We start from the raw sequence: 57,331 nt of genomic DNA on the forward strand, positions 1-57,331 counted from the left end.
CTTCGTCACCCGCGGCAGCGGCGTATCGGTGCACCGTAGCGACTGCGTCAACGTCGACTCGCTCTCCCGCGAGCCCGAGCGCATCCTCGAGGTCGAGTGGGCGCCCACCCAGTCCTCGGTCTTCCTGGTGGCCATCCAGGTCGAGGCCCTGGACCGCTCCCGGCTCCTGTCGGACGTCACCCGCGTTCTGTCCGACCAGCACGTCAACATCCTGTCCGCGGCCGTCCAGACGTCCCGCGACCGCGTCGCCACCTCCCGCTTCACCTTCGAGATGGGCGACCCCAAGCACCTGGGACACGTCCTGAAGGCGGTCAGGGGCGTGGAGGGCGTGTACGACGTGTACCGGGTGACTTCGGCGCGCAGGCCCTCCGACGGGTCCTGACGTCCGAGGCCCGGCCGCGGTCGTCAACGGGTCACTACGTAGAGGGGCTCCCGTACGAACCGTACGGGAGCCCCTCTACGTAGTGGCGGGAAAACCCGGCCGCCTCAGCCGCCGAACTCCTGGAGACCCTTCAACGCCTGGTCCAGCAGCGCCTGACGGCCCTCGAGCTCCTTCTGGAGCTTGTCGGCCCGCGAAGTGTTGCCCGCGGCGCGCGCCGTCTCGATCTGGCCCTGGAGCTTGTCCACGGCGGCCTGCAGCTGACCGGTCAGGCCCTCGGCACGCGCGCGTGCCTCCGGGTTGGTCCGGCGCCACTCGGTCTCCTCGGACTCCTGCAGAGCCCGCTCCACCGCGTGCATCCGACCCTCGACCTTCGGGCGGGCGTCGCGGGGCACGTGGCCGATGGCCTCCCAGCGCTCGTTGATGGAACGGAAGGCAGCGCGGGCGGCCTTCAGGTCCTGCACCGGGACGAGCTTCTCGGCCTCCTCGGCCAGCTCCTCCTTGAGCTTCAGGTTCTCCGACTGCTCGGCGTCCCGCTCGGCGAAGACCGAGCTGCGCGCCGCGAAGAACACGTCCTGGGCGCCGCGGAAGCGGTTCCACAGGTCGTCCTCGTGCTCACGCTGCGCGCGGCCCGCGGCCTTCCAGTCCGCCATCAGCTCGCGGTAACGCGCCGCCGTCGGACCCCAGTCCGCGGAGGCGGACAGCGACTCGGCCTCCGCGACCAGCTTCTCCTTGGTCTTGCGGGCGTCCTCGCGCTGCGCGTCCAGCGAGGCGAAGTGCGCCTTGCGGCGCTTGGAGAACGCCGAGCGCGCGTGCGAGAAGCGGTGCCACAGCTCGTCGTCCGACTTGCGGTCGAGTCGCGGCAGTCCCTTCCAGGTGTCCACCAGGGAGCGCAGCCGCTCACCGGCCGCCCGCCACTGGTCGCTCTGCGCCAGCTCCTCCGCCTCGACGACCAGCGCCTCCTTGGAGTGCCGCGCCTCGTCGGACTGCTTCGCACGCTGGACCTTGCGCTCCTCACGGCGCGCGTCGACCGTCTCGACGAGCTTGTCCAGCCGCTTCTTCAGCGCCTGGAGATCGCCGACCGCGTGGTGGGCGTCCACCTGTTCGCGAATATGGTCGATCGCGATCTGGGCGTCCTTCGACGACAGGTCGGTGGTTTTCACTCGTCGTTCGAGGAGGCCGATCTCGACAACCAGGCCTTCGTACTTGCGCTCGAAGTAGGCCAGCGCCTCATCAGGGGAGCCGGCCTGCCAGGAACCGACGACCTGCTCGCCGTCGGCCGTACGCACGTACACGGTCCCCGTCTCGTCGACGCGGCCCCACGGGTCGCTGCTCACAGCGCCTCCTCCACATGATGCCTGCGAGGGGCTTCAGCGCCCCTGGGCATCGTCCACAGTTTCGTCACGGCCAACATAGGCGACCAGCCCGGCGGCTGTCCGCATCCAGCGCGACCGAAATTTCGCAGTTGACGGTCAGGATTTCGTCACGGTCAGCTTGTTGACCACGACCGTCGCGTTGGGCGCCCCGTCGCCCTGGCCTGTGCTCTCTCCGGCCGCGGCGATCTTCTTGAGAACCGTGAGGCCGGACTTGGAAATAGTTCCGAACGGTGTGTAGCTGGCCGGTAGCTGACTGTCCTGGTACACCAGGAAGAACTGGCTGCCACCGGTGTGCTTCTGGCCCGTGTTGGCCATCGCGATCGTGCCCGCCGGGTAGATGCCGCCCTTGAGGCTGGTGTCCTTCAGGTTCTCGTCCGGGATCGTGTACCCGGGACCGCCGCTGCCGGTGCCCTTCGGGTCACCGCACTGCAGCACGTAGATGCCGTTCGTGGTGAGCCGGTGGCACTTGGTGTGGTCGAAGAACCCCTTGCCCGCGAGGAAGTCGAACGAGTTCACCGTGTGCGGGGCCGCGGCCGTCTTCAGCGCGACGTCTATGTCGCCGCAGGTCGTCGCCAGCTTCATCGTGTAGTCCGCCGCCTTGTCGATGGTCATCGCCGGCTCCGTCTTCCAGCTCAGCGACTTCACCGCGCCTTCGGCGGGCTTGGCGCACGGGTCCGGCGCCTTGCTGGTCGGGGAGGCGCTCGGAGTGACCTGCGCGCCCGCGTTGGCCTTCTTGCCGTCGTCCTTGAAGAGCCCGGTCGCGTACGACACCACACCGCCGACGACGACCACGCCGAGGACCGACGCGACCACCGTATTGCGCATGTGTGACTTGCGCCGCGCGGCCGTACGCCGCTGCTGCTGCCGCAAGAACTTCTCCCGGGCGAGCTGACGCCGCCGCTGTTCCTGGGTGACCACCGGGTTATCTCCTCATGCGTCTCGTACGTCAAGTGGGACGCGTGCGTCTTGTGAGCCGACCGCCTGCGTGTGCCCCGTACCGTATATGGGTTAGCTGAGGAATCGGCAGCGCCGGTAGGCTCTGATCCACAGCCACCCACCCCGTACGGCATCACGCGTACGCCACCACGAAGGACGATCGTGCTCATTGCCGGGTTCCCCGCCGGGGCCTGGGGCACCAACTGTTACCTGGTCGCCCCCGCCGCCGGTGAGGAGTGCGTGATCATCGACCCGGGCCATCAGGCCGCCCAGGGAGTCGAGGACGCACTCAAGAAGCATCGGCTCAAGCCCGTCGCCGTCGTCCTCACCCACGGCCACATCGACCACGTGGCTTCGGTCGTGCCCGTCTGCGGTGCCCACGACGTTCCGGCCTGGATCCACCCCGACGACCGGTACATGATGAGCGACCCGGAGCGGGCGCTCGGCCGCTCCATCGGCATGCCGCTGATGGGCGAGCTGACCGTGGGGGAGCCGGACGACGTACGGACGCTCACCGACGGCACGCGGCTGGAGCTGGCCGGTCTGGAGCTGTCCGTCGCGCACGCGCCCGGCCATACGAAGGGGTCGGTGACCTTCCAGATGCCCGAAGCCCGCGACGGATCAGACATTCCGTCGGTCTTCTTCTCGGGCGATCTGCTCTTCGCCGGCTCCATCGGACGCACCGACCTGCCCGGCGGTGACATGGACGAGATGCTCGGCTCGCTGGCCCGTGTGTGTCTGCCGCTCGACGACTCGACCGTGGTGCTGTCCGGCCACGGCCCCCAGACGACCATCGGCCAGGAGCGAGCCACCAACCCGTATCTGCGGCAGGTGGCGGCGGACCGCCAAGCGCGCGGCGCCGAACCCGCTCCCCGACGAGGAATGTGACGAGAGACTTTCGTGAGCACCTTCAAGGCCCCCAAGGGCACGTACGACCTGATCCCGCCGGAGAGCGCCAAGTACCTCGCCGTGCGCGAGGCGATCGCCGCGCCGCTGCGCAACTCCGGCTACGGCTACATCGAGACGCCCGGCTTCGAGAACGTCGAGCTCTTCGCGCGCGGTGTCGGTGAGTCCACCGACATCGTGACCAAGGAGATGTACGCCTTCGAGACCAAGGGCGGCGACCAGCTCGCCCTGCGCCCCGAGGGCACGGCCTCCGTACTGCGCGCCGCGCTGGAGGCCAACCTGCACAAGGCCGGCAACCTCCCCGTCAAGCTCTGGTACTCGGGCTCCTACTACCGCTACGAGCGTCCCCAGAAGGGCCGTTACCGCCACTTCTCGCAGGTCGGCGCCGAGGCGATCGGTGCGGAGGATCCGGCGCTCGACGCCGAGCTGATCATCCTGGCGGACCAGGCGTACCGGTCGCTGGGGCTGCGGGACTTCCGCATCCTGCTGAACTCGCTGGGCGACCAGGAGTGCCGTCCGGTGTACCGGGCCGCCCTGCAGGACTTCCTGCGCGGCCTCGACCTGGACGAGGACACGCTGCGCCGTGCCGAGATCAACCCCCTCCGGGTCCTCGACGACAAGCGCGACGACGTGCAGAAGCAGCTGGTGGGCGCGCCGTTGCTCCGTGACTACCTCTGCGACGCGTGCAAGGCGTACCACGAGGAGGTGCGCGAGCTGATCACGGAGGCGGGGGTTGCCTTCGAGGACGACCCCAAGCTGGTGCGCGGCCTGGACTACTACACGCGGACCACCTTCGAGTTCGTCCACGACGGTCTGGGCTCCCAGTCCGCGGTGGGCGGCGGCGGGCGCTACGACGGGCTGTCCGAGATGATCGGCGGGCCCGCGCTGCCTTCGGTGGGCTGGGCGCTCGGTGTCGACCGCACGGTGCTCGCCCTGGAGGCGGAGGGGGTCTCGCTCGAAATCCCCGCGGCCACGAGCGTGTTCGCCGTTCCGCTCGGTGAGGAGGCCCGGCGGGTGCTCTTCGCCAAGGTGACCGAGCTGCGCAAGCTCGGTGTCGCCGCCGACTTCTCCTACGGGGCCAAGGGGCTCAAGGGGGCGATGAAGAACGCGAACCGGTCGGGGGCGCGGTACGCGGTCGTCGCCGGTGAGCGGGATCTCGCCGAGGGTGTGGTGCAGCTCAAGGACATGGAGTCCGGTGAGCAGGTGGCGGTCGGGGTGAACGAGATCGTGGCGGAGCTCGAGACGCGTCTGGGCTGAGGGCCGGGTTTCTCGCCCCCGCCGCCTCTACCCGTCCCATCCATCCCTGGGGGCTCCGCCCCCGGACCCCCGGGTGGGTTCTTCGGGTGCGGGCGGGTGGGGGCTGGTCGCGCAGTTCCCCGCGCCCCTTGGGCCGGGCCGCGCCCCGGAAAGCCTCGGGGTGGGCGTCAGTCCAGTAGGCCGAAGCGCATCGCGCTCGTCACCGCCGCGGTTCGGTCGTCCACCCCCAGTTTGGTGAAGGCCCGCAGCAGGTGGGTCTTCACGGTGGACTCGCCGATGAACAGGCGGCGCCCGATCTCGGCGTTCGTGCAGCCCTCCGCCACCAGCCGCAGCACCGCCGTCTCACGCTCCGACAACCTCGGCCGCTCCGGCTTCGTACGGAGCTGGTCGACGAGTCGGGCGGCGACGGACGGGGCCAGCACGGTCTCGCCGCGCGCGGCGGAGCGGACGGCGTCGGCGAGTTCGGCGCGAGGGAGGTCCTTCAGGAGATAGCCCGCGGCTCCGGCCTCGACCGCCCGCAGAATGTCCCGGTCCGTCTCGTACGTCGTCAGCACGATGACCCGGCAGCCCAACCCCGCCTCGGTCATCCGCACGATCGAGTCCACACCCCCGCCCCCCGGCATCCGCAGGTCCATCAGGACGATGTCCGGCCGGAGTTCGGCCGCCAGCGCCTCCGCCTGCGGGCCGCTCGACGCGTCGGCGATCACATCGAGGTCGGGCTCGGCACTGAGCATCGCGCGCAGCCCTTCCCGTACGACGGGATGGTCGTCGGCCAGGACGATGCGGATCACGAGTCACTCCTTGGAACGGGCAGACAGACGGTGATGGTCGTGCCCTCGCCGGGCGTGCTGCGCACTTGAGCCCTGCCGCCCACTTCCGCGGCCCGGGCACGCAACCCGGTCAGACCGTAACCGCCGACCGGCGCGGCGGGGTCGAAGCCGGGGCCGTCGTCCCGTACGGAGAGCGTCAGCGAATCGTGGGCGTACGTCAGGGCGACCGCGATCGTCGACGAACTCCCCGCGTGTTTACGGGCGTTGGCGAGCGCTTCCTGGCAGGAACGCAGGACCACGACCTCGGGCCCGGCGGGCAGCGCGCGCACGGGGCCGGTGACGTCGACCGTCGCCTCGTGACGCGCGGCCAGCCGGCGCAGCGCGTCGGGCAGCGAGGCCCCGTCGAGATCGGCGGGCGCGCCCCCGGCGACCAGGGCCCGCGCCTCGGCGAGGTTCTGCCGGGCCGTCTCCGCCATCAGGGACAGGTGGCGGCGGGCCTGCGGAACGTCGTGGTCGAGTTCGGCCTCGACCGCCTGCACCAGCATCAGCAGGCTCGTGAAGCCCTGCGCGAGCGTGTCGTGTATCTCCCGGGAGAGCCGTTCCCGCTCGGCCAGCGCGCCGTGCGCCGACGAGAGCCGGGAGAGCTCGTGGCGGCTGGCGTCCAGTTCGGCGATCAGCTCGGCCCGTTCCTGGCTCTGCTCGATGATGCGGATGATCCAGCTGCCGACAGCCGCCGAGAAGACGAGGGTGACCACGGCGAAGAGCGAGTTGAAGAAGACATCCTGGTCGCTCGGCCACCACAGCAGCGCCCAACCCACCACCGGCGCGATGTTGATGACCGTCACGGCCGCCAGCGCCCAGCGCAGGCGCAGCGCGATGAAGCACTGGGGGACGAGCGCGAAGGTCATCAGCCGGGTCTCACCGACGAGGATCCCCGACGGCAGGAACAGCACGATCGTCCCCGCGAGATAGCCGAGGGCCCGACGTTCGTCGGGCGGGTCGCCGCCGAGGACGGGACGCCCCACCATCACGTACCAAGGAATCAGCGCCACCAACAGCGCCGCCGAGACGAGGCGCAGGTGCCACCCCGGATGCCCCGTGCCGAGCACGAACACCAGGGTGGCCACGCACACGAGGGCGAAGTACGAGTCCCAGAGCCGGAAGGAGCGGTCCCAGGTGTACGAGCTCGTCGTGCCGCCGGGTCCGGCGATCCGTTCGGTCATCCGTCGCGGCGGTTCTTCCAGCGGAAGGTCAGCAGACACAGCAGCAATCCTCCGACGCACCAGGCCCCCAGCACCAGGGCGATCCGCCCGAACTCCCAGCCGCCCGCCTGTTCCAGGACCTTCGCCGACTCGGGCAGGAACACCCCGCGCAGCCCCTGGCACATCCACTTCAGCGGGAACAGGGCGCCGATATTCAGCATCCAGTCGGGGATCGTGTCGATGGCGATGTAGACCCCGGAGATGAACTGCAGCACGAGGAACGGGAGTACGACGACGGACGTGGCGCTCTTGCCGGACTTCGGCACCGAGCTGATCGCGATGCCGAGCAGGGCGCAGGCCGTCAGGCCCAGGACGAAGATCCAGGCGAAGTCGGCCCACTTGGCGGGATCCGAGGGCAGCTTCACGTCGTACAGCGACGTGCCGACGACGAGCAGGATCGCCGTCTCCATGAGGCCGGTGACCAGGACCAGCCAGATCTTGCCCAGGAAGTACGCGGCCGGTGGCATCGGAGTGCCGCGCAGCCGCCGCAGCACCTTCTCGTCCCGCTCGATCGCGATGGAGATGCCGAGGGACTGGAAGCTGGTGGACATGATGCCCGCGGCCATCATCGCGGGGACGTACAGCTGGGAGGCGGTGATGCCCGCGCCCCGCACGTCGTCGCTGAAGATCGACGCGAAGAGGAACAGGAAGACGACGGGGAAGGCGAAGGTGAACACCACCTGGTCGCGCTGTCGGAAGAACTGCTTGATCTCCAGGGCGCCGCGTCGCAGGCCGAGGCCCCAGGCTCCGGGCAGTCGCACGGAGGAGGCCTCCCCTCGTACGCGTACGGTCGTCAGGGTCATCGCGCGTTCTCCTGTCCGGTCAGCCGGAGATAGACGTCCTCCAGGGTCGGGCGGGTCACGCTCAGCCCGGGTATCTCGCCGTCGAAGCGGCGGGTGAGCTCCGCGACCGTGCGCGTGGGGGTGTCCGTGCGCTCGCGGCGCGTCGTGCCGTCGGCCTCCGTCCACTCGACGGTCGCCTCGGTCCCGAAGCGTTCGCGGAGCGCGGCGGGTTCGCCTTCCGCGACGACGCGGCCCCGCGCGACGACCGCGAGCCGGTGCGCCAGCGCCTCCGCCTCCTCCAGATAGTGCGTGGTGAGCAGGATGGTCGTGCCCTCGTCGGCCAGTTTCCGGATCAGGTCCCAGAACTGGCGGCGGGCGGCCGGGTCGAAGCCGGTCGTCGGTTCGTCCAGGAGCAGCAGCTCGGGGCCGCCGATCACCCCGAGCGCCACGTCCAGACGCCTGCGCTGGCCGCCCGAGAGCGCCTTGATGCGGCTGCCCGCCTTCGCCTCCAGACCGACGAGCCCGATGACCTCCTCGGGGTCGCGGGGCCGTGGGTAGTAGCGGGCGAAGTGCCGTACGGTCTCGTCGACCGTCAACTCCGCGGGCGCCGATTCGTCCTGCCAGACGATGCCGACCCGTGAGCGCCACGCGCGTGTGCCCGTCGCCGGGTCCGCGCCGAGCACGGACACCTCGCCCGCGTCCCTCCCGCGGTTGCCCTGGAGGATCTCCACCGTGGTGCTCTTGCCCGCGCCATTGGGTCCGAGCAGGCCGAACACCTCGCCGCGGCGGATGCCGAGGTCGATGCCGTCGACGGCGGTCACGTCTCCGTACTGCTTGCGCAGCCCCCGCACGTCCACCGCGAGTTCGTTCGCGTGTGTTGTCATGCCGACGAGCCTGCCGCCGAAACGAACGTTCCGGGACGACCGTGCGTACCTCCTTATGTCCATCGAACGGTGGACACACACGTGGGTGCGGCACAATGTCGGTTGCCCGCAGGCCCTTCGAGACTACGGAAACGGCGTGATGAGCAAGACGACGACAGTCATCCCCATCGACCAGGAACGCGCGGCCGGTCCCCGGACGGTCGGCGGCAGCCGTGCGCTCGCCCTGTTGCTGGTGATCACCGGTGCGGCCGGTCTGCTCGCCGCGTGGGTCATCACGATCGACAAGTTCAAGCTGCTGGAGAACCCGAACTTCGTGCCGGGGTGCAGCCTGAACCCGGTCGTCTCCTGCGGCAACATCATGAAGAGCAAGCAGGCCGCGGCCTTCGGGTTCCCCAACCCGATGCTCGGCCTGGTGGCGTACGGCATCGTGATCTGCGTCGGGATGAGCCTGCTCGCGCGGGCCACCTACCCGCGCTGGTACTGGCTGACCTTCAACGCCGGCACCCTCTTCGGTGTCGGATTCTGCACCTGGCTGCAGTTCCAGTCGCTGTACCGGATCAACTCGCTGTGCCTGTGGTGCTCGCTGGCCTGGGTCGCCACGATCATCATGTTCTGGTACGTGACCTCGTCGAACATCCGCAACGACTTCCTGCCCGCCCCGCGCTGGCTCAAGAGCTTCTTCGGCGAGTTCACCTGGGTCCTGCCCGTCGTGCACATCGGGATCATCGGGATGCTGATCCTGACCCGCTGGTGGGACTTCTGGACCAGCTGACAGCCCTGCGGGGATTGTCAGTGGCGTGACATAGGGTTTTGGACGTGGAGCCCGACCTGTTCACCGCCGCAGCAGAAGAACGCCAGGAGAAGGACCCGTCCAGCAGCCCCCTGGCCGTACGGATGCGCCCGCGTACCCTCGACGAGGTCGTGGGCCAGCAGCATCTGCTGAAGCCGGGCTCACCCCTGCGCAGACTCGTCGGCGAGGGGAACGGCGGCCCGGCCGGACCGTCCTCGGTGATCCTCTGGGGCCCGCCCGGCACCGGCAAGACGACCCTCGCGTACGTCGTCTCCAAGGCCACCAACAAGCGCTTCGTGGAGCTCTCCGCGATCACCGCGGGCGTCAAGGAGGTCCGCGCGGTCATCGACGGCGCCCGCCGCGCCACCGGCGGCTTCGGCAAGGAGACCGTCCTCTTCCTGGACGAGATCCACCGCTTCAGCAAGGCCCAGCAGGACTCCCTGCTCCCGGCCGTCGAGAACCGCTGGGTGACGCTGATCGCCGCCACGACCGAGAACCCGTACTTCTCGGTGATCTCCCCGCTCCTGTCCCGCTCCCTCCTCCTCACCCTCGAACCGCTCACCGACGACGACCTGCGCGGCCTGCTGCGCCGGGCCCTCACCGACGAGCGCGGCCTCAAGGAGGCCGTCACCCTCCCCGAGGACACCGAGCGGCACCTGCTGCGCATCGCCGGGGGGGACGCCCGGCGCGCCCTGACCGCCCTGGAGGCCGCCGCCGGCGCGGCGCTCGACAAGAGCGAGCCGGAGATCACCCTCCAGACCCTGGAGGAGACCGTCGACCGCGCCGCCGTGACGTACGACCGCGACGGCGACCAGCACTACGACGTGGCGAGCGCCCTCATCAAGTCCATCCGCGGCTCCGACGTGGACGCCGCGCTGCACTACCTGGCCCGGATGATCGAGGCGGGCGAGGACCCCCGCTTCATCGCCCGCCGCCTGATGATCTCCGCCAGCGAGGACATCGGCCTCGCCGACCCGAACGCGCTGCCGATAGCCGTGGCCGCCGCCCAGGCCGTCGCCATGATCGGCTTCCCCGAGGCCGCGCTGACCCTCAGCCACGCCACCATCGCCCTCGCCCTGGCCCCGAAGTCCAACGCCGCGACCATGGCCATCGGCGCCGCGATGGAGGACGTACGCAAGGGGCACGCGGGCCCGGTGCCGATGCACCTGCGCGACGGGCACTACAAGGGCGCGGCCAAGCTCGGGCACGCCCAGGGGTATGTGTATCCGCACGACCTGCCCGAGGGCATCGCCGCCCAGCAGTACGCCCCGGAAGAGCTCAAGGACCGGGAGTACTACACACCCACCCGGCACGGCGCCGAGGCGCGCTACGCGGACGCGGTGGAGTGGACCAGGAAGCACCTCGGTAGAGGGCGGTCCTGACCACCCTGTAACATGACGCGAAGCGCTGCGTCCCGTGTCCGGCTCCGGTCGGCACCACCAGAACGGGACATCCAGCCGGAGCCCCTGCCGTCACGGAGGGATTCCAGGAGCGTCGCGCACCGTCGAAGGTGTCGCGGGCAGCCCACCACCACCCGGTCTCCGGGAACGGTCGGTGGGCCACTCGCGTGCTGCACGTATGTGCCCAGACCCAGGAGCGGCTGCCCGGCAGGTCCCCCGAGGACCCGCGGGGTTTCCCGGGCTGCGGATTGCGACCTCCCTTAACTCTGGTGAGCCGAAATCACGGAAAGAGAAAAAGTGGCGAATCAGTCCCGCCCCAAGGTCAAGAAGTCGCGTGCCCTCGGCATCGCGCTGACCCCGAAGGCCGTCAAGTACTTCGAGGCCCGCCCCTACCCGCCGGGCGAGCACGGCCGTGGCCGCAAGCAGAACTCGGACTACAAGGTCCGTCTGCTCGAGAAGCAGCGTCTGCGCGCGCAGTACGACGTGTCCGAGCGTCAGCTCGTCCGCGCCTACGAGCGTGCCTCCAAGGTCCAGGGCAAGACCGGTGAGGCCCTGATCATCGAGCTCGAGCGCCGTCTCGACGCGCTGGTCCTGCGTTCGGGCATTGCCCGCACGATCTACCAGGCCCGCCAGATGGTCGTTCACGGCCACATCGAGGTCAACGGCCAGAAGGTCGACAAGCCGTCCTTCCGCGTCCGTCCCGACGACGTCGTGATGGTCCGCGAGCGCAGCCGCAGCAAGACGCTGTTCGAGGTCTCCCGCGCCGGTGGCTTCGCCCCCGACGGCGAGACCCCGCGCTACCTCCAGGTGAACCTCCCGGCCCTGGCGTTCCGCCTGGACCGCGAGCCGAACCGCAAGGAGATCCCGGTGATCTGCGACGAGCAGCTCGTCGTCGAGTACTACGCCCGCTGATCGTCTTCCAGCGGACGTAGCACCACCTGCGCGTCAGCCCGTCGTCTCCCCGCCCTTCGAGGTGGGCGAGACGGCGGGCTTCCGCGTGTCCGGAGGCAGCCCGCGCGGCGCGGGCACCGCACCCAGCGGCCGGGGACCGGGCCGCCGCAGTGCCCGCGCCACCGCCGCCTCCCGCCCGAGCCGAGACCCCGCCCGTACGCACTCCTCGTACCGCTCGTCGCCCAGCCGCCGCCGGGCCCCGGCCTCGCACCGCTCGTGCGGCACGTTGTAGTACGCCGAGCCGAACAGCGGCAGGCCCACCGAGGGCCACAGCCGGGCCGCCGCCCCCTGCAGCAGCGCGGCCTCGGCCGGATCGCCCTCCGCCTCCGTGACCAGCGCCAGCAGCTCGAGCGCGAGGACCGTGCCGAGCAGGTCGTGGAAGGCGTGCGCGATGTCCAGGCTCTGTTCCAGGAGTTCCCGGGCGCGCCCCGGATCGCCCGCGGTCTGGGCCTCGTACGCCAGCACGTACAGCGCGTAGGCGAGCGCCCAGCGCTCCCCGTGGTCCTCGCAGACCCGGCGGACGTCCTCGCACAGCCGCACCGCGCCCGGCAGATCGCCCCGGAACGCCAGCGCCATCGCCAGCTCCACCTGGGCCATCAGCACGTTGCTGTTGAGCTCGCCGATGGCGTGGTAGCGGTCGAGCGCCGAGCGCAGCAGGGTTTCCGCGCGTGCCATGTCGTCGCCGACCAGCGCCAGACAGCCGGTGCGGTGCTCGGCATAGGCGATCGCGGTGGGGTTGCCGGTGCGTTCGGCCTCCTCGCGGCACTCCTGGAGCGCGGTGAGCGCGGGCACCATGTCGCCCTGGAGGATCGCCACGTAGCCGAGCACCCACAGGGCCTTCAGCCGTGACCGGTCGCGGTCGCTGTCGAGCTCCACCCCGCGCTCCAGCCAGTGCCGCCCCTCCGCGAGACGGCCGCAGCCGACCCAGTAGAACCACAGGCTGCCCGCGAGGTATTGGCCCAGATGCGTCTCGCCCGGCTCGGTCAGGCTGTACTCCAGGGCGCAGCGCAGATTCGGCAGCTCCGTCTCGATGCGCGCGGCCACCTCGCCCTGCCGTGGTGAGAACCAGTCCAGCTCGCACCAGGTGGCCAGGCCCATGTACCAGTCGCGGTGGCGGCGGCGCAGTCGGCCCGCGTCGCCCGCCGCCACCAGCCAGTCCGCGCCGTACGCCCGCACCGTGTCCAGCATCCGGTAGCGCAGGCCGGCCGCCGTCTCCTCGCGCGCCAGCACCGACTGCGCGAGCAGCTCGCCCAGCACGTCGAGGACGTCGTCGGCGTGCAGTCCGTCGCCGCTGCACACGTACTCGACGGCCTCCAGGTCGAACGGTCCGGCGAACACCGAGAGCCGCGACCACAGCAGCCGCTCCTCGGGCGTGCACAGCTCATGGCTCCAGCCGATCGCCGTCCGCAGCGTCTGGTGCCGTGGCAGGGCGTCACGCCCGCCGCCGGTCAGCAGCCGGAAGCGGTCGTCGAGCCGGGACAGCAGCTGCCCGGGGGAGAGGGCGCTCAGCCGGCCGGCGGCCAGTTCGACGGCGAGCGGGATCCCGTCCAGGCATCGGCACAGCTCCAGGACGTCCGCCCGGTTGGCGTCGTCCAGCGCGAACCCGGGCACCCGCGCCGCCGCCCGGTCCGTGAACAGCTCCGCGGCCTCCCGTTCGGGCAGCGGGGCCAGCGGGAACAGCAGCTCGCCCTCGACCTCCAGCGGTCTGCGGCCCACGGCGAGCACCCGCAGCCCCGGCGCATGCCGCAGCAGCTCGCCCACCAGCGCGGCGCACGCGTCCACCAGATGCTCGAACCCGTCCACGACCAGCAGGAGTTGACGCTCGGCGAGATGGTCGAGGAGCAGCGTGCGGGGCGGCCTCGACGTCTGGTCCGCCAGCGCGAGGGCCTCCACGAGCGCGTACGCGACGAGATCCGGATCGCGCACGGAGGCCAGTTCCACCCGCCATGATCCGTCGCGCGGCCGGGTGTGTGCCGCGGTCCGTGCCGCGAGGCGTGACTTGCCCACGCCGCCCATGCCCGTCACCGTCACCAGCCGGGCCTGCCCCAGCGCCTCCGCCAGCCGTGCGAGTTCGGCCGTGCGTCCCACGAACGCGTTGAGTTCCAGGGGCAGATTGCCGGGTGCGGACCGGTCGGAGCACTCAGAAGCTCGCATGGGACACGGAGCGTACTGACCCGTATGCGGTCCGTACAATCGCTTCGCGCAAGTCCGGCCCCGCAGCCGGTAATGCGGTACGGAGCGGCGGCCCCGGCGCGATAGGCTCGGGGGACGACTTTTTGATGTTCAGACGCGATGTTCAGACGCGATGTCCAGGCATGTATCGGACACGGCGTCCGGGCATGTACTGGCAGGCATGTACTAGGGAGCGGGTGCGAACAGTGTCCGGTGGAGAGGTGGCCGGGATCCTGGTGGCCGTCTTCTGGGCGATCCTGGTCTCCTTCCTCGCCGTCGCACTGGCGAGGCTGGCCCAGACGCTCAGGGCGACCACCAAGCTCGTGGCGGACGTGACCGACCAGGCCGTCCCGCTGCTGGCCGACGCCTCCGCGGCGGTGCGTTCCGCGCAGACCCAGATCGACCGGGTCGACGCCATCGCGTCGGACGTCCAGGAGGTCACCTCGAACGCGTCGGCGCTCTCCACGACCGTCGCGTCCACCTTCGGCGGCCCGCTGGTGAAGGTCGCGGCGTTCGGCTACGGCGTCCGCCGGGCCATCGGCGGCCGCAAGGACAATGTGCCCCCCAAGGCCTCCCGTCGTACCGTGATCGTGGGCCGCACCGTCCCGTCCGCGCGACGGGGAAAGCGGAAGAAGGACTGACGCAGCGATGTTCCGCCGTACGTTCTGGTTCACCGCCGGCGCAGCCGCGGGTGTGTGGGCCACCACCAAGGTCAACCGCAAGCTCAAGCAGCTGACGCCCGAGAGCCTCGCGGCCCAGGCCGCGAACAAGGCGATCGAGGCCGGGCACCGGCTCAAGGACTTCGCGCTCGACGTCCGCGACGGCATGGCCGAGCGGGAGGCCGAACTCGACGAGGCACTCGGGCTCGATCGCCACCCCGAGCTGCCCGCGCCCCGGCGGATCGCCGCGATCGAGAACAGTCCGAAACACAGCAAGAACCCGACGTACGTCGAGAGGTCGACGTACTCGTACAACCGGAATGAGGACCACTGATGGAGTCGGCCGAGATTCGCCGCCGCTGGTTGAGCTTCTACGAGGAGCGCGGTCACACCGTCGTTCCCTCGGCGTCGCTCATCGCGGACGACCCGACTCTGCTCCTGGTCCCCGCGGGCATGGTGCCCTTCAAGCCGTACTTCCTCGGTGAGGTCAAGCCGCCGTGGTCGCGCGCCACCAGCGTGCAGAAGTGCGTGCGTACGCCCGACATCGAAGAGGTCGGCAAGACCACCCGCCACGGCACGTTCTTCCAGATGTGCGGCAACTTCTCCTTCGGCGACTACTTCAAGGAAGGCGCGATCACCTACGCCTGGGAGCTGCTCACCTCGCCCCAGGACAAGGGTGGTTACGGACTCGACCCCGAGCGCCTGTGGATCACGGTCTACCTCGACGACGACGAGGCCGAGTCCATCTGGCGCGACAAGATCGGTGTCCCGGCCGAGCGCATTCAACGCCTGGGCAAGAAGGACAACTACTGGTCCATGGGCGTCCCGGGTCCCTGCGGCCCGTGTTCCGAGATCAACTACGACCGCGGCCCCGAGTTCGGTGTCGAGGGCGGCCCGGCCGTCAACGACGAGCGGTACGTGGAGATCTGGAACCTGGTCTTCATGCAGTACGAGCGCGGTGAGGGCACCTCGAAGGAGGACTTCGAGATCCTCGGCGAGCTGCCCAGCAAGAACATCGACACCGGCCTCGGCATGGAACGCCTCGCCATGATTCTGCAGGGCGTGCAGAACATGTACGAGATCGACACCTCCATGGCCGTCATCAAGAAGGCCACCGAGCTGACGGGTGTCGAGTACGGCGCCGCCCACGACTCCGATGTCTCGCTGCGCGTGGTCACCGACCACATGCGCACCTCCGTGATGCTCATCGGCGACGGCGTGAGCCCCGGCAACGAGGGCCGCGGCTACGTGCTGCGCCGCATCATGCGCCGCGCCATCCGCAACATGCGGCTGCTCGGCGCCACCGGCCCGGTCGTCAAGGACCTCATCGACGTCGTGATCGAGATGATGGGCCAGCAGTACCCGGAGCTCGTCACCGACCGGCAGCGCATCGAGACCGTGGCCCTCGCCGAGGAGGCCGCCTTCCTCAAGACGCTGAAGGCCGGCACGAACATCCTCGACACGGCCATCTCCGACACCAAGGAGTCCGGCGGCACGGTGCTCGCCGGCGACAAGGCCTTCCTGCTCCACGACACCTGGGGCTTCCCGATCGACCTCACCCTCGAAATGGCCGCCGAGCAGGGCCTTTCGGTGGACGAGGACGGCTTCCGGCGTCTGATGAAGGAGCAGCGGGACAAGGCCAAGGCCGACGCCCAGGCCAAGAAGACGGGCCACGCCGACCTCGGCGCCTACCGTCAGATCGCCGACGCCGCGGGTGAGACCGAGTTCATCGGCTACGACCGGACCGACGGCGAGTCGCGCATCGTGGGCATCCTGGTCGACGGTGTCTCCTCGCCCGCCGCCACCGAGGGCGACGAGGTGGAGATCGTCCTCGACCGCACCCCGTTCTACGCCGAGGGCGGCGGCCAGATCGGTGACACCGGCCGCATCAAGGTCGACACCGGTGCCGTCATCGAGATCCGCGACTGCCAGAAGCCCGTCCCGGGTGTGTACGTCCACAAGGGCGTCGTCCAGGTCGGCGAGGTCACCGTCGGTGCCCAGGCCCAGGCCATCATCGACTCCCGTCGTCGGACGGCCATCGCCCGCGCCCACTCGGCCACGCACCTCACCCACCAGGCCCTGCGCGACGCCCTCGGCCCGACGGCCGCCCAGGCCGGTTCCGAGAACCAGCCCGGCCGCTTCCGCTTCGACTTCGGTTCCCCCTCGGCCGTTCCGACGACCGTCATGACCGACGTCGAGCAGAAGATCAACGAGGTGCTCGCCCGTGACCTGGACGTGCACGCCGAGATCCTGAGCCTCGACGAGGCCAAGAAGCAGGGCGCCATCGCCGAGTTCGGCGAGAAGTACGGCGAGCGCGTCCGCGTCGTGACCATCGGCGACTTCTCCAAGGAGCTGTGCGGCGGCACGCATGTGCACAACACTTCCCAGCTCGGCCTGGTCAAGCTGCTCGGCGAGTCCTCGATCGGCTCCGGCGTGCGGCGTATCGAGGCCCTGGTGGGCGTCGACGCCTACAACTTCCTCGCTCGCGAGCACACGGTCGTCGCCCAGCTCCAGGAGCTGATCAAGGGCCGTCCCGAGGAGCTCCCCGAGAAGGTCTCCGCCATGCTCGGCAAGCTGAAGGACGCCGAGAAGGAGATCGAGAAGTTCCGCGCGGAGAAGGTCCTGCAGGCCGCCGCCGGTCTCGTGGAGTCCGCCAAGGACGTCCGCGGTGTGGCTCTGGTCACCGGCCAGGTCCCGGACGGCACGAGCGCCGACGACCTGCGCAAGCTGGTTCTCGACGTGCGCGGCCGCATCCAGGGCGGACGGGCCGCCGTGGTGGCTCTGTTCACCACCGCGGGCGGCAAGCCGCTCACGGTCATCGCCACCAACGAGGCCGCCCGCGAGCGTGGCCTCAAGGCCGGTGACCTGGTCCGTACGGCCGCCAAGACCCTCGGCGGCGGCGGTGGCGGCAAGCCGGACGTCGCCCAGGGCGGCGGGCAGAACCCGGCCGCCATCGGCGAGGCCGCCGACGCGGTCGAGCGGCTCGTCGCCGAGACGGCCAAGTGAGCACGGACGGCTCGCAGCGGAGCGAGGACGGCCGGGGCATGCGCCGCGGCCGTCGGCTCGCGATCGACGTCGGGGATGCCCGGATCGGGGTCGCCTCGTGCGACCCCGACGGGATCCTCGCGACTCCGGTCGAGACCGTGCCGGGGCGCGATGTCCCGGCCGCTCAGCGCCGGTTGAAGCAACTCGTCGAGGAGTACGAGCCGATCGAGGTCGTCGTCGGGCTCCCTCGCTCCCTCAAGGGGGGCGAGGGCCCCGCCGCCGTGAAGGTGCGCGCCTTCGCCCAGGAGCTGGCCCGGGCGATCGCGCCCGTCGGCGTCCGGCTCCTCGACGAGAGGATGACCACAGTGACGGCCAGTCAGGGTCTACGCGCGTCGGGCGTGAAGTCCAAAAAGGGCAGGTCCGTCATCGATCAGGCGGCCGCCGTGATCATCCTGCAGCAGGCTCTGGAGTCCGAACGGGCGTCAGGCAACGCACCGGGAGAGGGCGTCGAAGTGGTCATCTGATCGCGATACGGTAACGTTCCGCGCGATGTGGTGGTGTTCGAACAGCCACCGCACAGCGAAGAGGCGGACGGGAGCCGAGCCACCAGCGACAGCAGCCACCGCCTCGCGGCTCTAGGGGATCGATGACTGAGTATGGCCGGGGCGCAGGCTCCGAACCGTGGAATCCGGAGGACCCGTTGTACGGGGACGGCGGATGGGGAGGACAGGCCGCCGACGGCCAGTCCCCCTACGGCGGCCAGCCGCAGCACTACCCGCAGCAGCCGCAGCAGCAGCACCAGCAGTCCCAGTACGGCGAGTGGAGCGCCGGCCAGCAGGGTGGCTACGGCCAGGAGCAGCAGTACGGCGCCCAGAACCAGCAGCAGTACGAAGGCCAGGGCGGGCAGCAGTATCACGACCAGGGCCGACAGCATTTCCACGGTCAGGGGCAGCAGCAGTACCCGCAGCAGTACCCCGGCCAGGAGCAGCAGTACGTCGATCAGGGTCGGCAGCAGTACAACGGACAGGACCAGCAGCAGTACCACGACGGCGGCTGGGACAACGGGACGCAGCACCAGGTCGCCTACGCCGCCGACCCGAACGATCCGTACGGGAACCAGGCCGCCGGGTACACCGGTGAGCAGCCCGACTTCTACGGCACTCCCGACGCGTATCCGCCGCCGGAGCCGCCCGCCCGTCGCCGCGCCGAGCCCGAACCGGAGATCGACTGGGATCCCGGACCCGACCAGGGCGAACACGCCTTCTTCGCGGGCGGTGACGACGATGACGACCTCGACGACGACGATCCGAAGGCCGGCCGCGGCGACCGGAAGGGCCGCGGCGGCAAGGGCGACAAGGGCAAGAAGCGCCGCAGCGGCTGCGCCTGCCTGCTCGTGGTGGTGGTGTTCGGCGGCGGTATCGCCGGTGTCGGATATTTCGGGTATCAGTTCTACCAAAATCGTTTCGGCCCGGCTCCGGACTTCGCGGGCGAAGGCAGTGGCAAGGTCACGGTCGAGATCCCCAAGGGTGCGGGTGGCCTCGCGATCGCCCGGGTGCTGAAGGAGAACGGCGTCGTCAAGAGCATCGACGCCTTCGTGTCCGCGCAGCAGAACAACCCCAACGGGAACAGCATCCAGGCGGGCGCTTATGTGCTGAGGAAGGGCATGTCGGCTGCCAGTGCGGTCAAGATGATGCTCGATCCCAAGAGCCAGAACAACGTGATCGTCGCTCCTGGGCAGCGCAATGTCGTTGTCTATCAGGCGATCGACAAGAAGCTCGATCTCGCGGACGGCACCACCGGGAAGATCGCCCAGAAGGAATACAAGACCTTCGGACTTCCCAGCTGGGCGAACGACAGCAAGGACATAAAGGATCCGCTGGAAGGATTCCTCTATCCGGCGACCTATCCCGCCGCCAAGGGCATGAAGCCCGAGGCGATCCTGAAGCAGATGGTGACGCAGGCCAAGGAGAAGTACACGGCGTACAACCTCGCCGCCAAGGCCAAGGAACTGAACCTGCAGAACCCGCTCCAGGTCGTCACGGTCGCGAGCCTCGTCCAGGCCGAGGGCAAGACGCACGACGACTTCCGCAAGATGGCCGAGGTGGTCTACAACCGTCTCAAGACCACGAACACGGAAACCAACAGGCTGCTCCAGTTCGACTCGACCTTCAATTACCTGAAGGGCCAGAGCAACATCCACATCAGCGAGTCCGAGATCAACAGCAACAAGGACCCGTACAACACCTATACGCGGAAGGGTCTGCCGCCAGGACCGATCGGCAACCCCGGTGACGACGCGATGAAGGCGACGTTGAACCCGACCAGCGACGGCTGGGTCTATTTCGTGGCGACCGACGGCCAGAGCAACACCGAATTCGCCAAGACCTATGCGGAATTCCAGAAGCTCAAGGACAAGTTCAATGAGAGCTCGGGCAACTGACGCCCGAAGGGCCGCGGTACTCGGCTCCCCGATCGCCCATTCCCTCTCCCCGGTGCTGCACCGCACCGCGTACCGGGAGCTGGGACTCGGCGACTGGTCCTACGACCGTTTCGAGATCGACGAGGAGGCGCTGCCGGGCTTCTTCGGGGACCTCGGTCCCGAGTGGGCGGGTCTGTCGCTGACCATGCCGCTCAAGCGGGCCGTCATCCCGCTGCTCGACGAGGTCAGTGAGACGGCGGCCTCGGTCGAGGCCGTCAACACGGTCGTGTTCACCGAGGACGGCCGTCGCGTCGGCGACAACACCGACATCCCCGGGATGGTCGCCGCGCTGCGCGAGCGCGGGATCGAGCAGGTGGACTCCGCCGCGATCCTCGGCGCGGGCGCCACCGCCTCCTCCGCGCTGGCCGCGCTCGCCCGGATCTGCACCGGCGAGGTCGTCGCCTACGTCCGCAGCGCGGAGCGGGCCGCCGAGATGCGGCAGTGGGGCGAGCGGCTCGACGTGGAGGTCCGTACGGAGGACTGGGCGCACGCCGCGCAGGCCCTGCGCGCCCCGCTCGTGATCGCCACCACCCCTGCGGGTGCGACGGATGCCCTGTCCGCCGCGGTCCCGGAACGGCCCGCGACGCTCTTCGACGTGCTGTACGACCCGTGGCCCACCGACCTCGCGGCCCGCTGGTCCGGCTACGGCGGCGCCGTGGTCAGCGGACTCGACCTGCTCGTGCACCAGGCGGTGCTCCAGGTCGAGCAGATGACCGGGCGCGCCCCTGCGCCCCTCGACGCCATGCGGAAGGCGGGCGAGCAGGCCCTCGCGAGCCGCTGAGCACCGCCGCGGCGGGCCGGCCGCCGTCCCGCCTGATGGACCTGCGGCGGGGCACCGCGCCCGGACGTGGGAGGATCGGAGGTGGCGGGCCCGGGCCGCGCACCCGGTCGCGCCGTCGCCGTACACGAGGACGCGTGTACGCAGCAGCAGTACCAGGGCGCGAGCATGAGGAGCACCGTTGAGCAGGTTGCGCTGGCTGACCGCGGGGGAGTCCCACGGTCCCGCACTTGTCGCGACGCTGGAGGGTCTTCCCGCCGGCGTGCCGATCACCACGGAGATGGTGGCGGACCACCTCGCCCGGCGGCGCCTGGGCTATGGACGCGGTGCCCGGATGAAGTTCGAGCGCGACGAGGTCACCTTCCTGGGCGGTGTCCGGCACGGTCTCACCCTCGGCTCGCCGGTGGCCGTCATGGTCGGCAACACCGAGTGGCCCAAGTGGGAGCAGGTCATGGCGGCCGACCCGGTGGACCCGTCGGTGCTGGCGGAGGTGGCCCGCAACGCCCCGCTGACCCGGCCCCGGCCCGGCCACGCCGACCTCGCGGGCATGCAGAAGTACGGCTTCGACGAGGCCCGGCCGATTCTGGAGCGCGCCTCCGCCCGGGAGACCGCGGCCCGTGTCGCGCTGGGCGCCGTGGCCCGTTCGTACCTGAAGGAGACGGCCGGGATCGAGATCGTCTCGCACGTGGTCGAGCTGGCCACGGCGAAGGCCCCGTACGGCGTCTACCCCAAGCCCTCGGACGTCGAGAGGCTCGACGCCGACCCGGTGCGCTGCCTCGACGCCGACACGTCGAAGGCGATGGTCGCGGAGATCGACCAGGCCCACAAGGACGGCGACACGCTCGGCGGCGTCGTCGAGGTGCTCGCGTACGGCGTGCCGGTGGGCCTCGGCTCGCACGTGCACTGGGACCGGCGCCTCGACGCCCGGCTCGCGGCCGCGCTCATGGGCATCCAGGCGATCAAGGGCGTCGAGGTCGGCGACGGCTTCGAGCTGGCCCGTGTGCTCGGCTCCAAGGCCCACGACGAGATCGTCCACACCGAGGACGGCATCCGCCGCACCTCCGGCCGTTCCGGCGGCACCGAGGGCGGTCTGACCACCGGCGAGCTGCTGCGCGTACGCGCCGCGATGAAGCCGATCGCGACCGTGCCGCGCGCGCTGGCCACGATCGACGTGGCGACCGGCGAGGCCGCCAAGGCCCACCACCAGCGCTCCGACGTCTGCGCGGTCCCGGCCGCCGGAATCGTCGCCGAGGCCATGGTCGCCCTCGTCCTCGCGGACGCGGTGGCCGAGAAGTTCGGCGGCGACAGCGTGCCCGAGACGCGGCGCAACGTCGAGTCCTACCTCGAGAACCTGGTCGTGCGGTGACCGCTGGACCGCTGGTCGTCCTCGTCGGGCCGATGGGTGTCGGCAAGTCCACCGTCGGCGCGCTGGTCGCGGGCCGGCTCGGCTGCGCCTACCGCGACACGGACGACGACATCGTGGCCGAGCAGGGCCGCACCATCGCCGACATCTTCGTCGACGAGGGCGAGCCGGCCTTCCGCGCCATCGAGAAGAGCGCCGTGCACAAGGCGCTGGCCGAGCACGAGGGGGTGCTGGCGCTGGGCGGCGGCTCGATCCTCGACGCCGACACCCGCGCGCTGCTCGCCGGGCACCGGGTCGTCTACCTCTCGATGGACGTCGAGGAGGCGGTCCAGCGCACCGGCCTGAACGTGGCCCGTCCGCTGCTCGCCGTCAACCCGCGCCGACAGTGGCGCGAGTTGATGGAGGCCCGCCGCCACCTGTACACCGAAGTCGCCCGCGCGGTCGTGCCCACCGACGGCCGCACCCCCGAAGAGGTCGCCCAAGCCGTCCTCGACGCACTGGAGTTGAAGGAAGCATGAGCGAGGCAGTGACGCGTATCCAGGTCGGCGGCACCGCGGGAACCGACCCGTACGAGGTCCTGGTGGGCCGTCAACTCCTCGGTGAACTGGGCACGTTGATCGGCGACAGAGCCCAGCGCGTCGCGATCATCCACCCCGAGGCGCTCGCCGAGACCGGGGACGCGCTCCGTGCCGACCTGGCCGGACAGGGCTTCGAGGCCGTCGCCATCCAGGTGCCCAACGCGGAGGAGGCCAAGACCGCGGAGGTCGCCGCCTACTGCTGGAAGGCGCTCGGCCAGTCCGGCTTCACCCGCACCGACGTCATCGTCGGCGTGGGCGGCGGCGCCACCACCGACCTCGCCGGGTTCGTGGCGGCGACCTGGCTGCGCGGGGTGCGGTGGATCGCCGTTCCCACCACCGTGCTCGGCATGGTGGACGCGGCGGTCGGCGGCAAGACCGGCATCAACACCGCCGAGGGCAAGAACCTCGTCGGCTCCTTCCACCCGCCCGCGGGCGTGCTCTGCGACCTGGCCGCGCTCGACTCGCTGCCGGTCAACGACTTCGTCTCCGGGCTCGCGGAGATCATCAAGGCCGGCTTCATCGCCGACCCGGTGATCCTCGAGCTCATCGAGTCCGACCCCGAGGCGGCGCGGACGCCCGCGGGCCCGCACACCGCCGAGCTCATCGAGCGCTCCATCAAGGTGAAGGCCGAGGTCGTCTCCGGCGACCTCAAGGAGTCGGGGCTCCGCGAGATCCTCAACTACGGCCACACCCTCGCGCACGCCATCGAGAAGAACGAGCGCTACAAGTGGCGGCACGGCGCGGCCGTCGCCGTCGGCATGCACTTCGCCGCCGAACTCGGCCGACTGGCGGGCCGGCTGGACGACGCGACCGCCGACCGCCACCGCACGATCCTGGAGTCCGTCGGCCTCCCGCTCAGCTACCGCTACGACCAATGGCCCAAGCTGCTGGAGAACATGAAGGTCGACAAGAAGTCCCGCGGTAACCTGCTGCGCTTCATCGTCCTCGACGGGCTGGCCAAGCCGACCGTCCTGGAGGGCCCCGACCCGGCGGTGCTCCTCGCCGCTTACGGCGAAGTGGGGGAGTAGCTCCCAACGGGCCCCTACTTGGCCCTGTTTGCCCTCCGTTCATGGGCACTCCCCAGCTTCCCCGGCCGTTCACACAACGACGGCCGGGGAAGGTACCGTTCGGTAGCGGGCGGGAGGCTCCGCTCGCCGGCGTCCATCGCCTGCCGCGAGTGTCCCGGCGGCGAATGAGCCAAAAGACACGAGACGGAGTGGCACCGGATGCAGCACGCAGTGGGGGCTCCGCTGCCACCACCCCACCAGCCGGGGCAAGGACCCGCCGCCGGCTGGTCGCCGGCCGCACAGCACCCGGGACATCCGGGCGGACCCCCCGGTCCGGCGCCCGCGAGCCCAGCCGCCCCCGGTTTCACCGGTCCGCCGCCCGGACATCCGGCGCCACCCTCGCACCTGCCGCATCCCGCGCCCCCGCAGCACGCCCCCGCGGCGCCGATCCCCGACACGACGGGCCATGTGCAGTTGCCCCCGGGCGGCCCGGTCGCCATGCCCAGCGCCCCGGGCGCCCCCGACCCCGCGGCGACCACCCTCGCCGTGCTGCTCATCGGGCCCGCGGGTGCGGGCAAGACGAGCGTCGCCAAGTACTGGGCGGACCACCGCCGGGTGCCGACCGCCCACATCAGCCTCGACGACGTACGGGAATGGGTGCGCTCGGGCTTCGCCGATCCGCAGTCGGGGTGGAACGACCATTCGGAGGCGCAGTACCGCCTGGCCCGCCGCACCTGCGGCTTCGCCGCGCGGAACTTCCTGGCGAACGGCATCTCCTGCATCCTCGACGACGCGGTCTTCCCGGACCGCCCGGTCGTCGGCCTCGGCGGCTGGAAGCGACACGTCGGGCCGGGGTTGCTGCCCGTGGTGTTGCTGCCGGGCCTGGAGATAGTCCTGGAGCGCAACGCCGAGCGCTCCGGAAACCGCCGCCTGACCGACGAGGAAGTCGCCCGTATCCACGGCCGGATGGCCGGCTGGTACGGCTCCGGGCTCCCCATCATCGACAACTCCCAGCTCGACGTCCCGTCCACGGCCCGCGTCCTGGACGAGGTCCTGGCCCGCTCCCTCGCGAGCCCACCGCAGTGGTAGCCCCGCGGAACCGGCGGTAACGCCTCGGCGACACGGCATCGGCGACCCCGTTGGGGGTGCCGCATCCTTGGTGCCGCCCCCCGGCCGATGTCCGGACGGCCATGGCGCGGCACGCGCAGGCCACCGTCGGCAGCGCAGCGCGGCCGACGGCTCCCAGGACGACCGCCGGGGTATTTGCCTCTGACGCGCCTGCCCCCAGGACTACCGCGGGAGTACTTGCCTCTGACGCGCCGGCCCCCAGGACCACCGCCGGGGTACTTGCCTCCGACGCGTAGGCCCCCTGGGGTGGCGCCCCGCGAATCAGGTCGCGCCGCCTGCCGGGCCCCGCTGATCGCCGTCGCGGAACCAGCCCCCTGGATCCTCGCCCGCGGTGCCTCCGTCTCACCGCCGACCGTCTACCGCCCATCCGGCCCCGCTGGAACGGCGACATCGCGTCGACGCTCGTAGGCTCGATTTATGTCAGAGGTGTACGCGGCGCGACGCGAGCGGCTTCGGGAGCGCTGTGCGGCGGGCGGCAGCGCGACCGCGCTCGTCACCCGCCCGGCCAACGTGAGATACCTCGCGGGCGCGGCCCCGCGCGGTGCCGTCCTCCTGCTGGGCAGCAGCGAGGACCTGCTGCTCTGCGGCGCTCCGCCGAGCGGCGAGGCCGGCGAGGGGCGTCCCGACGAGGCGCTGCGCGTCCAGGTGCTGCCGCGCGACGGGGGCGACGCCGCCGTGGCGGCCGCCGACGCCGCCATCGTCCAGGGCGCCGACTCCCTGGCGGTCGAGGAGCACCACCTCACCGTGACCCGGCACCGGGCCATCGGCGCGGTGGCACCCCGGCTGCGCCTCGCCGACCTGGGCGGTGCGGTGGAGCAGCTGCGGGTGATCAAGGACGAGGAGGAGATCTCCTGTCTGCGGATCGGCGCCGAGATCGCCGACCAGGCGCTCGGGGAGCTCCTCGAATCGATCCTCGTCGGCCGCACCGAGCGGCATCTCGCGCTGGAGCTGGAGCGCCGGCTCGTCGACCACGGTGCCGACGGCCCCGCCTTCGCGACCTCCGTCGGCACCGGCCCGAACTCCGGGCGGCGCGGGCACCGGCCCACCGACCGGCGCGTCGAGGAGGGAGACTTCCTTTCCGTCTGCCTCGGCGCGACCTACCGCGGCTACCGCTGCGAAATCGGCCGTACCTTTGTGATCGGGACCTCGCCGGCCGACTGGCAGATCGAGCTGTACGACCTCGTCTTCGCCGCCCAGCGGGCCGGACGCGAGGCGCTGGTACCCGGCGTCGCCTACCGTGACGTGGACCGGGCCGCACGCCAGGTGCTCGACTCCGCGGGCCACACGGAAGGCCTTCCCGCACTGACCGGGCACGGTGTGGGGCTCGAAATCGACGAGGACCCGCAGCTGGCCCCCGCGGCCATGGGTAAACTGGACACTTGCGTGCCGGTCACCGTCGAACCGGGGGTCCACCTCCCGGGCCGGGGCGGTGTCAGGATCGATGACACGCTCGTCGTACGCCCCGAGGCGGACGGCGGACCCGAGCTACTCACCATCACGACCAAGGAACTGCTCGCGCTGTAGCCAATCGCTACGCGCGTGTCCCGGGGTCGTCCACGTCAGTCCAGGAGATTCCGCAACCGTGGCTTCCACGAACGACCTCAAGAACGGCCTGGTGCTCAAGCTCGACGGAGGCCAGCTCTGGTCCGTCGTCGAGTTCCAGCACGTCAAGCCCGGCAAGGGCCCGGCCTTCGTGCGCACCAAGCTGAAGAACGTGCTCTCCGGCAAGGTCGTCGACAAGACGTTCAACGCCGGCGTCAAGGTCGAGACGGCCACGATCGACAAGCGCGACATGCAGTTCTCGTACATGGACGGCGAGTACTTCGTCTTCATGGACATGGACACGTACGACCAGCTGATGGTCGACCGCAAGTCCGTCGGCGACGCCGCCAACTTCCTGATCGAGGGCTTCACCGCCACCGTCGCGCAGCACGAGGGCGAGGTGCTCTTCGTCGAGCTGCCGGCCGCCGTCGAGCTCGTCATCCAGGAGACCGAGCCGGGTGTCCAGGGCGACCGCTCCACCGGCGGCACCAAGCCCGCCATCCTGGAGACCGGTCACCAGATCCAGGTCCCGCTCTTCATCACCACCGGTGAGAAGATCAAGGTCGACACCCGCACGAGCGACTACCTCGGCCGGGTGAACAGCTAACCGTGGCTGCCCGCAACACGGCCCGCAAGCGCGCCTTCCAGATCCTCTTCGAGGGCGACCAGCGCGGCGTGGACGTCCTGACGGTCCTCGCGGACTGGATCCGGCACTCCCGGACCGACACCCGGCAGCCGCCGGTCAGCGAGTACACGATGGAGCTGGTCGAGGGCTACGCCACCAAGGCGAAGCGCATCGACGAGCTCATCGCGACATACGCCGTCGACTGGACGCTGGACAGGATGCCGGTCGTCGACCGCAACATCCTGCGCCTCGGCGCCTACGAGCTGATCTGGGTCGACGGGACCCCCGACGCCGTGGTCCTCGACGAGGCGGTGCAGTTGGCGAAGGAGTTCTCCACGGACGAGTCGCCCTCGTTCGTGAACGGCCTGCTGGGCCGTCTGAAGGACCTGAAGCCGTCGCTGCGCCGCGACGAGGCCTAGCGCCTACGGTGCTGGTGGTCCGTACGCGCCCGTAGACGACGTACGAAAACGCCGGAGGGCCCGCAGCACGTCCGCTGCGGGCCCTCCGGCGTTCCCGTACCCATGGGGCCTCCGAGGCCCGCACAAAGCCGCCGGGGTGGCCGGAACGCATGGTTCCGGCCACCCCGGCGGCACGTTTCTGCTGAACTCCCCGAAGGGGTCAGCCCTCGTCGTGGGAGACGGCGCGGCGCGCGTCCGCGTCCAGCACGCCCCAGCTGATCAGCTGCTCGGTGAGGACCGAGGGCGACTGGTCGTAGATGACGGCGAGGGTGCGCAGGTCGTCCTGGCGGATCGACAGCACCTTGCCGTTGTAGTCACCGCGCTGGGACTGGATCGTCGCGGCGTAACGCTGCAGCGGACCCGCCTTCTCGGCCGGCACGTGGGCCAGCCGCTCCAGGTCGAGGACGAGCTTCGGCGGCGGCTCGGCGGCCCCGCCAGGAGTGGTGCCGGGCAGCAGCTCCTGCACGGGAACCCCGTAGAAATCCGCCAGTTCGGCGAGGCGCTGCACGGTGACGGCGCGGTCGCCGCGCTCGTACGACCCGACCACGACCGCCTTCCAGCGTCCCTGTGACTTCTCCTCGACTCCGTGGAGGGAAAGGCCCTGCTGGGTGCGGATGGCCCGGAGCTTGGCCCCGAGCTGTTTGGCGTATTCGCTGGACATATAGCTCCCCGGACGCTGTATCAACGTGCGGCTCCGCCGCGCGGCTGGTGACTCTGGTGACTCACTGTGAGGTTACGCAGCGTTACTCTCCCCCGTCAAGCCGAATGGTCCGGACCGACCCTCGCGCGGGAGTCACCGGCGGTGTCCCACGGGGTGGTGATCAGGCGCGTTGTCGGGCTGGTACGGTGGATGGCGCAAATCCGACGTCCTTTAATGATCCGTCCCGTGAGGCGGAGAAGGAGGTCCGTTTCGTATGGACACCGAGCAGGACAAACAGCAGTACGAAGCCGATGCGCGGCCCGTTCTGGAAGCCCCCGACATCGCGCGGGTACTGACCCGCATCGCCCACGAGATCGTCGAACGCGCCAAGGGTGCCGACGACGTGGTGCTCCTCGGCATTCCGACCCGGGGCGTCTTCCTGGCCCGCAGACTGGCCGACAAGCTCGAAGAGATCACCGATCGCAAGATCCCGGTCGGCTCGCTCGACATCACCATGTACCGCGACGACCTGCGCATGCACCCGCCGCGTGCGCTGGCCCGCACCGAGATCCCCGGTGACGGCATCGACGGCCGCCTGGTCGTCCTCGTCGACGACGTGCTCTTCTCCGGCCGCACCATCCGCGCCGCGCTCGACGCGCTGAACGACATCGGCCGGCCGCGCGCCGTGCAGCTCGCGGTCCTCGTCGACCGCGGTCACCGCGAACTGCCCATCCGCGCCGACTACGTCGGCAAGAACCTCCCCACGTCGTTGCGGGAGACGGTCAAGGTCCAGCTCGCCGAGGAGGACGGTCGCGACACCGTGCTGCTCGGTGCGAAGCGGACCTCCCCGGACGCACAGCAGTAGCACTCCGGAGTACGTCACCGCCGTACGCCCCCGAGTGCGCTCCTCGCGCGCCCGCCTGCCCGAATTCTCCTGAACTGCCTTACGGAGCCTGACAGATGCAGCGTCATCTCATCTCGGCCGCCGACCTCACCCGCGACGACGCCGTCCTGATCCTCGACACCGCCGAGGAGATGGCCCGGGTCGCCGACCGGCCGATCAAAAAGCTGCCGACCCTGCGCGGCCGCACCGTCGTCAACCTCTTCTTCGAGGACTCGACCCGTACCCGGATCTCCTTCGAGGCCGCTGAGAAGCGCCTCTCCGCGGACGTCATCAACTTCACCGCCAAGGGTTCCTCGGTGTCCAAGGGGGAGTCCCTGAAGGACACCGCCCAGACCCTCGAAGCGATGGGCGTCGACGCCGTCGTCATCCGGCACGGCGCCTCCGGAGCCCCGTACCGGCTCGCCACCTCCGGCTGGATCGACGCCGCCGTCATCAACGCGGGTGACGGCACCCACCAGCACCCCACGCAGGCCCTGCTCGACGCCTTCACCATGCGCCGCCGCCTGGTCGGCCGCGACGCCGGGATCGGTCAGGACCTGTCCGGCAAGCGCATCACGATCGTCGGCGACATCCTGCACAGCCGGGTCGCCCGCTCCAACGTCGACCTGCTGCACACCCTCGGCGCCGAGGTCACCCTCGTCGCCCCGCCCACCCTGGTGCCGGTCGGCGTGCGGTCCTGGCCCTGCGAGATCTCCTACGACCTCGACAGCACCCTCTCCAAGTCCGACGCGGTGATGATGCTGCGCGTCCAGCGCGAGCGGATGAACGCGGCGTTCTTCCCGACCGAGCGCGAGTACTCGCGGCGCTACGGCCTCGACGGCGACCGCATGGCGAAGATGCCCGAGCACGCCATCGTGATGCACCCCGGCCCGATGGTCCGCGGCATGGAGATCACCGCCGAGGTCGCCGACTCGGACCGCTGCACCGTCGTCGAGCAGGTCGCGAACGGCGTCTCGATCCGCATGGCCGTGCTCTACCTGCTTCTGGGCGGCAACGAGCCCGCCGTCACCCACACCCGTACCGAGGAGAAGTAAGAACATGAGCAAGATCCTGATCCGCGGTGCGAAGGTGCTCGGGGGCGAGCCGCAGGACGTACTGATCGACGGCGCCGTGATCGCGGCGGTCGGTACCGGTCTCCCGGACGAGGGCGCCGAGGTCGTCGAGGCCGAGGGCAAGGTCCTCCTGCCGGGCCTCGTCGACCTGCACACCCATCTGCGGGAGCCCGGTCGTGAGGACTCCGAGACCGTCCTGACCGGTACGCGAGCGGCGGCGAGCGGCGGCTACACCGCCGTGTTCGCCATGGCCAACACCTTCCCGGTCGCCGACACCGCCGGTGTGGTCGAGCAGGTCTACCGGCTCGGCCAGGAGCACGGCTACTGCGACGTGCAGCCCATCGGCGCCGTCACGGTCGGCCTGGAGGGCAAGAAGCTCGCGGAGCTGGGCGCGATGCACGAGTCCGCGGCCGGCGTCACGGTCTTCTCGGACGACGGCAAGTGCGTGGACGACGCGGTGATCATGCGCCGGGCCCTGGAGTACGTGAAGGCCTTCGGCGGTGTGGTCGCGCAGCACGCGCAGGAGCCCCGCCTCACCGAGGGCGCCCAGATGAACGAGGGCGTCGTCTCCGCCGAGCTGGGGCTCGGGGGCTGGCCCGCGGTGGCCGAAGAATCGATCATCGCCCGGGATGTCCTGCTCGCCGAGCACGTCGGCTCACGCGTCCACATCTGCCACCTGTCGACCGCAGGCAGCGTCGAGATCGTGCGCTGGGCCAAGTCCCGCGGCATCGACGTCACCGCCGAGGTCACCCCGCACCACCTCCTCCTCACCGACGAGCTGGTCCGCACGTACAACCCGGTCTACAAGGTCAACCCGCCGCTGCGCACCGAGCGCGACGTGACGGCGCTGCGCGAGGCGCTCGCCGACGGCACGATCGACATCGTCGCCACCGACCACGCGCCGCACCCGCACGAGGACAAGGACTGCGAGTGGGCCGCCGCCGCCATGGGCATGGTGGGGCTCGAGACCGCGCTCTCCGTCGTCCAGCAGACGATGGTGGAGACCGGGCTGCTGGACTGGGCCGGTGTCGCCGACCGCATGTCCTTCAAGCCCGCCCGGATCGGGCAGGCCGCGGGCCACGGCCGTCCCGTCTCGGCAGGTGAGCCCGCCAACCTCACGCTCCTCGACACGGCATACCGTGGGTCCGTGGACCCCGCGGGCTTCGCCTCGCGCAGCCGCAACACCCCCTACGAGGGCCGTGAGCTGCCGGGCCGGGTCACGCACACCTGGCTGCGGGGCAAGGCCACCCTCGTCGACGGGAAGCTCGCGTGACATCTCTCATCCCGATGGCCGCCTCCATGGCTGCCGAACAGAAGTCGGCCGACGTGACCGACTGGGCCGGCCGGATCGGCTGGCTCGTCGGCCTCGTGCTGTTCGTCGCCCTCGTCTACTGGCTGATGCGCGAGGGCTGGAAGTGGCGCGGCACCCTTCAGAGTGACCTGCCGGAGCTGCCCACCGCGCCGGAAGACACGGGCCCGGCGAAACTGAGCATGAGCGGCCGCTACCACGGCTCCACCACCGCCGGGCAGTGGCTGGACCGCATCGTGGCGCACGGCCTGGGCACCCGAAGCCGGGTCGAGCTCACGCTGACGGACGCGGGACTGGACGTCGTACGCCCCGGCGCCACCGACTTCTTCATCCCGGCCGAGGCACTGCGCGAGGCCCTGCTCGGCAAGGGCATCGCCGGGAAGGTCCTCAGCGAGGGCGGTCTGCTCGTCGTCACCTGGGCGCACGGCGACAAGCTGATCGACTCCGGGTTCCGCTCGGACCGCGCGGCCGAGCACACCGAGTGGGTCGACACCCTGAACAACATGATCGACAAGAGCACCAAGACGGAAGGCGCACGATGACGACCTCCATCCAGGGAGCCGCCTCGCAGAGGCACAAGGCAGCCCCCGCCGTACTCGTCCTGGAGGACGGCCGGACCTTCCGTGGCCGCGCCTACGGGGCCGTGGGGGTGACCTTCGGCGAGGCCGTGTTCTCCACCGGGATGACCGGTTACCAGGAGACCCTCACCGACCCGTCGTACCACCGCCAGGTCGTCGTCATGACCGCCCCGCACGTCGGCAACACCGGCGTCAACGACGAGGACCCCGAGTCGAAGCGGATCTGGGTCGCCGGCTACGTCGTCCGCGACCCCGCGCGCGTGTCCTCCAACTGGCGCGCCCGGCGGACGCTGGACGAGGAACTGCGCAGCCAGGGCGTCGTCGGCATCAGCGGTATCGACACCCGCGCCCTCACCCGTCACCTGCGTGAGCGCGGCGCCATGCGCGTCGGCATCTTCTCCGGCAACGCGCTGCCCGACGAGGGCACCATGCTCGCCGAGGTGCGCCAGGCGCCCGAGATGAAGGGCGCGAACCTCGCCGCCGAGGTCGCCACCAAGGAGACGTACGTCGTCCCCGCCATCGGCGAGAAGAAGTTCACCGTCGCCGCCGTCGACCTGGGCATCAAGGGCATGACCCCGCACCGCATGGCGGAGCGCGGCATCGAGGTGCACGTACTGCCCGCCACGGCCACGGCCGAGGACGTCTACGCCGTGCACCCCGACGGGGTGTTCTTCTCCAACGGCCCCGGTGACCCGGCCACCGCCGACGGTCCCGTCGCCGTCATGCGAGAGATCCTCGCCCGCAAGACGCCGCTCTTCGGTATCTGCTTCGGCAACCAGATCCTCGGCCGCGCCCTCGGCTTCGGCACGTACAAGCTGAAGTACGGCCACCGCGGCATCAACCAGCCGGTGCAGGACCGTACGACCGGCAAGGTCGAGGTCACCGCGCACAACCACGGCTTCGCCGTCGACGCGCCGCTCGACAAGGTCTCCGAGACCCCCTACGGCCGCGCCGAGGTCTCCCACGTCTGCCTGAACGACCAGGTCGTCGAGGGGCTCCACCTCCTCGACCAGCCGGCCTTCAGCGTCCAGTACCACCCCGAAGCGGCAGCCGGTCCGCACGACGCCGCCTACCTGTTCGACCGCTTCGTTTCCCTGATGGAGGGCCAGCGTGCCTAAGCGCACCGATATCCAGTCCGTCCTGGTCATCGGCTCCGGCCCGATCGTCATCGGCCAGGCCGCCGAGTTCGACTACTCCGGCACCCAGGCGTGCCGCATCCTGCGCGCCGAGGGCCTGAGGGTCATCCTGGTCAACTCCAACCCGGCGACGATCATGACCGACCCGGAGATCGCCGACGCCACGTACGTCGAGCCGATCACCCCCGAGTTCGTCGAGAAGATCATCGCAAAGGAGCGTCCGGACGTCCTGCTGCCGACCCTCGGCGGCCAGACGGCCCTCAACACCGCGATCTCCATGCACGAGCAGGGTGTGCTGGCGAAGTACGGCGTCGAGCTCATCGGCGCCAACGTCGAGGCGATCAACAAGGGCGAGGACCGCGACCTCTTCAAGGGCGTCGTCGAGGCCGTGCGCGAGAAGATCGGCCACGGTGAGTCCGCCCGGTCCGTCATCTGCCACTCCATGGACGACGTCCTCAAGGGCGTCGACACGCTCGGCGGCTACCCCGTCGTCGTCCGCCCCTCCTTCACCATGGGTGGCGCCGGCTCCGGCTTCGCGCACGACGAGGAGGAGCTGCGCCGCATCGCCGGCCAGGGCCTCACGCTCTCCCCGACCACCGAGGTGCTCCTGGAGGAGTCCATCCTCGGCTGGAAGGAGTACGAGCTGGAGCTGATGCGCGACAAGAACGACAACGTCGTGGTCGTCTGCTCCATCGAGAACTTCGACCCGATGGGCGTCCACACCGGCGACTCCATCACCGTCGCGCCGGCGATGACGCTGACCGACCGCGAGTACCAGCGGCTGCGCGACATCGGCATCGCGATCATCCGCGAGGTCGGCGTCGACACCGGCGGCTGCAACATCCAGTTCGCGGTGAATCCCGACGACGGCCGGATCATCGTCATCGAGATGAACCCGCGCGTCTCGCGTTCCTCGGCGCTCGCCTCCAAGGCGACCGGCTTCCCGATCGCCAAGATCGCCGCCAAGCTCGCCGTCGGCTACACGCTCGACGAGATCCCGAACGACATCACGGAGAAGACCCCGGCCTCCTTCGAGCCGACGCTCGACTACGTGGTCGTGAAGGCCCCGCGCTTCGCCTTCGAGAAGTTCCCGTCCGCCGACTCCACCCTGACGACCACGATGAAGTCGGTCGGCGAGGCCATGGCGATCGGCCGCAACTTCACCGAGGCGCTGCAGAAGGCGCTGCGGTCGCTGGAGAAGAAGGGCAGCCAGTTCACGTTCGTCGGCGAGCCCGGTGACAAGGCGCTTCTCCTGGAAGAGGCCGTGCGGCCCACCGACGGCCGGATCAACTCCGTCATGCAGGCGATCCGCGCGGGCGCCACGCCCGAGGAGGTCTTCGAGTCGACGAAGATCGACCCGTGGTTCGTCGACCAGCTCTTCCTGATCAAGGAGATCGCGGACGAGCTGGCCGCCGCCGACAAGCTCGACCCCGAGCTGCTCGCCGAGGCCAAGCGGCACGGCTTCTCCGACGCCCAGATCGCCGAGATCCGCGGGCTGCGCGAGGACGTGGTGCGCGAGGTGCGGCACGCGCTGGGCGTGCGCCCGGTGTACAAGACGGTCGACACCTGCGCTGCCGAGTTCGCGGCGAAGACGCCGTACTTCTACTCCTCCTACGACGAGGAGACCGAGGTCGCGCCGCGCGAGAAGCCCGCGGTGATCATCCTGGGCTCCGGTCCGAACCGCATCGGCCAGGGCATCGAGTTCGACTACTCCTGCGTCCACGCCTCCTTCGCGCTCAGCGACGCGGGCTACGAGACCGTGATGGTCAACTGCAACCCCGAGACCGTCTCCACGGACTACGACACCTCCGACCGTCTGTACTTCGAGCCGCTGACGCTCGAGGACGTGCTGGAGATCGTCCACGCGGAGTCGCTGGCCGGCCCGATCGCCGGTGTCATCGTCCAGCTCGGCGGGCAGACCCCACTGGGCCTGGCCCAGGCGCTCAAGGACAACGGCGTGCCGGTCGTCGGCACGTCCCCCGAGGCGATCCACGCCGCCGAGGACCGCGGCGCCTTCGGACGCGTCCTCGCGGAGGCCGGTCTCCCGGCTCCCAAGCACGGCACGGCCACCACCTTCGCCGAGGCCAAGGCCATCGCGGACGAGATCGGCTACCCGGTCCTCGTACGGCCGTCGTACGTCCTCGGCGGACGCGGCATGGAGATCGTGTACGACGAGACCCGGTTGTCGTCCTACATCGCCGAGTCGACCGAGATCAGCCCCTCCCGGCCGGTTCTCGTCGACCGCTTCCTCGACGACGCGATCGAGATCGACGTGGACGCCCTGTACGACGGCGAGGAGCTGTACCTGGGCGGCGTGATGGAGCACATCGAGGAGGCCGGCATCCACTCCGGCGACTCGGCGTGCGCGCTGCCGCCGATCACGCTGGGCGGCTTCGACATCAAGCGCCTGCGGGCCTCGACGGAGGCCATTGCCAAGGGTGTCGGGGTGCGCGGCCTGATCAACATCCAGTTCGCGATGGCCGGCGACATCCTGTACGTCCTCGAAGCCAACCCGCGCGCCTCGCGCACGGTCCCCTTCACCTCGAAGGCGACCGCGGTGCCGCTGGCGAAGGCCGCCGCCCGGATCTCGCTGGGCGCGACCGTCGCCGAACTGCGGGCGGAGGGGCTGCTCCCCGCGCACGGTGACGGCGGCGAGCTGCCGTTCGACGCGCCGATCTCCGTCAAGGAGGCCGTCATGCCGTGGTCGCGCTTCCGCGACATCCACGGACGCGGCGTCGACACCGTCCTCGGCCCGGAGATGCGCTCCACCGGTGAGGTCATGGGCATCGACTCCGTCTTCGGCACGGCGTACGCCAAGTCCCAGGCGGGCGCCTACGGTCCGCTGCCGACCAAGGGCCGCGCCTTCATCTCGGTCGCCAACCGCGACAAGCGCTCGATGATCTTCCCGGCGCGCGAGCTGGTCGCGCACGGCTTCGAGCTGCTGGCCACCTCCGGCACGGCCGAGGTGCTCAAGCGCAACGGCATCAACGCGACGGTCGTGCGCAAGCAGTCCGAGGGCACAGGACCGAACGGCGAGCGGACCATCGTCCAGCTGATCCACGACGGCGAGGTCGACCTCATCGTCAACACGCCGTACGGCACCGGTGGCCGCCTCGACGGCTACGAGATCCGTACGGCCGCGGTGGCACGCTCCGTGCCGTGCCTGACGACCGTCCAGGCACTCGCCGCCGCCGTCCAGGGCATCGACGCGCTCAACCACGGAGACGTGGGCGTGCGCTCACTCCAGGAACACGCCGAACATCTGACAGCGGCCCGCGACTAGCAGCCCTGAGGGGGACACCGGAAACGGTGTCCCCCTCTTCATGAGGCTCATGAGGCTTCACGAGGACACCGAGAGCTTCTAGAGGGCACAGAGAGCTTCAAGAGGAAACTGAGACATGTACAAGCTTTTCTTCCGGCTGGTCTTCAAGCGGATGGACCCCGAGCAGGCCCACCACCTCGCCTTCCGCTGGATCCGCCTCGCCGCCCGTATCCCGGTGCTGCGTACGTTCGTCGCCGCCGCGCTCGCGCCTCGCCACAAGGAGCTGCGGACCGAGGCGTTCGGCCTGCGGATGCACGGCCCCTTCGGGCTCGCGGCGGGCTTCGACAAGAACGCCGTCGCGATCGACGGGATGTCGATGCTCGGCTTCGACCACATCGAGATCGGCACGGTCACCGGGGAGCCGCAGCCGGGCAACCCCAAGAAGCGGCTGTTCCGCCTTGTGCCGGACCGGGCGCTGATCAACCGCATGGGGTTCAACAACGAGGGCTCCGCGGCCGTCAGCGAGCGCCTGGCGGCCCGCACGCCCGTCTTCAGGACCGTCGTGGGCGTCAACATCGGCAAGACCAAGGTCGTCCCCGAGGAGGAGGCCGTCGGCGACTACGTGAAGTCGACCGAGCGGCTCGCCCGGCACGCGGACTACCTCGTGGTGAACGTGAGCTCGCCGAACACGCCCGGCCTGCGCAACCTGCAGGCCACCGAGGCACTGCGGCCGCTGCTGAGCGCCGTCCGCGAGGCCGCCGACCGCGCGGTCACCGACCGGCGCGTGCCCCTGCTCGTCAAGATCGCGCCCGACCTCGCGGACGAGGACGTCGACGCGGTCGCCGACCTCGCCGTCGAGCTCGGCCTGGACGGGATCATCGCCACGAACACCACCATCGCGCGCGAGGGACTCGGTTTGAAGTCCGAACCCTCGCTCGTCAAGGAGACCGGCGGACTCTCGGGCGCGCCGCTGAAGGCACGCTCCCTGGAGGTGCTGCGCCGCCTCTACGCGCGCGTGGGCGACCGGATCACCCTGGTGGGCGTCGGCGGCATCGAGAACGCCGAGGACGCCTGGCAGCGCATCCTGGCCGGCGCCACGCTGGTCCAGGGGTACAGCGCGTTCATCTACGAGGGCCCCTTCTGGGGCCGGGCCATCCACAAGGGGCTCGCCGCCCGCCTCCGTACCAGCCCGTACGCCACCCTCGCCGACGCGGTCGGCGCCGACGTGAGGAAGTCCGCATGAGCCTGGAACCCTTTGGCGCACGTCTTCGCCGTGCCATGGACGAGCGCGGCCCGCTGTGCGTCGGCATCGACCCGCACGCCTCGCTCCTCACCGACTGGGGCCTGAACGACGACATCGCGGGCCTGGAGCGGTTCAGCCGCACCGTCGTCGAGGCGCTGGCCGAGCGGGTCGCGGTCCTCAAGCCGCAGAGCGCGTTCTTCGAGCGGTTCGGGTCGCGGGGCATCGCCGTCCTGGAGAAGTCGGTCGAGGAGGCGCGAGCGGCCGGGGCACTGGTCGTGATGGACGCCAAGCGCGGCGACATCGGCTCCACCATGGCCGCGTACGCGGAGACCTTCCTGCACAAGGACGCGCCGCTCTTCTCGGACGCGCTGACCGTGTCGCCGTACCTGGGCTACGGCTCGCTGAAGCCCGCGGTGGACCTGGCGCGCGAGAGCGGGGCCGGGCTCTTCGTCCTCGCGCTCACCTCGAACCCGGAGGGAGGCGAGGTGCAGCACGCGGTCCGCGGGGACGGTCGCGACGTGGGAGCGACCATGCTGGCCCACCTCGCCGCCGAGAACGCGGGAGAGACGCCCCTGGGTTCCTTCGGCGCGGTCGTCGGCGCCACGCTGGGCGATCTCTCCTCCTACGACCTGGACATCAACGGACCGCTCCTGGCACCCGGCATCGGCGCCCAGGGAGCCACGGCGGCCGATCTGGCGGGCGTCTTCGGGGCGGCGGTGCGCAATGTGGTGCCGAACGTGAGCCGGGGTGTTCTTCGTCACGGTCCCGACGTGGTCGCGCTGCGTGGGTCCGCGGAGCGGTTCGCGGACGAGATCAGAGCCGCTGTGGGCGCCGCCTGAGCTCTTCGAGGGGCGGTCGACAGTCCTCCGATGAGTGGCTGCGGAGCGGTTCGAGTCTGAATACATCCTCAAATCCGGGGCAGTATGTCGTAAATGTCCGCCTCCAGGGAGGCTGACCAGGACTTTTCCTCTGTTCTCGCTGACTCAGGCGCACTTGCCCGCTAGTCTCCGTCGAGAGCGAATGGGCAAGCGTGTTGCTCGTAGCTCCCCAGGTGTGGGGCGACTAGGTTCCTCACCGGTCCGTATCCGACAGTTCGACATCCGAGGTGACGTAGGCGTGGCTCTTCCGCCCCTTACCCCTGAACAGCGCGCAGCCGCGCTCGAAAAGGCCGCCGCGGCTCGCCGGGAGCGGGCCGAGGTCAAGAATCGACTCAAGCACTCCGGCGCCTCCCTTCATGAGGTCATCAAGCAGGGCCAGGAGAACGACGTCATCGGCAAGATGAAGGTCTCCGCTCTCCTGGAGTCCCTGCCGGGCGTGGGCAAGGTCCGCGCCAAGCAGATCATGGAGCGACTCGGTATCTCCGAGAGCCGTCGCGTACGCGGCCTCGGCTCGAACCAGATCGCTTCTCTGGAGCGTGAGTTCGGCGGCTCCGGCGCCTGAGTCCTGGGCATACCGGGATTGCTGGAATAATCGCTGCATGAGTGAACGACCGCGGCTGACCGTGCTCTCCGGCCCCTCTGGGGTCGGCAAGAGCACGGTCGTCGCTCATATGCGCAAGGAACACCCCGAGGTCTGGCTCTCGGTGTCGGCGACGACCCGCAAGCCGCGCCCCGGTGAGAGGCATGGAGTCCACTACTTCTTCGTCTCCGACGAAGAGATGGACAAGCTGATCGCCAACGGCGAGCTGCTGGAGTGGGCCGAATTCGCCGGCAACCGCTACGGGACGCCGCGTGCCGCCGTCCTGGAGCACCTGGAGTCGGGTGTGCCCGTCCTCCTGGAGATCGACCTTCAGGGTGCACGGCAGGTCCGCGAGTCCATGTCGGAGGCCCTGCTCGTGTTCCTGGCTCCGCCCTCCTGGGGCGAGCTGGTGCGCAGGCTCACCGGACGGGGCACCGAACCGCCCGAGGTGATCGAGCGTCGCCTGGAGGCGGCCAAGATCGAACTGGCGGCCGAGCCGGAGTTCGATGTCACCCTGGTCAACACCTCCGTCGAGGACGTGGCGCGTGAGCTGCTAGCCTTGGTGGAAGTTGTTTGATCTTTCAGGTCACTTTTAGGTCATTTCCACCTTTCGGAAGGCAGAGCGTGTCCTCTTCCATTACCGCTCCCGAGGGCATCATCAACCCTCCGATCGACGAGCTCCTCGAGGCCACCGACTCGAAGTACAGCCTCGTGATCTACGCGGCCAAGCGCGCCCGCCAGATCAACGCGTACTACTCGCAGCTCGGCGAGGGCCTCCTCGAGTACGTCGGTCCGCTCGTCGACACCCACGTCCACGAGAAGCCGCTGTCGATCGCCCTGCGCGAGATCAACGCGGGTCTGCTGACGTCCGAGGCCGTCGAGGGCCCCGCGCAGTAGTCGTTCAATCGCTCATCCCAGGCCCGGCGGCGCGACCGCCGGGCCTGTGGTGTGTCATGGAGTCGTACGTTTCCGAGCTCGGGGAGAGACGGTGGACAAGCCCAAGGTCGTGCTGGGGGTCAGCGGTGGCATCGCCGCGTACAAGGCCTGTGAGCTGCTGCGCAGGCTGACGGAGTCGGGCCACGACGTTCGCGTCGTCCCCACCGCCTCCGCGCTGCACTTCGTCGGCGCCGCCACCTGGTCCGCGCTCTCCGGCCACCCCGTCTCCACCGAGGTCTGGTCGGACGTCCACGAGGTCCCGCACGTCCGCATCGGCCAGCACGCGGACCTGGTGGTGGTGGCTCCCGCGACGGCCGACATGCTCGCCAAGGCCGCCCACGGCCTGGCCGACGACCTCCTCACCAACACCCTGCTCACGGCCCGCTGCCCGGTCGTCTTCGCGCCCGCCATGCACACCGAGATGTGGGAGCACCCCGCCACACAGGAGAACGTGGCGACGCTGCGCCGCCGCGGCGCCGTCGTCATCGAGCCCGCGGTGGGGCGCCTGACCGGTGTCGACACCGGCAAGGGGCGGCTGCCCGACCCCGCGGAGATCTTCGAGGTCTGCCGCCGGGTGCTCGCCCGGGGTGTGACCGAGCCCGATCTGGCCGGGCGTCACGTCGTCGTCAGCGCCGGCGGTACCCGAGAGCCCCTCGACCCCGTCCGTTTCCTCGGCAACCGCTCCTCCGGCAAGCAGGGGTACGCCTTGGCGCGCACCGCGGCCGCGCGGGGCGCCCGGGTCACGCTGATCGCCGCGAACACCGGACTGCCGGACCCGGCGGGCGTGGACGTGGTGCGGGTCGGGACGGCCGTGCAGCTGCGCGAGGCGGTCCTCAAGGCCGCCTCGGACGCCGACGCCGTGGTGATGGCGGCGGCGGTGGCGGACTTCCGCCCGGCCGCCTACGCGGCCGGGAAGATCAAGAAGAAGGACGACCAGGAGCCGGAGCCGATCGTTCTGGTCCGCAATCCGGACATCCTCGCGGAGATCTCGGCGGACCGTCCCCGCCCCGGCCAGGTGGTCGTCGGTTTCGCCGCCGAGACGGACGACGTGCTCGCCAACGGTCGTACGAAGCTGGCGCGCAAGGGGTGCGACCTTCTCGTCGTGAACGAGGTGGGGGAGCGCAAGACCTTCGGTGCCGAGGAGAACGAGGCCGTGGTGCTGGGGGCCGACGGCAGTGAGACCCCGGTGCCGTACGGACCCAAGGAAGCTCTGGCCGAGATGGTGTGGGACCTGGTGGGACGCCGCCTGATGTGAATGTCTCATTAGCCCCGGCAGTAGCGTCCATCAGCGTGAAATCGCCCGTGGTGACCCTGGTGGAGAACGATCGTCATGACGCAGAATGCCCGTGCCGCAGGTCACAGCGCTTCCGAGAAGCGAGACAGGGGGGCCTGTGGGCGAGTGCGACCGATAAACTGTTCTCGGACGACGCCGAGCGCAGCTCTCGTCCCGTCCACCAATGATCAGCCAGCAGCCGCTGCAACCACAGGGAGCGTAGTGTCCCGTCGCCTGTTCACCTCGGAGTCCGTGACCGAGGGTCACCCCGACAAGATCGCTGACCAGATCAGCGACACCATTCTCGATGCGCTTCTGCGCGAGGACCCGACGTCCCGGGTCGCCGTGGAGACGCTGATCACGACCGGCCTGGTGCACGTGGCCGGCGAGGTCACGACCAAGGCTTACGCGCCGATCGCCCAGCTGGTCCGCGACAAGATCCTGGAGATCGGTTACGACTCGTCGAAGAAGGGCTTCGACGGAGCTTCCTGTGGTGTCTCGGTGTCGATCGGCTCGCAGTCGCCCGACATCGCGCAGGGTGTCGACACGGCGTACGAGAACCGGGTCGAGGGCGACGAGGACGAGCTCGACAAGCAGGGCGCCGGCGACCAGGGCCTGATGTTCGGGTACGCGACGGACGAGACCCCGGAGCTGATGCCGCTCCCGATCCACCTCGCGCACCGCCTGTCGCGCCGCCTCTCCGAGGTCCGCAAGAACGGGACGATCCCCTACCTCCGTCCCGACGGCAAGACCCAGGTCACCATCGAGTACGACGGTGACAAGGCGGTCCGCCTGGACACGGTCGTCGTCTCCTCGCAGCACGCGTCGGACATCGACCTCGACTCCCTCCTCGCCCCCGACATCCGCGAGTTCGTGGTCGAGCCGGAGCTCAAGGCCCTCCTCGACGACGGCATCAAGCTGGAGACCGAGGGCTACCGCCTCCTGGTGAACCCGACCGGCCGCTTCGAGATCGGCGGCCCGATGGGCGACGCCGGCCTCACCGGCCGCAAGATCATCATCGACACGTACGGCGGCATGGCCCGCCACGGCGGCGGCGCCTTCTCCGGCAAGGACCCGTCCAAGGTCGACCGCTCCGCCGCCTACGCCATGCGCTGGGTCGCCAAGAACGTCGTCGCCGCGGGCCTCGCCTCCCGCTGCGAGGTCCAGGTCGCCTACGCCATCGGCAAGGCCGAGCCGGTCGGTCTCTTCGTCGAGACCTTCGGCACCGCCAAGGTCGACGCCGAGAAGATCGAGACCGCCATCGCCGAGGTCTTCGACCTCCGCCCGGCGGCCATCATCCGTGACCTCGACCTGCTGCGCCCGATCTACTCCCAGACGGCCGCCTACGGCCACTTCGGCCGCGAGCTGCCCGACTTCACGTGGGAGCGCACGGACCGCGTGGAGGCCCTGCGCAAGGCCGTCGGTCTGTAAGCAACGCCTGCGCGGTGAGGCCCGGTACCCCTTCGGGGGCGCCGGGCCTCACCGTTTCCCGGCGGGAGTCCGCGGGGGCCGGTCGCGGCCGGTGGGTAAATCGGTGGTGCGGGTGGGGTCGGGGTTCGTAGGGTCGAGGTCTCCCGGTGCGATGGCCGCGGTTACTTCGGTGGAGTGCGCCCAGGGCGCGCGGTGATTCTGGATCATGGTCCGCTGCCGCTTGGAACTCGGGAGAACTGACGTCGTGGCGTCCGGTGCGATGGCCGCGGGTACTTCCGGGTGATCCCCTCGCAGGTTCGAATCCTGCTGCCGGTCCTTGGACCGGTATGGCCGAGTGGCCCATGGCAGAAGCGCCCTCGGGGCGTTCGTGATCCGTGGCCGGTCTGATCTCGGGCGCGCGGCGGTGTCAGTGGGGTCTGGTAGGAATGTTGCTGTGAGCAGCGCGAACGGGTGGGGTGAGGGTGGCGCGGAGGGTGCGCCGCCCGAGCAGCTTGCGTTGATTCGGGAAGGGGTGCGGCAGGCCAGGGCGCCCAAGGCGAAGCCGCGCACGTGGCGGGGGGCGAAGCTCGCCGAGGAGCTGCCTGTCGCACGGGTCCTCGTCGACAAGGGTGTGCTGCACCTCGACCGGTATTTCGACTACGCCGTGCCCGAGGAGCTGGACGCCGAGGCACAGCCGGGCGTGCGGGTCCGGGTGCGGTTCGGGGCCGGCCGGCACCGGGTGCGGGAGGGCCGCCGTGAGGGCGGAGGGCTGATCGACGGGTTCCTCGTCGAGCGGCTCGCCGAGTCCGACTACTCCGGGCCGCTCGCCGCGCTCGCGCAGGTCGTGTCGCCCGAGCCCGTGCTCGGGCCCGAGCTGCTGGGACTCGCGCGCGCCGTCGCCGACCGGTACGCGGGGAGCCTCGCGGACGTGCTGCAGCTCGCGGTCCCGCCGCGCAACGCGCGGGCCGAACAGAAGCCCTCGCCCGCGCCGCTTCCTCCGCCCGGCATACCCGCGACCGGTTCCTGGACGCGATACGGGCGGGGGGCGGCCTTTCTCGAGTCGCTCGCCGCGGGCGGGGCACCGCGGGCCGTGTGGAACGCGTTGCCGGGGCCCGGCTGGGCCGAGGAGATCGCCAGCGCCGTGGGCGCGACGCTCGCCTCGGGGCGGGGCGCGCTCGTCGTCGTGCCGGACGGCCGGGCCGTCACACGGGTGGATGCCGCGCTGTCCGCCGTGCTGGGGGAGGGGCAGCACGCGGTGCTCACGGCCGAGGCCGGGCCCGAGAAGCGCTACCGGGAGTGGCTGGCCGTGCGGCGTGGGTCCGTGCGGGCCGTCGTGGGGACCCGGGCCGCCATGTTCGCGCCCGTACGGGATCTGGGACTCGTCGTCATCTGGGACGACGGCGACGACAGCCACAGCGAGCTGCACGCGCCGCAGCCGCATGCCCGGGAAGTGCTGCTGCTGCGGGCCGCCCATGACAAGTGCGCTTTTCTGTTGGGGAGTTGGGGCTGCACGGTCGAGGCGGCGCAGTTGGTCGAGAGCGGGTGGGCGCTGCCGCTGGTCGCCGAGCGGGAGCAGGTGCGGGCGAGCGCGCCGCTGGTGCGGACCGTGGGGGACGGGGATCTCGCGCGGGACGAGGCGGCGCGGGCCGCCCGGCTGCCGACCCTCGCCTGGCAGGTGGTGAGGGACGGCCTGCGGCACGGGCCCGTACTGGTGCAGGTGCCGCGGCGTGGGTACGTACCGCGGATGGCCTGTGCGCAGTGCCGGGCTCCGGCTCGCTGCCGGCACTGCGCGGGACCGCTGGAGGCGCGGGACGCCGGGGCGCTGCTGTGCACGTGGTGCGGGCGGGACGAGGCGGCTTGGCACTGTCCCGAGTGCGGTGGGTTCCGGCTGCGGGCCCAGGTCGTGGGCGCGCGGCGGACCGCTGAGGAGCTGGGGCGGGCGTTTCCGGCCGTGCCCGTGCGGACGTCGGGACGCGAGCAGGTGCTCGACACGGTCCCGGGTGCGCCCGCGCTCGTCGTGAGCACGCCGGGGGCCGAGCCCGTCGCCGAGGGCGGGTACGCGGCCGCGTTGCTGCTCGACGGCTGGACGATGCTGTCGCGGCCCGATCTGCGGGCCGGCGAGGACGCGCTGCGCCGGTGGATCGGCGCGGCGGCGCTGGTCCGCGGGCAGGGGGCGGGGGGCACGGTCGTGGTCGTCGCGGAGCCGACCCTGCGGCCCGTGCAGGCGCTCGTGCGGTGGGATCCCGTCGGGCACGCGGTGCGGGAGCTCGCCGAGCGGGCCGAGCTCGGGTTTCCGCCGGTGTCCCGGATGGCTGCCGTGTCGGGTACGACGGAGGCGCTCGCCGAGTTCCTCGCCGTGGTCGAGCTTCCGGGCGATGCGGAGGTGCTGGGGCCGGTGCCGCTGCCCGTCACGCAGGCCGGGGGGCCGCGGCGGGTGGGGGCGCCGCCGCCGGGTGAGCAGTGGGAGCGGGCGCTCGTTCGGGTGCCGCCGGGGAGCGGGGCGGCGCTGGCGGCCGCGCTGAAGGCCGCCCAGGCGGCGCGGATGGCGCGGGGCGGGAGTGAGCCCGTACGGATTCGGATCGATCCGCCGGACATCGGGTGACGAGTGTCGGTCGGGCATCGGGTGACGAGCGTCGGTCCACCCCCGTCCGGGCCGCCCCGACCTGGGCCGCCTCCCGGCTTCGATGGTGCCGGGAGGCAGGCGAGAGGTGGGGTCAGCCGTTGCGGGGGCCCGGGAACGCCGTGGGCCTGACCTCGTCGCGGAGGGTGGGGCTGCCCGCGGTCGGCTGGGTCGGCATGGAGCGGGCGGCGGGGACCGTCGGCACCGTGGGGATGCCCGTGTTGACGGCGACCGTGCGGGTGCCCGAGGTCTCCGTGGAGCGCTCGGCCTCGGCGGCGGCCTGCGCGGCGGCGCGGCGGGCGCCGTAACGGCGGTGCACCGCCTGCTTGGTGACCCCGAGGGCGGAGCCCACGGCGTCCCAGGAGAAGCCCAGGGAGCGGTCGAAGTCCACGGCGGCCGTGACCAGGGTCTCGACGCTGTCCCGCAGCTCCTGGGCGAGGCGGACGGTCGGGGCGGGGGCGCGTCCGTAGACGACGAAGCCCGCGGAGGGGCCGGAGCGGCGCGGGCGGTAGACGTTGCCCAGTTGTGCGGTGAGCGTGCGCAGTGCGTCCACCTGCCGGCGGACCCGCTCGATGTCCCGCACCAGCAAGTGCAGGCTGGCCCGAGCCTGGGCGTCGTGGGTTGCGTGGTCGGCCATGAACAAGCCTCTCGAACCGGCGTTGAAAAGGATCGGGCCGTGATCGCGGCCCGTTGTGGTCAACTCTCTCTTGACCAACGCGTTTGCGGGTGAGTGGTCACGCTGCGGGGGCGTAAGGGCATATTCACAGGGCGCGTCCGGGGGCGTACGCCCCCGGTGCGCCGTTGTCTCGCCTCGGCCGTCGGTGCTTGTCCGTGTGTTTGTGTGTTCGTGCGTTCGTGCGTTGGATGTGTCGCCCGTCGAACCCCCGGGCCGTCGAGCCGTCGCGCCGCATAGACTGGTGCGCTGCCCCGTACCCCGTCCGGACCGGCGGGTGTGCAGGGCCCTGAAGCGTTCCCGCCCGAGAGGCCAGCCGCCACCCATGAAGCTCGTCTTCGCAGGTACCCCCGAGGTCGCCGTTCCCGCACTGGACGCCTTGATCGCCTCCGGGCGGCACGAGGTGGCCGCCGTGGTCACGCGGCCCGACGCGCCCGCCGGCCGGGGCCGGCGGCTTGTCGCGAGTCCGGTCGCCGAGCGGGCGGAGGAGGCCGGCATCGAGGTGCTGAAGCCGGTCAAGCCGCGGGACGAGGGCTTCCTGGCCCGGCTGCGGGAGATCGGGCCCGACGCCTGCCCCGTGGTGGCGTACGGGGCGCTGCTGCCTCGGGTCGCCCTCGACGTGCCCGCCCTCGGATGGGTCAATCTGCACTTCTCCCTGCTGCCCGCCTGGCGCGGCGCCGCCCCCGTGCAGCACGCGATCATGGCGGGGGACGAGATCACCGGCGCCTCCACCTTCCTCATCGAGGAGGGGCTCGACTCGGGGCCGGTCTACGGGACCGTCACCGAGGAGATCCGGCGCACCGACACCAGCGGTGACCTGCTCACCCGGCTCGCCTTCGCCGGTGCCGGCCTGCTCGTCGCGACCATGGACGGCATCGAGGACGGCACCCTGAAGGCCGTACCGCAGCCTGCCGACGGCATCACCCTGGCGCCGAAGATCACCGTCGAGAACGCCCACGTCGACTGGTCCGCACCGGCGCTGCGTGTCGACCGGATGGTGCGCGGGTGCACGCCCGCGCCCGGCGCCTGGACCGTCTTCCGCGGCGAGCGGCTCAAGCTCATCCACGCCACACCCGTGCCCGAGCGCACCGACCTCGCCCCGGGCGAACTGTCCGTGGGCAAGAACAACGTGTACGTCGGGACCGGCTCGTACGCCGTGGAACTGCTCTGGGTCCAGGCCCAGGGCAAGAAGCCGATGCGCGCGGCCGACTGGGCCCGTGGGGTGCGCATCGCCTCCGGGGAGCGGCTCGGGGCCTGACACGCGGTCGTACGGCGATGGCCCGCACCTCCCCCGTGGGTGCGGGCCATCGTCCCTCCCGGTCGGCCGGGAGGGATCAGAAGGCGTGGGCGCGCAGCACCGGCCAGGTCTTCGGGCCGACCTTGCCGTCCACCGTGAGGGTGACCCCGTAGTACTTGTTGGCCAGCCGCTGGAAGTCCGCGGCCGCCGCCTGGGACTTGGTGCCGAAGACCCCGTCGATGGTGCCGGGGCTGAAGCCCGCCAGGTCGAGCAGGCACTGTGCCTCGATGCCCGCGGACGACACCCCGGTGCTCGAAGGCTGCACGGTGGTCCCCGAGTAGTGGCCGGCGTATGCCCAGTAGCCGTCGGTGCTGTAGTCGCAGGTGTACGTCGTCGCCGACGCCCCGGTCGCGGGCAGTACGGCGAGGCCGCTGCCCAGGGCGAGGGCGGCCGTGGCCAGGGCGATGTGCTTGCGCAGGGTCATGCGGGCTCCTTCAGGCCCTGGGCCGGGTCCCCGGCCGGGAACCCCGAACAGCCCACGGGCCGTGTGGCTCCGCTCGATCGGCGGTGCCGCTGTGCCTGACGGTAGGAGCGGTACCACGGCCGCCGCGTCCCGCGGCGGGTGGAACTCCCGCAGCACCGAGCGCGGTAGCCGTGAGGTTGTACAACTCCCGTGGTAGCACGGGAAGTTGACGTACCGTCCGGGATCCGGGGCTAGGCTGCGGCGATGCGCCTGAGGACGCCCCGGCCGTTCGTCGTCGACACACTGATCGCGCTCGCCATGACCGGGGTGGCCATGCCGCTGGCGCATGTGTCGAGGGCGGCGCAGGGCTGGCCCGAACCCGACGGGCGTGCCCACGTCCTGATCGCCCTCGCGCAACTGCCGGTCGCCCTGCGCGGCAGGTGGCCGCTCACCGTCTTCGCCGCCGTACAGGCCGCCTCGGTCGCCTATGTCACCTTCGGCTACTGGCCCGTGGCGTGCTTCTTCGGCCCCATGCTCGCCCTCTACACGGTCGCGGCGCACCGTCCGCCCCGGATCGCCGTCGCCTGCGCGGCCTGCGCGGTCGCCGTCTGGGGCTACGGCGGACTGGTCGGCCACAGCCCGTCGATGGCGGTCGTCCTGGGGCAGGCGCTGCTGTACTGCTCGGTGCTGGTCCGGTTCGGCACCCTGACCCGGCACTCCGCCGAACTCACCCGCAGACTGCGTGAGGAGCAGAACGAGCGGGCCCGGCGTGCGGTCGCCGACGAGCGTGGGCGGATCGCGCGGGAGCTGCACGACGTGGTCGCCCACCACATGTCGGTGATCTCCGTGCAGGCGGGCCTGGCCCGGTTCGTCCTCGACTCCGATCCGGCCAAGGCCCGTGGCGCGCTGGGCACCATCGCGGACAGCAGCGGCGAGGCGCTGGAGGAGCTCAGACGCATGCTCCAGTTGCTTCGCGAGGAGGACCCGCGGGCACCCGACGGGGCTCCGATGCCCACCCTGGCCCGGCTGGCGGAGCTGGTCGACCGGGTCAGGGCCGGTGGCGTCCCGGTCGAGCTGGCCGTCGAGGGCACACCCCGCCCGCTCGCGCCGGGCGTAGAGCTGTGCGCCTACCGCGTCGTCCAGGAGGCCCTCACCAACGTCCTCAAGCACGCCGGACGGGCACACGCGCGCGTGGCACTCGGTTACGGGCGGCACGAGTTGACGGTCTCCGTCACGGACGACGGGGAGGGGGTGATTTCGGACAAGGTCCCGAGGGGCACCGGGCACGGCTTGATCGGCATGCGCGAGCGGGCCAAGCTCTACGGCGGGACACTCAGCCTCGGCCCGCGCGCCGAGGGAGGCTTCGCGGTCGAGCTGGCCCTGCCGACCTCGGCATCGGCCACCTGGCGGGGGGACGACCGTACGAGATGACCAGAGTGCTCGTCGTCGACGACCAGTTCCTCATCCGCGCCGGGCTCGTGGGCCTGCTGGACGCCGCGCCCGGCTTCGAGGTCGTGGGGGAGGCGGCGGACGGCGCGGAGGCCGTGCGGCTGGCCGCCAGGACCCGCCCCGACGTGATCCTCATGGACATCCGCATGCCCGGTGTGAACGGCATCGAGGCCACCGAGCGCATCCTCGCCGAGGCCCCCGACCGGGCGCCGCGCATCCTGATCCTGACCACCTTCGACCTCGACGAGTACGTGTACGGAGCCCTGCGGGCCGGGGCCTGCGGGTTCCTGCTGAAGGACTCCGGGCCCGAGCGGCTGCTCGCCGCGGTGGCCGCGGTCGACGGCGGCGACGCCCTCTTCGCGCCCAGCATCACCCGCCGCCTGATCGAGGCCTTCGCCCGGCAGCACGGGCCCGCGCGGGACGCCGCGCCACCCGACCTGGGCGTGCTGACCTCGCGCGAGGTCGAGGTGCTGAAGCTGACCGCCCGGGGCCTGTCCAACCTGGAGATCGCCCATCGCCTCGGCATCAGCGAGGCCACCGTCAAGACCCACCTCAACCGCACCATGACCAAGCTCGGCCTGGACAGCCGGGCCCAGGCGGTCGTGATCGCGTACGAGACGGGACTGGTGATCCCGGGCGGCTGAGCGGCGGCCGGGCCGGCCGACCGGGACACCTGGGCCGTCCGGCCGGCGACGTCCGTCCGGAAGTAGGCTGGAGGGGTCGAACCATCCAGGATCCGGAGCACCTTTTTCGTGACTGAGCAGTCCCGCGGGCCGCGCAAGCCCGGCAAGCCCTACCGCCGCCCCCAGAAGGACCCGGTCCGCATGCTCGCCTTCGAGGCGCTGCGGGCCGTAGACGAGCGCGACGCGTACGCGAACCTCGTGCTGCCGCCGCTGCTGCGGAAGGCGCGCGAGAAGGAGGGACCGGAAAAGTTCGACGGGCGGGACGCGGCGCTGGCCACCGAGCTGGTGTACGGGACGCTGCGCCGGCAGGGGACGTACGACGCCGTCATCGCGGCGTGCGTGGACCGGCCGCTGCGAGAAGTCGATCCGCCCGTACTCGATGTGCTCAGCCTCGGCGTGCATCAGCTGCTCGGGACGCGCATCCCCACGCACGCCGCCGTGTCCGCCTCCGTCGAACTCGCCCGCGTCGTACTCGGCGACGGGCGCGCCAAGTTCGTCAACGCCGTGCTGCGCAAGGTCGCCCGGCAGGATCTCGACGCCTGGCTGGAGCAGGTCGCGCCGCCCTACGACGAGGACCCCGAGGACCACCTCGCCGTCGTGCACTCGCACCCGCGCTGGGTCGTCTCGGCGCTGTGGGACGCGCTGGGCGGCGGCCGTGCCGGGATCGAGGACCTGCTCGAGGCCGACAACGAACGGCCCGAGGTGACGCTCGTGGCGCGGCCCGGGCGTTCCACCGCCGACGAACTCCTCGGCGTCCTCGGGGAGGAGTCCGTGCTGCCGGGACGCTGGTCGCCGTACGCCGTGCGGCTCAGCGAGGGCGGCGAGCCGGGTGCCATCGACGCCGTACGCGAGGGGCGTGCGGGCGTCCAGGACGAGGGCAGCCAGCTGGTGGCGCTCGCGCTCGCGAACGCGCCGCTCGACGGCCGGGACAAGGCGTGGCTGGACGGCTGCGCGGGCCCCGGCGGCAAGGCCGCCATGCTCGCCGGACTGGCCGCCGAGCGCGGCGCCGCGCTGCTCGCCGCGGAGAAGCAGCCGCACCGGGCGGGCCTGGTGGCGAAGGCACTCGCGGGCAATCCAGGCCCCTACCAGGTCATCGCCGCCGACGGCACCCGTCCGCCGTGGCTGCCCGGCACCTTCGACCGGGTGCTCATGGACGTGCCCTGCACGGGTCTTGGCGCCCTGCGCCGCCGTCCCGAGGCCCGCTGGCGGCGCCGTCCCGAGGACCTGGACGGCTTCGCGCCCCTCCAGCGCGGGCTGTTGCGGACGGCGCTGGACTCCGTGCGGGTCGGCGGCGTCGTCGGGTACGCGACCTGCTCGCCGCACCTCGCCGAGACCCGCGCGGTCGTGGACGACGTCCTCAAGCACTACGACACGGGCTCCGCCGAACTCCTCGACGCCCGCCCGCTCCTGCCCGGCGTACCGGCGCTGGGCGACGGCCCCGACATCCAGCTGTGGCCGCATCTGCACGGTACGGACGCCATGTATCTGGCGCTGATCCGCCGGACGGCGTGACCTCTCCCAGCGCCGAGAACAGCCCGGAGGCGTACCCTTTCTCGTATTCGGAGAAAAGGCCGGAGCGGAGCAGGACGAGGAGTGGAGTGGTAACCCCCGTCCGAGCGCAATACGAGAGCCATCGCCGAATCCTCCGGGTTCACCATTCTCGTAATTGAGGGCGTGAATGATGGCAGCGCGTGTGGATCCCGATCGTTCCGAGTGGGACGTCATCGTCCTGGGCGGCGCCGCGGCCGGGGAGAACGCGGCTCAGTACGCCACGCAGTTCTCCGGTCTGGACGCGGTGCTGGTCGAGGCGGAGTTGCTGGGCGGCGAGTGCTCGTACTGGGCCTGCATGCCCAGCAAGGCCCTGTTGCGCCCGGCCGAGGTGCTGGACGGCGGACGGCATGTGCCGGGTGTGTCCTCGCTGTTGACCGGGCGCGAGCTGGACGTGCGGGCGGTACTGGCCCGCCGTGACACCGTCGTGAACGGCCTCGACGACTCCTCGCAGATCGGCTGGGCGCTCGGCGTCGGCATCGATGTGGTGCGCGGGTACGGGCGGCTCGCCGGGGAGCGCGCGGTGGCGGTGGAGACGGCGGCCGGCGCCACCCGGGTGCTGACCGCACGGCACGCGGTGGTGATCGACACGGGCTCCTGCACCACCGTGCCGACGATCCCCGGCATGACCGAGGCACGCCCCTGGACCTCCCGCGACGTCACCAATCTGCACGAGGTGCCACGCCGGGTCGTGGTGCTGGGCGGTGGGGTGGTCGCGTGCGAGGCGGCGACCTGGCTGAAGCCGCTGGGCGTCGAGGAGTTGAGCATCGTGTACCGGCGCGCCGGCCTGCTGGCCCGGGCGGAACCCTTCGCCGGGCGCATGGTGGGTGACCAGTTGACGGCCGCGGGGGTGCGGCTGCTTCCCGGTAGGTCGGTCACCGAGGTGCGGCGCGACGAGCCCCGCGACACGGGAGTCGGGCTGCCGCACGGCGGCGAGGTCACCGTCCGGCTGGACGACGGGAGCACGCTCGTCGCCGACGAACTGGTGCTCGCCACCGGCCGTACGCCGAACACCCAGGACATCGGCCTGTCGTCGGTGGGATGCCCCGACGGCGGCTTTCTGGAGGTCGACGACGAGCAGGCCGTACGGGCGGTGGACGGGCACTGGTTGTACGCGGTCGGTGATGTCTGCGGACGCGCGCTGCTGACCCACATGGGCAAGTACCAGGCGCGGATCGCCGGTGAGGTGATCGCCGCCCGTGCCACGGAAGGGCGGGTGGACGGAGCGGGGAGCGGCGTGCCGGGCTCCGCCGACGGACACCGGGGCAACCCGCAGGTGACCTTCACCGACCCGGAGGTCGGATCGGCCGGCATGACCGAGCGGGAGGCGCGTGCGGCGGGACTCGACGTGGCGACGGTCGAGTACGACATGGCCGCGCTGGCCGGCACGTACGTGCTGCGCGAGGACTACCTCGGGCGCGCCAAACTGGTCGTCGACCGGGGTACCGACACGGTGGTGGGCGCGACGTTCGTCGGCTCGGGCGTCGCGGAACTCGTCCACTCCGCCACGACGGCCATCGTCGCGAGAGTGCCGCTTCCCGTGCTGTGGCATGTCGTGCCCAGCTACCCCACCGCGAGCGAGGTGTGGCTCCGCCTGCTGGAGGCGTACCGCGCGGAAAAGCGGCATGTCGGGTAGCGTGAAATTCCCGTCATGCATTTCAGCCGATCAGGGATCCCGCACGTAACTCGATCGAAAGAAATATGCCATGCCTTTCATTTCCACGAAGGATGACACGGAAATCTATTACAAGGACTGGGGTACGGGGCAGCCGGTCGTGTTCAGCCATGGCTGGCCGCTGAACGCCGACGCCTGGGATCCCCAGGTCCGCATGATGGCCGAAAATGGCTTCCGCGCGATCGCGCACGACCGCCGCGGCCACGGACGCTCGGGTCAACCGTGGGACGGAAACGACCTGGACACGTACGCGGACGACCTGGCGCAGTTGATCGAGGCCCTCGATCTGCGCGACGTGATCCTGGTCGGCCACTCCACCGGTGGTGGCGAGGTGACGCGCTACATCGGCCGCCACGGCACCGGACGGGTCGCCAAGGCCGTCCTCCTCGGCGCGATCCCGCCGCTGATGCTCAAGACGGAAGCGAACCCCGAGGGGCTGCCGTTGGAGGTCTTCGACGAGATCCGCAAGGGCGTCGCGACCGACCGCTCGCAGTTCTACAAGGACCTCAGTGCGCCCTTCTACGGTGCCAACCGGCCCGGTTCGCAGGTGTCCCAGGGCACGCGGGACGCGTTCTGGCTGTGGTCCCTGCAGGTGGGGATCAAGGGCTCGTACGACTGCGTCAAGGCGTTCTCCGAGACCGACCTCACCGAGGACCTGAAGCGGTTCGACGTCCCCACCCTGATCGCGCACGGCGACGACGACCAGATCGTGCCCATCGTCGCGGCCGCGGAGAAGTCCTCGAAAATCGTCAAGGACGCCACGCTGAAGGTGTATCCCGGTGCCCCGCACGGCCTGTCGATGGTCGCCCCGTTCAAGGACGTCTTCGACGCCGACCTGCTGGCCTTCGCCCGCAGCTGAAGAACCCGGCGGCACACGGACCGTGCGGGGCGCGACACCCGCGCTACGGTCCGGGTGCCGCCCCGGTGCGGCTCGGGCACGCATGTATGGCGCATGTATGGCGCAGGCAGGGCACCGGTATGTCTCAGGTACGGTCCAGGAACCGGACCGAGGAGAGCAACCGGCCCGGGGCATGGCAGGCTTGGGGCATGGCCGTGCAGATCAACCCCAGCATTCTGTCCGCGGACTTCGCCCGTCTTGCCGAGGAGGCACAGGCGGTGGAGGGCGCGGACTGGCTCCATGTCGACGTCATGGACAACCATTTCGTTCCGAACCTCACGCTCGGTGTGCCGGTCGTAGAGTCCCTGGCCCGTGCGACGGACACGCCGCTGGACTGCCATCTGATGATCGCGGACCCCGATCGGTGGGCACCCCAGTACGTGGAAGCGGGTGCCGGTTCCGTCACCTTCCACGTCGAGGCGGCCGCCGCGCCGGTGCGGCTCGCCCGCGAGATCCGGGCCAAGGGCGCCCGCGCCTCCATGGCGCTCAAGCCCGCGACCCCCATCGAGCCGTACGAGGACCTGCTTCCCGAGCTCGACATGCTGCTGATCATGACGGTCGAGCCCGGTTTCGGCGGCCAGGCGTTCCTGGACATCATGTTGCCGAAGATCCGCCGCACCCGAGAGTTGATCAGCAAGCACGGCCTCGAGCTCTGGCTTCAGGTCGACGGCGGTGTGTCGGCGTCCACCATCGAACGGTGCGCGGAGGCGGGCGCGGACGTCTTCGTCGCCGGTTCGGCCGTGTACGGGGCCGCGGATCCGGCCCAGGCGGTACGTGCATTGCGCACCCAGGCTCAGGGCGCGACGGCCCATGCGGCGTGGGCGTGCGACCACTGACCAAAGGGAACGTGAACGGCGCCCATCAGGGCTGATCAAGTACGCCGGATCTGCGAGGATGAACGGCGAATCCAGAGTGTGAACAGCAGTGAGGAGATCGCCGTGTCGGGTATGTCGGCGGGCCGGTCAGCCATGCGGATGGGACCCGCTGAGCTGGTGCAGGCGGCGGCCATGGCCCGCCGCTTCTACCTCGAGGGCAAATCCAAGATCCAGATCGCCGAGGAGTTCGGCGTCAGCCGCTTCAAGGTGGCCCGGGTCCTGGAGACCGCGCTCGAACGGGATCTCGTGCGGATCGAGATCCGGGTGCCCGCCGAGCTGGACGCGGAGCGCTCCGACGCGCTGCGCGCCCGCTACGGCCTGCGGCACGCCGTCGTGGTCGAGTCCCCGGCGGATGCCGAGGAGTCGCCGGACCCCGAGAACCTCGGTGAAGTCGCCGCCGACCTGCTCGGTGAGCTGGTCAACGAGGGCGATGTGCTGGGCCTGGCCTGGGGCCGCTCCACCATCCACATGGCGGCGGCGCTCGACCGGCTCCCGCCGTGCACGGTGGTGCAGCTGACGGGCGTGTACGACGCCGGGACCGCGGAGCGCGGGTCGGTGGAGGCGGTACGCCGCGCCGCGCAGGTGTCGGGCGGCGACGCCCACCCCATCTACGCGCCGATGCTGCTGCCCGACGCGGCCACCGCGGCCGCGCTGCGCAGCCAGACCGGGATCGCCCGTGCCTTCGAGTACTTCGACAAGGTCACGGTCGCCTGCGTGTCGATCGGCTCCTGGGAGCCCGGCATCTCGACGGTGCACGACATGCTCACCGAGGAGGAGCGCGCCCACTACGCCACCCTCGGTGTCGCCGCCGAGATGTCCGCGCACCTCTTCGACGCCGAGGGGCGGCGGGTCGGCCGTGACCTGGGCGAGCGGTGCATCACCGTCGAGGCCGACCGGCTGCGGCGCATCCCCGAGGTCGTGGCGATCGCGGGCGGACAGCGCAAGGCCGCGGCCATCGACGCGGTGCTGCGGTCCGGGCTCGTCACCAGCCTGGTGACGGACACGTCCGCCGCGGACTACCTGATGACAGCGGGCGCGACTCCCCGCCCCGCCCTGAACCGGGCGGACCCGGACGGTCCGTGACGCGCCTGGGATGACGCGGTGCGCCCTCCGGCGGGGCGGGACCGCCCTCACGTGCCGCGCCGGTCCCGGTCGACGCGCCTTGGCGTAAGCGCGGCGTGCCTTCCGGGACGGTGAGCCGGGCCCGGCAACGCGGCGAGTGCGCCGTCCCCGAGGCGACGGCGGGCCTTGCGGGGCCTGCTCGGGCCCCGGGGGCGCGCGGCAGCACTGGCCCGAGCGGTACGGCCGGGACCCCGAGGGGCAAGCGGACGCGGCCGCCAGGCCGGATACCCCGGGCCTGTCGGGGTCGCCTCCGACCCGACGTTGTCCCGGCTGATCGGCGTGCTCGCTGGCGGCGGGAAGCGCGTGTCGGCCGCACTTCGGCAGGCCCGCGCGCATGTCCGGCAGTTGGCCGGCCGGCGGGCACCCGACGCGGGCGGGCAGGTGACCGTGGACCTCGATGGCGTCCTCGTGATCGCGCAGTCCGAGAAGCAGGATGCGGCAGCGACCTGCAAGGAAACGTTTGAGCACGACCCGCTGACGGGGTTCGTCGACCACGGAGCCGGCGGTTCTGGGGAGCCGGTCGTGGGCCTGTCGCGACCCGGCAACGCCGACTCCGTCACGGGCGCCGACCACATCGAGGCCGGCCCGGCCGGCCCTGGCCAGTTGCCCAAGAACGACGGCGCCCGGGTGGCCGAACCCGCCGGTGACCGTCTGAAGGAGTGGCCGATGGGGGCGCGGCTGATCGTGTGCATGGAGGGCCCGCATCCCGGTGCCCAACTCCGCTACACCGACGCCGACGGGATACGCCTGACCCGCTTCGCCACCAACACCAAGGACGTCCCGATCGCCGAACCGGAGCCGCGCCACCGGCAGCGCGTCTGAGCCGAGGACCGCGTTCGCGCCGCCCGCTCCACCGGCCTGCGCGACCTCCCCTCCACGACGCCGCACGGGACCAGATCCGACTGGAGATCATTCAGATCGCTCTCGAGCAGGGCGGTTCTGTCGGGTCCGGCCAATGTGGTGCCGACGGGGCGCCCTCGGGGAAGTAGACCTGGGACGGCTGGTCGCGAATGAGGAAGCGGGGTACCGGACTGCGCTGTTCTGAGAACCACTCGTGCATGCTGAGGAGCGTGGCGAGCTGCCGGCGGAGCCAGTTCTCGCCGCCGCCCCTCTCGGCCGGGCGGACCGGTCCGTGGGTGGTGTGCGCGACGACTGCCAGTCCCCGCGGGACAAGGCGGATGAGTGACTCCTTGCGTTCCAGGTCCAGGGCGATGGCCTTGTTCTTGATCTTCGTATTGATCCGGGCGTGCGATCCGAGGACTACACAGGTGAAATTCACACGCATTGTCATAACAGGCGGAGCCGGGTTTCTCGGGTCCCACCTCTGCGACCATTTCTTGGGCGCCGGCACGGAGGTCGTATGCCTGGACGACTTCAGCTCCGGCCGGAAGGAGAACCTGAAGTCGTCCGCGGCTTCAGG

Annotated in this window: 53 protein-coding genes and 1 pseudogene (2 of these 54 only partly in view); 43 read left to right on the forward strand and 11 right to left on the reverse strand. The window is 70.8% G+C overall.

Annotated elements, in window-relative coordinates:
* Window positions 1-382 carry the 3' end of a RelA/SpoT family protein gene (locus tag ACZ7M3_RS20800; protein WP_095855776.1) on the forward strand. Its footprint begins 2,156 nt before the window's first position, so only the last 382 of its 2,538 coding nucleotides appear in the window; the start codon falls outside the window, past its left edge; the stop codon is at window positions 380-382.
* 104 nt (window positions 383-486) lie between these two features.
* On the opposite strand, the gene ACZ7M3_RS20805 is transcribed toward ACZ7M3_RS20800, so the two are convergent.
* Both ACZ7M3_RS20805 and ACZ7M3_RS20810 read right to left on the reverse strand, forming a co-directional pair.
* Entirely contained in the window at window positions 487-1,716 is a 1,230-nt protein-coding gene (locus tag ACZ7M3_RS20805; RefSeq protein WP_472065020.1) for a DUF349 domain-containing protein, read from the reverse strand.
* Between the two features lie 135 nt (window positions 1,717-1,851).
* Entirely contained in the window at window positions 1,852-2,673 is an 822-nt protein-coding gene (locus ACZ7M3_RS20810) for a peptidylprolyl isomerase (protein ID WP_472065022.1), read from the reverse strand.
* Window positions 2,674-2,853: 180 nt separating this feature from the next.
* On the opposite strand from ACZ7M3_RS20810, the gene ACZ7M3_RS20815 reads away from it, so the two are divergent.
* Window positions 2,854-3,579, forward strand: a complete 726-nt coding sequence (locus tag ACZ7M3_RS20815; RefSeq protein WP_060902378.1) for an MBL fold metallo-hydrolase — start codon at window positions 2,854-2,856, stop codon at window positions 3,577-3,579.
* A 12-nt stretch (window positions 3,580-3,591) separates the two neighbouring features.
* Window positions 3,592-4,854, forward strand: a complete 1,263-nt coding sequence (hisS, locus tag ACZ7M3_RS20820; RefSeq protein WP_472065024.1) for a histidine--tRNA ligase — start codon at window positions 3,592-3,594, stop codon at window positions 4,852-4,854.
* A gap of 167 nt (window positions 4,855-5,021) precedes the next feature.
* Here hisS and ACZ7M3_RS20825 read toward each other — a convergent pair whose 3' ends face one another.
* From ACZ7M3_RS20825 to ACZ7M3_RS20840, 4 genes are read right to left on the reverse strand one after another with little or no spacing between them, the layout of a single operon-like run.
* On the reverse strand, window positions 5,022-5,645 hold the full coding sequence (locus ACZ7M3_RS20825) for a response regulator (RefSeq protein ID WP_266416313.1): 624 nt from the start codon (window positions 5,643-5,645) through the stop codon (window positions 5,022-5,024).
* A complete protein-coding gene (locus ACZ7M3_RS20830) occupies window positions 5,642-6,847 on the reverse strand; it encodes a sensor histidine kinase (protein ID WP_472065026.1) in 1,206 nt (401 codons plus the stop codon). The genes ACZ7M3_RS20825 and ACZ7M3_RS20830 overlap by 4 nt, the downstream gene beginning before the upstream one ends.
* On the reverse strand, window positions 6,844-7,689 hold the full coding sequence (locus ACZ7M3_RS20835; protein ID WP_351541222.1) for an ABC transporter permease: 846 nt from the start codon (window positions 7,687-7,689) through the stop codon (window positions 6,844-6,846). The genes ACZ7M3_RS20830 and ACZ7M3_RS20835 overlap by 4 nt, the downstream gene beginning before the upstream one ends.
* Window positions 7,686-8,552, reverse strand: a complete 867-nt coding sequence (locus ACZ7M3_RS20840; protein ID WP_067365961.1) for an ABC transporter ATP-binding protein — start codon at window positions 8,550-8,552, stop codon at window positions 7,686-7,688. The genes ACZ7M3_RS20835 and ACZ7M3_RS20840 overlap by 4 nt, the downstream gene beginning before the upstream one ends.
* A 139-nt stretch (window positions 8,553-8,691) precedes the next feature.
* Here ACZ7M3_RS20840 and ACZ7M3_RS20845 point away from each other — a divergent pair, with 139 nt between their 5' ends.
* The 3 genes from ACZ7M3_RS20845 (at window position 8,692) to rpsD (ending at window position 11,654) form a co-directional block, all read left to right on the forward strand.
* On the forward strand, window positions 8,692-9,324 hold the full coding sequence (locus ACZ7M3_RS20845) for a vitamin K epoxide reductase family protein (protein WP_351316301.1): 633 nt from the start codon (window positions 8,692-8,694) through the stop codon (window positions 9,322-9,324).
* Window positions 9,325-9,368: 44 nt separating this feature from the next.
* The gene (locus tag ACZ7M3_RS20850; RefSeq protein WP_143654708.1) at window positions 9,369-10,724 is read left to right on the forward strand and encodes a replication-associated recombination protein A; all 1,356 of its coding nucleotides are present in this window, start codon (window positions 9,369-9,371) and stop codon (window positions 10,722-10,724) included.
* A 315-nt stretch (window positions 10,725-11,039) separates the two neighbouring features.
* Window positions 11,040-11,654 (forward strand): 30S ribosomal protein S4, encoded by a 615-nt coding sequence (gene rpsD / locus ACZ7M3_RS20855; protein WP_054233962.1) that lies wholly within the window; start codon window positions 11,040-11,042, stop codon window positions 11,652-11,654.
* A 33-nt stretch (window positions 11,655-11,687) separates the two neighbouring features.
* On the opposite strand, the gene ACZ7M3_RS20860 is transcribed toward rpsD, so the two are convergent.
* Window positions 11,688-13,847, reverse strand: coding sequence for an ATP-binding protein (locus ACZ7M3_RS20860; protein WP_472065028.1), 2,160 nt, complete (start codon window positions 13,845-13,847; stop codon window positions 11,688-11,690).
* A 215-nt stretch (window positions 13,848-14,062) separates the two neighbouring features.
* On the opposite strand from ACZ7M3_RS20860, the gene ACZ7M3_RS20865 reads away from it, so the two are divergent.
* From ACZ7M3_RS20865 to nusB, 13 genes are all read left to right on the forward strand, one after another.
* Window positions 14,063-14,506: a DUF948 domain-containing protein gene (locus ACZ7M3_RS20865; protein WP_075027554.1), complete on the forward strand. Its 444-nt coding sequence runs from the start codon at window positions 14,063-14,065 to the stop codon at window positions 14,504-14,506.
* A 7-nt stretch (window positions 14,507-14,513) separates the two neighbouring features.
* Complete coding sequence (locus ACZ7M3_RS20870) at window positions 14,514-14,858, forward strand: DUF6167 family protein (RefSeq protein ID WP_067365972.1); 345 nt, start codon at window positions 14,514-14,516, stop codon at window positions 14,856-14,858.
* The gene (gene alaS / locus ACZ7M3_RS20875) at window positions 14,858-17,530 is read left to right on the forward strand and encodes an alanine--tRNA ligase (RefSeq protein WP_472065030.1); all 2,673 of its coding nucleotides are present in this window, start codon (window positions 14,858-14,860) and stop codon (window positions 17,528-17,530) included. Before ACZ7M3_RS20870 ends, alaS begins: the two co-directional genes overlap by 1 nt.
* Window positions 17,531-17,568: 38 nt before the next feature.
* Window positions 17,569-18,033, forward strand: coding sequence for a Holliday junction resolvase RuvX (gene ruvX, locus ACZ7M3_RS20880; RefSeq protein WP_054233989.1), 465 nt, complete (start codon window positions 17,569-17,571; stop codon window positions 18,031-18,033).
* 122 nt (window positions 18,034-18,155) lie between these two features.
* Window positions 18,156-19,949: an endolytic transglycosylase MltG gene (gene mltG / locus ACZ7M3_RS20885; RefSeq protein ID WP_472065032.1), complete on the forward strand. Its 1,794-nt coding sequence runs from the start codon at window positions 18,156-18,158 to the stop codon at window positions 19,947-19,949.
* Window positions 19,930-20,769: a shikimate dehydrogenase gene (locus ACZ7M3_RS20890; protein ID WP_472065034.1), complete on the forward strand. Its 840-nt coding sequence runs from the start codon at window positions 19,930-19,932 to the stop codon at window positions 20,767-20,769. Before mltG ends, ACZ7M3_RS20890 begins: the two co-directional genes overlap by 20 nt.
* A gap of 178 nt (window positions 20,770-20,947) precedes the next feature.
* Window positions 20,948-22,132 (forward strand): chorismate synthase, encoded by a 1,185-nt coding sequence (gene aroC, locus ACZ7M3_RS20895; protein WP_472065036.1) that lies wholly within the window; start codon window positions 20,948-20,950, stop codon window positions 22,130-22,132.
* Entirely contained in the window at window positions 22,129-22,647 is a 519-nt protein-coding gene (locus ACZ7M3_RS20900; protein WP_472065038.1) for a shikimate kinase, read from the forward strand. Before aroC ends, ACZ7M3_RS20900 begins: the two co-directional genes overlap by 4 nt.
* A complete protein-coding gene (aroB, locus tag ACZ7M3_RS20905; RefSeq protein ID WP_095855791.1) occupies window positions 22,644-23,735 on the forward strand; it encodes a 3-dehydroquinate synthase in 1,092 nt (363 codons plus the stop codon). Before ACZ7M3_RS20900 ends, aroB begins: the two co-directional genes overlap by 4 nt.
* Window positions 23,736-23,933: 198 nt before the next feature.
* A complete protein-coding gene (locus tag ACZ7M3_RS20910; RefSeq protein ID WP_472065040.1) occupies window positions 23,934-24,803 on the forward strand; it encodes a Pro-rich N-terminal domain-containing protein in 870 nt (289 codons plus the stop codon).
* A 456-nt stretch (window positions 24,804-25,259) separates the two neighbouring features.
* Complete coding sequence (locus ACZ7M3_RS20915; RefSeq protein ID WP_472065042.1) at window positions 25,260-26,366, forward strand: M24 family metallopeptidase; 1,107 nt, start codon at window positions 25,260-25,262, stop codon at window positions 26,364-26,366.
* 58 nt (window positions 26,367-26,424) lie between these two features.
* Window positions 26,425-26,991 carry an elongation factor P gene (gene efp, locus ACZ7M3_RS20920; protein WP_330303171.1) on the forward strand — a complete coding sequence of 189 codons (567 nt, stop codon included), beginning with the start codon at window positions 26,425-26,427 and terminating at the stop codon, window positions 26,989-26,991.
* Window positions 26,992-26,993: 2 nt separating this feature from the next.
* Complete coding sequence (gene nusB, locus ACZ7M3_RS20925; RefSeq protein ID WP_067366002.1) at window positions 26,994-27,428, forward strand: transcription antitermination factor NusB; 435 nt, start codon at window positions 26,994-26,996, stop codon at window positions 27,426-27,428.
* 199 nt (window positions 27,429-27,627) lie between these two features.
* Here nusB and bldD read toward each other — a convergent pair whose 3' ends face one another.
* Entirely contained in the window at window positions 27,628-28,128 is a 501-nt protein-coding gene (gene bldD / locus ACZ7M3_RS20930; RefSeq protein WP_067366005.1) for a transcriptional regulator BldD, read from the reverse strand.
* Between the two features lie 253 nt (window positions 28,129-28,381).
* Between bldD and pyrR the strand changes: the two genes are divergently transcribed.
* The 14 genes from pyrR (at window position 28,382) to ACZ7M3_RS21000 (ending at window position 45,270) form a co-directional block, all read left to right on the forward strand.
* Window positions 28,382-28,972 carry a bifunctional pyr operon transcriptional regulator/uracil phosphoribosyltransferase PyrR gene (gene pyrR, locus ACZ7M3_RS20935; protein WP_054233975.1) on the forward strand — a complete coding sequence of 197 codons (591 nt, stop codon included), beginning with the start codon at window positions 28,382-28,384 and terminating at the stop codon, window positions 28,970-28,972.
* A gap of 95 nt (window positions 28,973-29,067) precedes the next feature.
* Window positions 29,068-30,045, forward strand: a complete 978-nt coding sequence (locus ACZ7M3_RS20940) for an aspartate carbamoyltransferase catalytic subunit (RefSeq protein ID WP_472065044.1) — start codon at window positions 29,068-29,070, stop codon at window positions 30,043-30,045.
* 4 nt (window positions 30,046-30,049) lie between these two features.
* Window positions 30,050-31,336 (forward strand): dihydroorotase, encoded by a 1,287-nt coding sequence (locus ACZ7M3_RS20945; RefSeq protein ID WP_472065046.1) that lies wholly within the window; start codon window positions 30,050-30,052, stop codon window positions 31,334-31,336.
* Between the two features lie 14 nt (window positions 31,337-31,350).
* A complete protein-coding gene (locus ACZ7M3_RS20950) occupies window positions 31,351-31,914 on the forward strand; it encodes a PH-like domain-containing protein (protein ID WP_472065241.1) in 564 nt (187 codons plus the stop codon).
* Window positions 31,911-33,068, forward strand: a complete 1,158-nt coding sequence (gene carA, locus ACZ7M3_RS20955) for a glutamine-hydrolyzing carbamoyl-phosphate synthase small subunit (protein WP_472065048.1) — start codon at window positions 31,911-31,913, stop codon at window positions 33,066-33,068. Before ACZ7M3_RS20950 ends, carA begins: the two co-directional genes overlap by 4 nt.
* Window positions 33,061-36,369, forward strand: a complete 3,309-nt coding sequence (carB, locus tag ACZ7M3_RS20960; RefSeq protein ID WP_472065050.1) for a carbamoyl-phosphate synthase large subunit — start codon at window positions 33,061-33,063, stop codon at window positions 36,367-36,369. The genes carA and carB overlap by 8 nt, the downstream gene beginning before the upstream one ends.
* A gap of 115 nt (window positions 36,370-36,484) precedes the next feature.
* Window positions 36,485-37,591 carry a quinone-dependent dihydroorotate dehydrogenase gene (locus tag ACZ7M3_RS20965; protein WP_097226435.1) on the forward strand — a complete coding sequence of 369 codons (1,107 nt, stop codon included), beginning with the start codon at window positions 36,485-36,487 and terminating at the stop codon, window positions 37,589-37,591.
* A complete protein-coding gene (gene pyrF, locus ACZ7M3_RS20970) occupies window positions 37,588-38,430 on the forward strand; it encodes an orotidine-5'-phosphate decarboxylase (RefSeq protein ID WP_472065052.1) in 843 nt (280 codons plus the stop codon). Before ACZ7M3_RS20965 ends, pyrF begins: the two co-directional genes overlap by 4 nt.
* 277 nt (window positions 38,431-38,707) lie before the next feature.
* Window positions 38,708-39,031: an integration host factor gene (locus ACZ7M3_RS20975; protein WP_016638838.1), complete on the forward strand. Its 324-nt coding sequence runs from the start codon at window positions 38,708-38,710 to the stop codon at window positions 39,029-39,031.
* Between the two features lie 37 nt (window positions 39,032-39,068).
* Window positions 39,069-39,626 carry a guanylate kinase gene (gene gmk / locus ACZ7M3_RS20980; protein ID WP_388523065.1) on the forward strand — a complete coding sequence of 186 codons (558 nt, stop codon included), beginning with the start codon at window positions 39,069-39,071 and terminating at the stop codon, window positions 39,624-39,626.
* A gap of 47 nt (window positions 39,627-39,673) precedes the next feature.
* The gene (rpoZ, locus tag ACZ7M3_RS20985; protein ID WP_003982715.1) at window positions 39,674-39,946 is read left to right on the forward strand and encodes a DNA-directed RNA polymerase subunit omega; all 273 of its coding nucleotides are present in this window, start codon (window positions 39,674-39,676) and stop codon (window positions 39,944-39,946) included.
* Window positions 39,947-40,037: 91 nt separating this feature from the next.
* Entirely contained in the window at window positions 40,038-41,240 is a 1,203-nt protein-coding gene (gene coaBC / locus ACZ7M3_RS20990; RefSeq protein ID WP_179436643.1) for a bifunctional phosphopantothenoylcysteine decarboxylase/phosphopantothenate--cysteine ligase CoaBC, read from the forward strand.
* Window positions 41,241-41,480: 240 nt separating this feature from the next.
* Window positions 41,481-42,689, forward strand: coding sequence for a methionine adenosyltransferase (metK, locus tag ACZ7M3_RS20995; protein WP_054233985.1), 1,209 nt, complete (start codon window positions 41,481-41,483; stop codon window positions 42,687-42,689).
* Window positions 42,690-43,122: 433 nt separating this feature from the next.
* Complete coding sequence (locus ACZ7M3_RS21000) at window positions 43,123-45,270, forward strand: primosomal protein N' (RefSeq protein WP_472065054.1); 2,148 nt, start codon at window positions 43,123-43,125, stop codon at window positions 45,268-45,270.
* Window positions 45,271-45,382: 112 nt separating this feature from the next.
* On the opposite strand, the gene ACZ7M3_RS21005 is transcribed toward ACZ7M3_RS21000, so the two are convergent.
* Window positions 45,383-45,925, reverse strand: coding sequence for a hypothetical protein (locus tag ACZ7M3_RS21005; RefSeq protein WP_067366048.1), 543 nt, complete (start codon window positions 45,923-45,925; stop codon window positions 45,383-45,385).
* Window positions 45,926-46,286: 361 nt separating this feature from the next.
* Between ACZ7M3_RS21005 and fmt the strand changes: the two genes are divergently transcribed.
* The gene (gene fmt / locus ACZ7M3_RS21010; RefSeq protein ID WP_472065056.1) at window positions 46,287-47,219 is read left to right on the forward strand and encodes a methionyl-tRNA formyltransferase; all 933 of its coding nucleotides are present in this window, start codon (window positions 46,287-46,289) and stop codon (window positions 47,217-47,219) included.
* A gap of 76 nt (window positions 47,220-47,295) precedes the next feature.
* On the opposite strand, the gene ACZ7M3_RS21015 is transcribed toward fmt, so the two are convergent.
* The gene (locus tag ACZ7M3_RS21015) at window positions 47,296-47,682 is read right to left on the reverse strand and encodes a peptidoglycan-binding domain-containing protein (RefSeq protein WP_190173397.1); all 387 of its coding nucleotides are present in this window, start codon (window positions 47,680-47,682) and stop codon (window positions 47,296-47,298) included.
* A 243-nt stretch (window positions 47,683-47,925) separates the two neighbouring features.
* Here ACZ7M3_RS21015 and ACZ7M3_RS21020 point away from each other — a divergent pair, with 243 nt between their 5' ends.
* The 8 genes and pseudogenes from ACZ7M3_RS21020 to ACZ7M3_RS21055 all read left to right on the forward strand — a co-directional run.
* Window positions 47,926-49,092, forward strand: coding sequence for a sensor histidine kinase (locus ACZ7M3_RS21020; RefSeq protein WP_472065058.1), 1,167 nt, complete (start codon window positions 47,926-47,928; stop codon window positions 49,090-49,092).
* Entirely contained in the window at window positions 49,089-49,754 is a 666-nt protein-coding gene (locus ACZ7M3_RS21025) for a response regulator (RefSeq protein ID WP_190173398.1), read from the forward strand. Before ACZ7M3_RS21020 ends, ACZ7M3_RS21025 begins: the two co-directional genes overlap by 4 nt.
* Window positions 49,755-49,862: 108 nt before the next feature.
* Complete coding sequence (locus ACZ7M3_RS21030) at window positions 49,863-51,305, forward strand: RsmB/NOP family class I SAM-dependent RNA methyltransferase (protein WP_472065060.1); 1,443 nt, start codon at window positions 49,863-49,865, stop codon at window positions 51,303-51,305.
* 166 nt (window positions 51,306-51,471) lie between these two features.
* Complete coding sequence (locus ACZ7M3_RS21035) at window positions 51,472-52,977, forward strand: dihydrolipoyl dehydrogenase family protein (protein ID WP_472065062.1); 1,506 nt, start codon at window positions 51,472-51,474, stop codon at window positions 52,975-52,977.
* Window positions 52,978-53,047: 70 nt separating this feature from the next.
* A complete protein-coding gene (locus ACZ7M3_RS21040; RefSeq protein ID WP_452970654.1) occupies window positions 53,048-53,875 on the forward strand; it encodes an alpha/beta fold hydrolase in 828 nt (275 codons plus the stop codon).
* Window positions 53,876-54,063: 188 nt separating this feature from the next.
* Window positions 54,064-54,750 (forward strand): ribulose-phosphate 3-epimerase, encoded by a 687-nt coding sequence (gene rpe / locus ACZ7M3_RS21045; RefSeq protein WP_067366072.1) that lies wholly within the window; start codon window positions 54,064-54,066, stop codon window positions 54,748-54,750.
* Window positions 54,751-54,828: 78 nt separating this feature from the next.
* Window positions 54,829-55,872 (forward strand): sugar-binding transcriptional regulator, encoded by a 1,044-nt coding sequence (locus ACZ7M3_RS21050; protein ID WP_075027530.1) that lies wholly within the window; start codon window positions 54,829-54,831, stop codon window positions 55,870-55,872.
* Window positions 55,873-56,154: 282 nt separating this feature from the next.
* Window positions 56,155-56,840: pseudogene (locus tag ACZ7M3_RS21055) on the forward strand (transposase family protein); the annotation flags it as partial.
* Here ACZ7M3_RS21055 and ACZ7M3_RS21060 read toward each other — a convergent pair.
* Complete coding sequence (locus ACZ7M3_RS21060; protein ID WP_472065064.1) at window positions 56,825-57,202, reverse strand: DUF3732 domain-containing protein; 378 nt, start codon at window positions 57,200-57,202, stop codon at window positions 56,825-56,827. The pseudogene ACZ7M3_RS21055 and the gene ACZ7M3_RS21060 overlap by 16 nt on opposite strands.
* Between ACZ7M3_RS21060 and ACZ7M3_RS21065 the strand changes: the two genes are divergently transcribed.
* Window positions 57,180-57,331 carry the 5' portion of a UDP-glucuronic acid decarboxylase family protein gene (locus tag ACZ7M3_RS21065; protein ID WP_472065066.1) on the forward strand. Its footprint extends 904 nt past the window's final position, so only the first 152 of its 1,056 coding nucleotides appear in the window; the start codon lies at window positions 57,180-57,182; its stop codon lies beyond the right edge, outside the window. The genes ACZ7M3_RS21060 and ACZ7M3_RS21065 overlap by 23 nt on opposite strands.

It is taken from the genome of Streptomyces sp. NPDC111656 (assembly GCF_055656965.1).

Coding starts and splice junctions, on each gene's coding strand:
- ruvX (WP_054233989.1), top strand. CDS start 17,569: ATGCGCCGCGGCCGTCGGCTCGCGATCGACGTCGGGGATGCCCGGATC.
- pyrR (WP_054233975.1), top strand. CDS start 28,382: ATGGACACCGAGCAGGACAAACAGCAGTACGAAGCCGATGCGCGGCCC.
- ACZ7M3_RS20845 (WP_351316301.1), top strand. CDS start 8,692: ATGAGCAAGACGACGACAGTCATCCCCATCGACCAGGAACGCGCGGCC.
- ACZ7M3_RS20830 (WP_472065026.1), bottom strand. CDS start 6,847: ATGACCGAACGGATCGCCGGACCCGGCGGCACGACGAGCTCGTACACC.
- ACZ7M3_RS21060 (WP_472065064.1), bottom strand. CDS start 57,202: ATGACAATGCGTGTGAATTTCACCTGTGTAGTCCTCGGATCGCACGCC.
- ACZ7M3_RS20835 (WP_351541222.1), bottom strand. CDS start 7,689: ATGACCCTGACGACCGTACGCGTACGAGGGGAGGCCTCCTCCGTGCGA.
- pyrF (WP_472065052.1), top strand. CDS start 37,588: ATGAGCCTGGAACCCTTTGGCGCACGTCTTCGCCGTGCCATGGACGAG.
- ACZ7M3_RS20910 (WP_472065040.1), top strand. CDS start 23,934: ATGCAGCACGCAGTGGGGGCTCCGCTGCCACCACCCCACCAGCCGGGG.
- carA (WP_472065048.1), top strand. CDS start 31,911: ATGACGACCTCCATCCAGGGAGCCGCCTCGCAGAGGCACAAGGCAGCC.
- ACZ7M3_RS21035 (WP_472065062.1), top strand. CDS start 51,472: ATGATGGCAGCGCGTGTGGATCCCGATCGTTCCGAGTGGGACGTCATC.
- mltG (WP_472065032.1), top strand. CDS start 18,156: ATGACTGAGTATGGCCGGGGCGCAGGCTCCGAACCGTGGAATCCGGAG.
- aroB (WP_095855791.1), top strand. CDS start 22,644: ATGAGCGAGGCAGTGACGCGTATCCAGGTCGGCGGCACCGCGGGAACC.
- ACZ7M3_RS21015 (WP_190173397.1), bottom strand. CDS start 47,682: ATGACCCTGCGCAAGCACATCGCCCTGGCCACGGCCGCCCTCGCCCTG.
- ACZ7M3_RS21025 (WP_190173398.1), top strand. CDS start 49,089: ATGACCAGAGTGCTCGTCGTCGACGACCAGTTCCTCATCCGCGCCGGG.
- ACZ7M3_RS20945 (WP_472065046.1), top strand. CDS start 30,050: ATGAGCAAGATCCTGATCCGCGGTGCGAAGGTGCTCGGGGGCGAGCCG.
- ACZ7M3_RS21040 (WP_452970654.1), top strand. CDS start 53,048: ATGCCTTTCATTTCCACGAAGGATGACACGGAAATCTATTACAAGGAC.
- alaS (WP_472065030.1), top strand. CDS start 14,858: ATGGAGTCGGCCGAGATTCGCCGCCGCTGGTTGAGCTTCTACGAGGAG.
- gmk (WP_388523065.1), top strand. CDS start 39,069: ATGAGTGAACGACCGCGGCTGACCGTGCTCTCCGGCCCCTCTGGGGTC.
- ACZ7M3_RS20860 (WP_472065028.1), bottom strand. CDS start 13,847: ATGCGAGCTTCTGAGTGCTCCGACCGGTCCGCACCCGGCAATCTGCCC.
- ACZ7M3_RS20950 (WP_472065241.1), top strand. CDS start 31,351: ATGGCCGCCTCCATGGCTGCCGAACAGAAGTCGGCCGACGTGACCGAC.
- ACZ7M3_RS20915 (WP_472065042.1), top strand. CDS start 25,260: ATGTCAGAGGTGTACGCGGCGCGACGCGAGCGGCTTCGGGAGCGCTGT.
- rpe (WP_067366072.1), top strand. CDS start 54,064: ATGGCCGTGCAGATCAACCCCAGCATTCTGTCCGCGGACTTCGCCCGT.
- ACZ7M3_RS20965 (WP_097226435.1), top strand. CDS start 36,485: ATGTACAAGCTTTTCTTCCGGCTGGTCTTCAAGCGGATGGACCCCGAG.
- bldD (WP_067366005.1), bottom strand. CDS start 28,128: ATGTCCAGCGAATACGCCAAACAGCTCGGGGCCAAGCTCCGGGCCATC.
- ACZ7M3_RS20870 (WP_067365972.1), top strand. CDS start 14,514: ATGTTCCGCCGTACGTTCTGGTTCACCGCCGGCGCAGCCGCGGGTGTG.
- ACZ7M3_RS20890 (WP_472065034.1), top strand. CDS start 19,930: ATGAGAGCTCGGGCAACTGACGCCCGAAGGGCCGCGGTACTCGGCTCC.
- ACZ7M3_RS21005 (WP_067366048.1), bottom strand. CDS start 45,925: ATGGCCGACCACGCAACCCACGACGCCCAGGCTCGGGCCAGCCTGCAC.
- ACZ7M3_RS20940 (WP_472065044.1), top strand. CDS start 29,068: ATGCAGCGTCATCTCATCTCGGCCGCCGACCTCACCCGCGACGACGCC.
- fmt (WP_472065056.1), top strand. CDS start 46,287: ATGAAGCTCGTCTTCGCAGGTACCCCCGAGGTCGCCGTTCCCGCACTG.
- ACZ7M3_RS20840 (WP_067365961.1), bottom strand. CDS start 8,552: ATGACAACACACGCGAACGAACTCGCGGTGGACGTGCGGGGGCTGCGC.
- ACZ7M3_RS21020 (WP_472065058.1), top strand. CDS start 47,926: ATGCGCCTGAGGACGCCCCGGCCGTTCGTCGTCGACACACTGATCGCG.